51 protein-coding genes, 1 tRNA gene and 2 pseudogenes (1 of these 54 running past the window's edge) are annotated in these 56,827 nt (G+C 68.4%); 28 read left to right on the top strand and 26 right to left on the bottom strand.

The annotated features are described in order from the left end of the window. A protein-coding gene (locus tag QK291_RS12890; protein WP_282382472.1) for a DEAD/DEAH box helicase crosses the window boundary here: on the top strand, positions 1-353 show its final stretch. It extends 1,432 nt beyond the left edge of the window; 353 of the gene's 1,785 nt are visible here — the last part of the coding sequence; its start codon lies beyond the left edge, outside the window; its stop codon occupies positions 351-353. A 168-nt stretch (positions 354-521) separates the two neighbouring features. On the opposite strand, the gene QK291_RS12895 is transcribed toward QK291_RS12890, so the two are convergent. The 3 genes from QK291_RS12895 to QK291_RS12905 form a co-directional block, all read right to left on the bottom strand. Next, entirely contained in the window at positions 522-872 is a 351-nt protein-coding gene (locus QK291_RS12895; protein ID WP_282382474.1) for a hypothetical protein, read from the bottom strand. A 105-nt stretch (positions 873-977) separates the two neighbouring features. Next, positions 978-1,673: an isochorismatase family protein gene (locus QK291_RS12900; protein ID WP_282382475.1), complete on the bottom strand. Its 696-nt coding sequence runs from the start codon at positions 1,671-1,673 to the stop codon at positions 978-980. After that, positions 1,673-3,001: a nicotinate phosphoribosyltransferase gene (locus QK291_RS12905; RefSeq protein ID WP_282382476.1), complete on the bottom strand. Its 1,329-nt coding sequence runs from the start codon at positions 2,999-3,001 to the stop codon at positions 1,673-1,675. The genes QK291_RS12900 and QK291_RS12905 overlap by 1 nt, the downstream gene beginning before the upstream one ends. A 95-nt stretch (positions 3,002-3,096) precedes the next feature. Between QK291_RS12905 and clpS the strand changes: the two genes are divergently transcribed. The 6 genes from clpS (at position 3,097) to rdgB (ending at position 7,717) form a co-directional block, all read left to right on the top strand. Further along, entirely contained in the window at positions 3,097-3,465 is a 369-nt protein-coding gene (clpS, locus tag QK291_RS12910; protein ID WP_282382477.1) for an ATP-dependent Clp protease adapter ClpS, read from the top strand. Beyond that, positions 3,458-4,018, top strand: a complete 561-nt coding sequence (locus QK291_RS12915; RefSeq protein ID WP_282382478.1) for a DUF2017 domain-containing protein — start codon at positions 3,458-3,460, stop codon at positions 4,016-4,018. The genes clpS and QK291_RS12915 overlap by 8 nt, the downstream gene beginning before the upstream one ends. Before the next feature lie 291 nt (positions 4,019-4,309). Further along, positions 4,310-5,389 (top strand): glutamate racemase, encoded by a 1,080-nt coding sequence (murI, locus tag QK291_RS12920; RefSeq protein WP_282382479.1) that lies wholly within the window; start codon positions 4,310-4,312, stop codon positions 5,387-5,389. Continuing rightward, positions 5,386-6,183, top strand: a complete 798-nt coding sequence (locus QK291_RS12925; RefSeq protein WP_282382481.1) for an MBL fold metallo-hydrolase — start codon at positions 5,386-5,388, stop codon at positions 6,181-6,183. The genes murI and QK291_RS12925 overlap by 4 nt, the downstream gene beginning before the upstream one ends. 89 nt (positions 6,184-6,272) lie before the next feature. After that, positions 6,273-7,031, top strand: a complete 759-nt coding sequence (gene rph / locus QK291_RS12930) for a ribonuclease PH (RefSeq protein ID WP_282382483.1) — start codon at positions 6,273-6,275, stop codon at positions 7,029-7,031. Then, positions 7,028-7,717 (top strand): RdgB/HAM1 family non-canonical purine NTP pyrophosphatase, encoded by a 690-nt coding sequence (gene rdgB, locus QK291_RS12935; RefSeq protein ID WP_282382485.1) that lies wholly within the window; start codon positions 7,028-7,030, stop codon positions 7,715-7,717. Before rph ends, rdgB begins: the two co-directional genes overlap by 4 nt. Before the next feature lie 117 nt (positions 7,718-7,834). Here rdgB and QK291_RS12940 read toward each other — a convergent pair whose 3' ends face one another. Then, the gene (locus QK291_RS12940; RefSeq protein WP_282382580.1) at positions 7,835-8,602 is read right to left on the bottom strand and encodes a VTT domain-containing protein; all 768 of its coding nucleotides are present in this window, start codon (positions 8,600-8,602) and stop codon (positions 7,835-7,837) included. 193 nt (positions 8,603-8,795) lie between these two features. Here QK291_RS12940 and QK291_RS12945 point away from each other — a divergent pair, with 193 nt between their 5' ends. Both QK291_RS12945 and QK291_RS12950 read left to right on the top strand, forming a co-directional pair. Beyond that, entirely contained in the window at positions 8,796-9,815 is a 1,020-nt protein-coding gene (locus QK291_RS12945; RefSeq protein WP_282382486.1) for an exonuclease domain-containing protein, read from the top strand. A 79-nt stretch (positions 9,816-9,894) separates the two neighbouring features. Next, positions 9,895-10,440: a DUF4395 domain-containing protein gene (locus QK291_RS12950; protein WP_282382487.1), complete on the top strand. Its 546-nt coding sequence runs from the start codon at positions 9,895-9,897 to the stop codon at positions 10,438-10,440. Between the two features lie 11 nt (positions 10,441-10,451). Here the strand turns inward: QK291_RS12950 and QK291_RS12955 are convergent, their stop codons facing one another. After that, on the bottom strand, positions 10,452-11,567 hold the full coding sequence (locus QK291_RS12955) for an ADP-ribosylglycohydrolase family protein (RefSeq protein ID WP_282382488.1): 1,116 nt from the start codon (positions 11,565-11,567) through the stop codon (positions 10,452-10,454). 88 nt (positions 11,568-11,655) lie between these two features. Between QK291_RS12955 and QK291_RS12960 the strand changes: the two genes are divergently transcribed. The 5 genes and pseudogenes from QK291_RS12960 to QK291_RS12980 all read left to right on the top strand — a co-directional run. Beyond that, the gene (locus QK291_RS12960) at positions 11,656-11,916 is read left to right on the top strand and encodes a DUF202 domain-containing protein (protein WP_282382489.1); all 261 of its coding nucleotides are present in this window, start codon (positions 11,656-11,658) and stop codon (positions 11,914-11,916) included. 228 nt (positions 11,917-12,144) lie between these two features. Beyond that, the gene (locus tag QK291_RS12965) at positions 12,145-12,291 is read left to right on the top strand and encodes a hypothetical protein (protein ID WP_282382490.1); all 147 of its coding nucleotides are present in this window, start codon (positions 12,145-12,147) and stop codon (positions 12,289-12,291) included. 364 nt (positions 12,292-12,655) lie between these two features. Beyond that, a complete protein-coding gene (locus QK291_RS12970) occupies positions 12,656-13,834 on the top strand; it encodes an exonuclease SbcCD subunit D (protein WP_282382492.1) in 1,179 nt (392 codons plus the stop codon). Continuing rightward, positions 13,831-16,950, top strand: a complete 3,120-nt coding sequence (locus tag QK291_RS12975; protein ID WP_282382494.1) for an SMC family ATPase — start codon at positions 13,831-13,833, stop codon at positions 16,948-16,950. Before QK291_RS12970 ends, QK291_RS12975 begins: the two co-directional genes overlap by 4 nt. A gap of 157 nt (positions 16,951-17,107) precedes the next feature. After that, positions 17,108-17,340, top strand: a pseudogene (locus QK291_RS12980) (MFS transporter); the annotation flags it as partial. Positions 17,341-17,841: 501 nt separating this feature from the next. Here QK291_RS12980 and QK291_RS12985 read toward each other — a convergent pair. After that, the gene (locus QK291_RS12985) at positions 17,842-18,030 is read right to left on the bottom strand and encodes a hypothetical protein (RefSeq protein WP_282382497.1); all 189 of its coding nucleotides are present in this window, start codon (positions 18,028-18,030) and stop codon (positions 17,842-17,844) included. 614 nt (positions 18,031-18,644) lie between these two features. Then, positions 18,645-19,262, bottom strand: coding sequence for a PAS and ANTAR domain-containing protein (locus QK291_RS12990; RefSeq protein ID WP_282382499.1), 618 nt, complete (start codon positions 19,260-19,262; stop codon positions 18,645-18,647). A gap of 803 nt (positions 19,263-20,065) precedes the next feature. On the opposite strand from QK291_RS12990, the pseudogene QK291_RS12995 reads away from it, so the two are divergent. Next, positions 20,066-20,878, top strand: a pseudogene (locus QK291_RS12995) (MFS transporter); the annotation flags it as partial. A 132-nt stretch (positions 20,879-21,010) separates the two neighbouring features. Here the strand turns inward: QK291_RS12995 and hpaE are convergent. Then, the gene (hpaE, locus tag QK291_RS13000; protein WP_282382500.1) at positions 21,011-22,516 is read right to left on the bottom strand and encodes a 5-carboxymethyl-2-hydroxymuconate semialdehyde dehydrogenase; all 1,506 of its coding nucleotides are present in this window, start codon (positions 22,514-22,516) and stop codon (positions 21,011-21,013) included. Positions 22,517-22,633: 117 nt separating this feature from the next. Continuing rightward, on the bottom strand, positions 22,634-23,350 hold the full coding sequence (locus QK291_RS13005) for a helix-turn-helix domain-containing protein (protein WP_282382502.1): 717 nt from the start codon (positions 23,348-23,350) through the stop codon (positions 22,634-22,636). A gap of 171 nt (positions 23,351-23,521) precedes the next feature. Between QK291_RS13005 and QK291_RS13010 the strand changes: the two genes are divergently transcribed. The 3 genes from QK291_RS13010 (at position 23,522) to QK291_RS13020 (ending at position 27,098) form a co-directional block, all read left to right on the top strand. Then, positions 23,522-24,058 (top strand): flavin reductase family protein, encoded by a 537-nt coding sequence (locus tag QK291_RS13010; protein WP_282382505.1) that lies wholly within the window; start codon positions 23,522-23,524, stop codon positions 24,056-24,058. A gap of 36 nt (positions 24,059-24,094) precedes the next feature. Beyond that, entirely contained in the window at positions 24,095-25,549 is a 1,455-nt protein-coding gene (gene hpaB, locus QK291_RS13015) for a 4-hydroxyphenylacetate 3-monooxygenase, oxygenase component (RefSeq protein ID WP_282382507.1), read from the top strand. Between the two features lie 193 nt (positions 25,550-25,742). Next, positions 25,743-27,098, top strand: a complete 1,356-nt coding sequence (locus tag QK291_RS13020; protein ID WP_282382510.1) for an MFS transporter — start codon at positions 25,743-25,745, stop codon at positions 27,096-27,098. Between the two features lie 259 nt (positions 27,099-27,357). Here QK291_RS13020 and QK291_RS13025 read toward each other — a convergent pair whose 3' ends face one another. After that, entirely contained in the window at positions 27,358-28,014 is a 657-nt protein-coding gene (locus QK291_RS13025) for a phosphoribosyltransferase family protein (protein WP_282382513.1), read from the bottom strand. A 196-nt stretch (positions 28,015-28,210) separates the two neighbouring features. Here QK291_RS13025 and QK291_RS13030 point away from each other — a divergent pair, with 196 nt between their 5' ends. Further along, positions 28,211-29,518 (top strand): hypothetical protein, encoded by a 1,308-nt coding sequence (locus tag QK291_RS13030; RefSeq protein WP_282382515.1) that lies wholly within the window; start codon positions 28,211-28,213, stop codon positions 29,516-29,518. Between the two features lie 104 nt (positions 29,519-29,622). Beyond that, positions 29,623-30,030, top strand: coding sequence for a hypothetical protein (locus tag QK291_RS13035; RefSeq protein ID WP_282382517.1), 408 nt, complete (start codon positions 29,623-29,625; stop codon positions 30,028-30,030). Between the two features lie 45 nt (positions 30,031-30,075). Here the strand turns inward: QK291_RS13035 and QK291_RS13040 are convergent, their stop codons facing one another. The 5 genes from QK291_RS13040 to QK291_RS13060 all read right to left on the bottom strand — a co-directional run bounded on the left by QK291_RS13040 (position 30,076) and on the right by QK291_RS13060 (position 34,895). Further along, complete coding sequence (locus QK291_RS13040; protein WP_282382519.1) at positions 30,076-30,903, bottom strand: alpha/beta fold hydrolase; 828 nt, start codon at positions 30,901-30,903, stop codon at positions 30,076-30,078. 4 nt (positions 30,904-30,907) lie between these two features. Beyond that, positions 30,908-31,237, bottom strand: a complete 330-nt coding sequence (locus QK291_RS13045; RefSeq protein ID WP_056426240.1) for a biotin/lipoyl-containing protein — start codon at positions 31,235-31,237, stop codon at positions 30,908-30,910. Next, positions 31,230-32,273, bottom strand: a complete 1,044-nt coding sequence (locus tag QK291_RS13050; RefSeq protein ID WP_282382525.1) for an alpha-ketoacid dehydrogenase subunit beta — start codon at positions 32,271-32,273, stop codon at positions 31,230-31,232. The genes QK291_RS13045 and QK291_RS13050 overlap by 8 nt, the downstream gene beginning before the upstream one ends. After that, positions 32,266-33,345 (bottom strand): thiamine pyrophosphate-dependent enzyme, encoded by a 1,080-nt coding sequence (locus tag QK291_RS13055; protein ID WP_282382527.1) that lies wholly within the window; start codon positions 33,343-33,345, stop codon positions 32,266-32,268. Before QK291_RS13055 ends, QK291_RS13050 begins: the two co-directional genes overlap by 8 nt. 137 nt (positions 33,346-33,482) lie before the next feature. Beyond that, a complete protein-coding gene (locus tag QK291_RS13060; RefSeq protein ID WP_282382528.1) occupies positions 33,483-34,895 on the bottom strand; it encodes an amino acid permease in 1,413 nt (470 codons plus the stop codon). A gap of 176 nt (positions 34,896-35,071) precedes the next feature. Here QK291_RS13060 and QK291_RS13065 point away from each other — a divergent pair, with 176 nt between their 5' ends. The 6 genes from QK291_RS13065 (at position 35,072) to QK291_RS13090 (ending at position 41,731) form a co-directional block, all read left to right on the top strand. Further along, a complete protein-coding gene (locus tag QK291_RS13065) occupies positions 35,072-35,545 on the top strand; it encodes an Lrp/AsnC family transcriptional regulator (protein WP_282382531.1) in 474 nt (157 codons plus the stop codon). Between the two features lie 217 nt (positions 35,546-35,762). After that, complete coding sequence (locus QK291_RS13070; protein ID WP_282382582.1) at positions 35,763-36,473, top strand: NUDIX domain-containing protein; 711 nt, start codon at positions 35,763-35,765, stop codon at positions 36,471-36,473. Then, positions 36,470-37,783, top strand: coding sequence for a quinolinate synthase NadA (gene nadA, locus QK291_RS13075; protein WP_282382534.1), 1,314 nt, complete (start codon positions 36,470-36,472; stop codon positions 37,781-37,783). Before QK291_RS13070 ends, nadA begins: the two co-directional genes overlap by 4 nt. After that, positions 37,780-39,537 carry an L-aspartate oxidase gene (gene nadB, locus QK291_RS13080; RefSeq protein WP_282382538.1) on the top strand — a complete coding sequence of 586 codons (1,758 nt, stop codon included), beginning with the start codon at positions 37,780-37,782 and terminating at the stop codon, positions 39,535-39,537. The genes nadA and nadB overlap by 4 nt, the downstream gene beginning before the upstream one ends. Beyond that, complete coding sequence (gene nadC, locus QK291_RS13085; protein ID WP_282382540.1) at positions 39,534-40,577, top strand: carboxylating nicotinate-nucleotide diphosphorylase; 1,044 nt, start codon at positions 39,534-39,536, stop codon at positions 40,575-40,577. The genes nadB and nadC overlap by 4 nt, the downstream gene beginning before the upstream one ends. Next, positions 40,574-41,731 carry a cysteine desulfurase family protein gene (locus QK291_RS13090; protein WP_282382542.1) on the top strand — a complete coding sequence of 386 codons (1,158 nt, stop codon included), beginning with the start codon at positions 40,574-40,576 and terminating at the stop codon, positions 41,729-41,731. Before nadC ends, QK291_RS13090 begins: the two co-directional genes overlap by 4 nt. A 120-nt stretch (positions 41,732-41,851) precedes the next feature. Here the strand turns inward: QK291_RS13090 and QK291_RS13095 are convergent, their stop codons facing one another. Together QK291_RS13095 and QK291_RS13100 are read right to left on the bottom strand one after the other, a co-directional pair. Beyond that, the gene (locus QK291_RS13095) at positions 41,852-42,370 is read right to left on the bottom strand and encodes a GtrA family protein (protein ID WP_282382544.1); all 519 of its coding nucleotides are present in this window, start codon (positions 42,368-42,370) and stop codon (positions 41,852-41,854) included. A 4-nt stretch (positions 42,371-42,374) separates the two neighbouring features. Beyond that, positions 42,375-43,049: a DUF1684 domain-containing protein gene (locus tag QK291_RS13100; RefSeq protein WP_282382546.1), complete on the bottom strand. Its 675-nt coding sequence runs from the start codon at positions 43,047-43,049 to the stop codon at positions 42,375-42,377. Between the two features lie 251 nt (positions 43,050-43,300). Between QK291_RS13100 and QK291_RS13105 the strand changes: the two genes are divergently transcribed. Both QK291_RS13105 and QK291_RS13110 read left to right on the top strand, forming a co-directional pair. Continuing rightward, entirely contained in the window at positions 43,301-44,131 is an 831-nt protein-coding gene (locus QK291_RS13105) for a hypothetical protein (RefSeq protein ID WP_282382550.1), read from the top strand. A 74-nt stretch (positions 44,132-44,205) separates the two neighbouring features. Continuing rightward, entirely contained in the window at positions 44,206-45,012 is an 807-nt protein-coding gene (locus QK291_RS13110; protein ID WP_282382552.1) for a transglutaminase family protein, read from the top strand. A gap of 19 nt (positions 45,013-45,031) precedes the next feature. Here the strand turns inward: QK291_RS13110 and QK291_RS13115 are convergent, their stop codons facing one another. The 9 genes from QK291_RS13115 to bcp all read right to left on the bottom strand — a co-directional run bounded on the left by QK291_RS13115 (position 45,032) and on the right by bcp (position 56,718). Beyond that, positions 45,032-45,382 carry an AraC family transcriptional regulator gene (locus tag QK291_RS13115; RefSeq protein WP_282382554.1) on the bottom strand — a complete coding sequence of 117 codons (351 nt, stop codon included), beginning with the start codon at positions 45,380-45,382 and terminating at the stop codon, positions 45,032-45,034. Between the two features lie 411 nt (positions 45,383-45,793). Further along, positions 45,794-46,255, bottom strand: a complete 462-nt coding sequence (locus tag QK291_RS13120) for a MarR family winged helix-turn-helix transcriptional regulator (protein ID WP_282382556.1) — start codon at positions 46,253-46,255, stop codon at positions 45,794-45,796. Continuing rightward, complete coding sequence (locus QK291_RS13125; protein ID WP_282382558.1) at positions 46,255-47,385, bottom strand: LLM class flavin-dependent oxidoreductase; 1,131 nt, start codon at positions 47,383-47,385, stop codon at positions 46,255-46,257. The genes QK291_RS13120 and QK291_RS13125 overlap by 1 nt, the downstream gene beginning before the upstream one ends. A gap of 344 nt (positions 47,386-47,729) precedes the next feature. Beyond that, complete coding sequence (locus QK291_RS13130; RefSeq protein WP_282382560.1) at positions 47,730-50,999, bottom strand: efflux RND transporter permease subunit; 3,270 nt, start codon at positions 50,997-50,999, stop codon at positions 47,730-47,732. 70 nt (positions 51,000-51,069) lie between these two features. Continuing rightward, positions 51,070-52,575: a malate:quinone oxidoreductase gene (locus QK291_RS13135; RefSeq protein ID WP_282382562.1), complete on the bottom strand. Its 1,506-nt coding sequence runs from the start codon at positions 52,573-52,575 to the stop codon at positions 51,070-51,072. A gap of 79 nt (positions 52,576-52,654) precedes the next feature. After that, positions 52,655-54,283 (bottom strand): ABC transporter substrate-binding protein, encoded by a 1,629-nt coding sequence (locus QK291_RS13140; RefSeq protein ID WP_282382585.1) that lies wholly within the window; start codon positions 54,281-54,283, stop codon positions 52,655-52,657. A 359-nt stretch (positions 54,284-54,642) separates the two neighbouring features. After that, on the bottom strand, positions 54,643-55,317 hold the full coding sequence (locus QK291_RS13145) for a fasciclin domain-containing protein (protein ID WP_282382564.1): 675 nt from the start codon (positions 55,315-55,317) through the stop codon (positions 54,643-54,645). A gap of 274 nt (positions 55,318-55,591) precedes the next feature. Further along, positions 55,592-55,673: transfer RNA gene (locus QK291_RS13150), tRNA-Leu, on the bottom strand. 571 nt (positions 55,674-56,244) lie between these two features. Further along, positions 56,245-56,718, bottom strand: a complete 474-nt coding sequence (gene bcp, locus QK291_RS13155) for a thioredoxin-dependent thiol peroxidase (protein WP_282382566.1) — start codon at positions 56,716-56,718, stop codon at positions 56,245-56,247. Positions 56,719-56,827 lie beyond the last annotated feature (109 nt).

The raw sequence follows: 56,827 nt of genomic DNA on the forward strand, positions 1-56,827 counted from the left end.
CCGAGGACGAGCTGGACTTCCTCGGGATTCCCGGCCTGCTCGACGCCGATCAGGTCGGCACGCTGCTGCGCCAGCGCCAGCACGATCAGCTCAGCCGCAAGAACGCGCGCGCCCCGCAGGCTGCGGCGGCTGCTGCGACCCCGGCCGTGCCGGACCACCGCATGCTGATGGACCTGCGCACCGAGCTGGCGAAGAACGTCGCGGCGTGGTCCGCCCGCACGGGAACCCCGCACGGCGTGATCCACACCAAGCTCAGGACGGTCTGCGGCGGTCCGGCGGTGGCCCAGGCCAACGAGGAACAGCTGCAGACCCGGCTTCGGAAGCTTCAGGACTGGTTTATCGGCCGGAAGTAGCTGCCGGCGTAGTGGCCGGCACACAGCTGCGGGCACCCACGGCTGCGGCGCATAAGAAGTGGGACCGGGGTCGGACTGTTCAGTCCGACCCCGGTCCCACTTCTTATGCGATCCTTATGCGGCTTCGCCGCGGCTCTGTGGCGGCTTCCCGCCGGCGAGGTCCTGCCGCTACTGGCCGCCGGCGCCGCAGAGCTCGTTGAGGCTCTGGCCGGCAGCGGTGTACTTTCCCTGCAACTCCTGGAGCTTGGACGTGTCCGGAGTTTCCTTGCCCGACTCGTCCAGGAATTCGATGATCGAGTGTAGCGGAGCCTGGAGTTCCTGGGACGCGCTGGCCTCGATGGGCCGGAGCCGGTTGGCGAGGCGGATCATCCCCGCCTTGTCCTCGGCGGACGTCGGACCCGCGCCGACGGTCTGAATCCGTGCGCAGGTCTCGGCAGTGGTGTCTTGCGGGGCGGCAGAGCAGCCGGCAGCGCCGAGCAGGGCCCCGGCAACGATCAGGACGGTCAGGGTCTTCTTCATGGTGTACTCCGGAGTTCTTGCGGGTCAGGCGATACTGGCAGGGATGTCGAGTCTACTTCGACGGCGCGGCTTTCCCGTCAGGGATGACGCCAGCTCGGCAGCCGCTCAGGCGATGTCGACGCCGCCGAGTTCCATCTCCGCGACGGCGTCGTCGAGATCCTCGGCGACGCCCACGGTAAGATCGCGCAGCACGGTCACGGAGTAGCCGGCCTGCACCCCGTCCAGCGCGGTCGCCTTGACGCAATGGTCGGTGGCGATTCCGACGACCACGACGTCCTCGACGTCGTGGCTCTGCAGCCAGTCGTCCAGCCCGATCGTATCCTCGCCAGCGGCGAAATCACTGCCGGCGAAGTCGCTGCCCGTGGCCTCGGCGTCGCCGGTCCCGGCCGCGCTGCCGGGAGAACTGCCGGCGACCGGCATGGCGCCGGGCTTGCGGTCCCCGGAGGGAACGGCGTCCTCCGGCGCGAGCAGCCCTTCAAAGCCCGAGTAGGCCGCGGTGTACTGGCCCTTGCGGAAGTAGGCCTGGATGTATTCGGTGTCCAGGTCCGGGTGGAGCTCGGCCCCGCGGGTTCCGGCCACGCAGTGCCTCGGCCAGCTGTCGACGAAGTCCGGGTCGTCCGAGAAGTGCGCGCCCGGATCGATATGCCAGTCCTGGGTCGCCACCACGTGGTCAAACTGTCCGTGGTGCGCGTCAACGTACTCGCTGATGGCGGCGGCGAGCGCCGCCCCGCCCTCGACGGCCAGGGAGCCGCCTTCGCAAAAATCGTTCTGGACGTCGACGATTATCAGGGCGCGGGACATCAGTTCTCCTCGTAGATGGTGGGGATGGCTGCTTCGCCGCGCTGCAGCCGGTTGACGACCGCGGGAAGCTCCTTCATGGTGTCCGCGTGGCGCTGGCTTGCGCGGAGTACACCCTCCGCACCGGTCCAGCCGGGTAGGAGTCCGCCGTTCTTGACGAACTGCTGCATCAGCGGCCGGTCGTTGCCGTCGTCCTCCGGGCGGTGTCCGACCCCGACGATCTCCTGCGTGGCCGTGCCGCGCTCGTTGAGCTTGCGCAGCGCGTACTTGCGCCCACCCTTGCTGGTCTTGTTCTTGGCGGCCTTGGCAACGGAAACGAAGTCGCCGTCGTCGTCCGTCCGGCTGACCAGCTTGTAGACCATACTGGCCGTCGGGGCGCCGGAGCCGGTGACGAGGGAGGTGCCGACGCCATAGGAGTCCACCGGGGCGGACTGCAGGGCAGCGATGGCGAACTCGTCGAGGTCGGAGGTGACGATGATGCGGGTCCGCTCGTTGCCCAGGTCGTCCAGGAGCTGGCGCACCCACTGCGCCTGCGCCACCAGGTCCCCGGAGTCCAGGCGCACCGCACCCAGCTTGTCGCCGGCCAGTTCGACGGCGGTGCGCACCGCCGCCTCGACGTCGTAGGTGTCCACCAGCAGCGCGGTGCCGGCGCCCATCGAGGCGATCTGCGCCTCGAAGGCCTCGCGCTCGGTGTCGTGCAGCAGGGTGAAGGAGTGCGCGGCCGTGCCCACGGTCTTGAGCCCGTAGCGCAGGCCTGCCTCCAGGTTCGAGGTGCTGTCGAAGCCGGCGATGATGGCCGCGCGGGCCGCGGAGACGGCGGATTCCTCCTGGGTGCGGCGCGAGCCCATCTCCACGCAGGGGCGGCTGCCGGCCGCGGTGATCATGCGCGAGGCCGCGGAGGCGATGGCGCTGTCGTGGTTGAGGATCGAGAGGATGTAGGTCTCGAGGATGCAGGCCTCGGCGAAGGTGGATTCGACGATCAGGATGGGGGAGTTCGGGAAGTACGCTTCGCCCTCCGCGTAGCCCCAGATGTCGCCGGAGAAGGAGAATCCGGCCAGATAGTCCAGGGTCTCCTCGTTGACCACCTTGGTGCGGCGGAGGAAATCGATTTCGGTGTCGCCGAAGCGGAAGTCCGCGATGCCCTCCAGCAGCCGGCCAGTGCCGCCCACAATGCCGTAGCGGCGCCCGTCCGGCAGACGCCGCGCGAAGGCCTCGAACACTGACTTGCGGTGGGCGGCGCCGGAATGCAGCGCTGCCTGCAGCATGGTCAGCTCGTAATGGTCGGTGTACAGGGACGTGCGGGGACGGTCCCAGCCAGCTGATGAACTCACGAATTCACTCTAGTCCCCACCGGCTCCCACGTCTCGCTTCGCTTCGCCGCGGGGCCCTCGCCGGCGTGGGCCCAGCATCCCCATAGAATGGACAGATGACCCTCAGCGTTGCGCTCGGCCCTGACACCCAGGAGAGCACCCAGACCGGAACAGTGACGTCGACAGATGTCCTCTCCGCCCCGGACATCCCTTGGAACCTCGTGATCTGGAACGATCCGGTGAACCTGATGAGCTACGTGAGCTACGTGTTCCGCAGCTACTTCGGCTATTCCGAGGCCAAGGCGAACAAGCTCATGCTCGAAGTCCATAAGAAGGGCCGCTCCATCGTCGCGCACGGGAGCAAGGAGCAGGTGGAGCAGCACGCCGTTGCGATGCACGGCTACGGCCTCTGGGCGACGGTGGAAAAGGCCACCGGCGGCGGCTCGGGTTCGGGATCAGGCAAGGGCAAAGGAAAACGTGGCTAAGGCATTCAAATACGGCGTCAAGGGCATCACCGGCTATCTGGAACCGGCCGAACGGGAACTGCTGCGCAGCCTCTTCGGCGACGTCGTGTCCATGCTCGAGCCGGAGGAGCGCGCCAACCAGGACCCCCTCGCCGCGCTCGTCGGTCTCGACGCCGAGGCCCGCGAACCCTCGGACCGTGCCCTGCGCCGGCTGCTCCCGAACGTCTCGAAGAACGACGACGCCGCCTCGCTGGAGTTCCGCCGCTACACCGAGCGGTCGCTGCGCGAAAGCAAGATGGGCGCGCTGAAGGCCGCGTCCCTCGGACTGGACAAGGACGAACTGGTCCTGACCCCCTCCGACGCGCGGCACTGGTCCATGGCGCTCAACGACGTCCGGCTGGTGCTGGCCGAACGCCTGGACATCCGCGACGACGAGGACGCCGGGCACGTGCACCTGATGCAGGACTGGTCCCAGGCCGAGGACGTCGAAAGCTACCTGGCGCTGGTCTACAACTTCACCACCTGGCTGCAGGAATCCCTGGTCCAGGCGATGCTCCAGTCCCTGGAGACGTAAGCCGGGATAGCCACCCAAGGCCTGCCGGCTCTGCTGTGTCCCGGGTGTGAGGCGGCCGCATCTGCCCCGAAATCGCCGGAAACTCATCGATTCGCCGGAACGATACGGCGAACGGGCGGGTTTCCGGCGAATTCGGGGCCGCATGGGGGCGCTGAACCCCGGCAGCGGCCCGGACGGCCGCCAGACCTTGAGGGTCGTTGCATCCACCTGGCGTCGGTGCTCCCCTGCGTGTGAGGGCAGCGCCCGGGGGCGCGTGTGACAAATTAGACATGAGTCGGACGACACAATGAGATGGCTGCACCCCCGGCTAAGCCCTATCCTCGAATAATCATGACTTCAGCATCGAGCATGGATCCGGCAGCGGGAGCTGTTGCGGACTCCCCAGCGAGCAGTACCGCCAGCAGCCCGAACGACAGCCAGACCGCCAGCCGGATGGGATCGCGTCCCATCGGTGTGTTTGATTCCGGCGTCGGCGGACTCACCGTGGCCCGGTCCATCATCGACCAGCTGCCCAACGAATCCATTCTCTATGTCGGCGACACGGCCAACGGCCCCTACGGTCCGCTGCCCATCGCCGAGGTCCGGGCCAATGCCCTGGGCGTGATGGATGAACTGGTGGACTCCGGCGTGAAGCTGCTGACCATCGCGTGCAACTCCGCGTCCGCCGCCGTGCTGCGGGACGCCCGGGAACGCTACACCGCCCGGTACGGCATCCCCGTCATCGAAGTCATCCAGCCGGCCGTGCGCCGCGCCGTCGCCGCCACCCGCACCGGCCGCGTCGGAGTCATCGGCACCTCGGCCACCATCGGCTCCCGCGCCTACGAGGACACCTTCGCCGCCGCCCCGGACCTGCACATCACCTCCGCGGCCTGCCCCGCCTTCGTGCCCTACGTCGAGGCCGGCATCACCACCGGGCCGGAACTGCTCGCCGTCGCCCGCGAATACCTGGAGCCGCTCCGGGCCGCCGGGGTGGACACCGTGGTGCTCGGCTGCACGCACTATCCGCTGCTCACCGGCGTCCTCTCTTTCGTGTTGGGGGAGGACGTCACCCTCGTCTCCAGCGCCGAGGAGACGGCCAAGGACGTCTACCGGGCCCTGGCCTCCCGCGGGCTGGAACGGACCGACGCCTCGGCCCCGTCCCACAATTTCATCGCCACAGGGGACGCCGCACAGTTCGAGCACCTCGCCCGGCGCTTCCTCGGACCCGAGGTGCTCAGTGTCCGCCACGTGGACCACGTCGCGGCCCAGTACCCCACGGGCAGCCTGGCCCGGATCACGCCGGAAATGATAGCCGCCGCGCAGGCCGGCGCGGGCCGCCCCCGGATCTCCAACTTCGTGGGCGGATCCGCGGGCGGGGGAACACTGCTGTGAAGCTGACCATCGTGGGCTGCACCGGATCGTTTCCGGGTCCGGGCTCGCCGGCATCGTGCTATCTGCTCACCGCCAGCGACGGCGAGCGGAACTGGAAGATCGTCCTGGACCTCGGCAGCGGCGCGCTCGGCGCCATCCAGCGCTACACAGACCTTGAGGACATTGACGGGGTCTTCCTCACCCACCTGCACCCGGACCACTGCATGGATCTGTGCGGTCTCCACGTCGCGGTGCGCTGGAAGCCCGGCGGCTGGGGGCGGGGCAGGATCCCGGTCTGTGGGCCCGCCGCCACCGCCGACCGGATGGCCACCGCCTACGGGCTGGAACTGGACCCGGGCATGCATGAGGAATTCGACTTCAGCAACTGGTCCGAGCGCAAGCCCGTGACGATGGGCCCGTTCACGGTCACCCCGTACGCCGTCAACCATCCGGTGGAGGAGGCTTACGCGCTCCGCGTGGAGGTCACCGAACCGGACAGGGACGGCAACCCCGTCACCCGGGTGCTGAGTTATTCGGGCGACACCGATTCGTGCACCGGGCTGGAGGACGCGGCCCGCGACGCCGACCTGTTCCTTTGCGAGGCGGCGTTCGAGGAAGGCCGCGACGACGGCATCAAGGACGTGCACCTGACCGGCAAACGGGCCGGGGAGGCCGCCGTCGCTGCCGGTGCCCGGCGGCTGCTGCTGACCCACATCCCGGTCTGGACGTCCCCGACCACCGTCATGGCCGAAGCGAAGGGCGTCTTCGGCCAGCACGTGGCCGTGGCCGTGGCCGGAGTGCACTACACGGTCTGAGCGCACGACTTTGGGTACGGACAGCTCCGGACAATCCGGACGGGCCGAAGGTGCGCCTCCGGCCCGGTGAGGGTCGATAAGCTGGTGGCATGACTTCCGAAGCCCTGACTGCCCCCATTCTCCGCGCCGATGGCCGTACCCCCGACCAGCTCCGTCCGATCAGCATCACCCGCGGCTGGTCCAAGCAGGCCGAGGGATCGGCCCTGATCGAGTTCGGCAACACCCGTGTCCTGTGCACCGCCTCCCTCACCGAGGGCGTCCCGCGCTGGCTCAAGGGCGAGGGCCGCGGATGGGTCACGGCCGAGTACGCCATGCTGCCGCGCGCCACCAACACCCGCTCCGACCGGGAGTCCGTGAAGGGGAAAATCGGCGGCCGCACGCACGAGATCTCCCGGCTGATCGGCCGCTCGCTGCGTTCCATCATCGACACCAAGGCCCTCGGGGAGATCACCATAGTGCTGGACTGCGATGTGCTGCAGGCCGACGGCGGAACCCGCACCGCCGCCATCACGGGCGCCTACGTGGCGCTGGCCGATGCGATCCGCTTCGCCCGCGAGAACAAGATGATCGCCCGCAACGCCCAGCCCCTGGTCGACACGATCGCGGCCGTCTCCGTGGGGATCATCGACGGCGTACCGATGCTGGACCTGCCGTACGTGGAGGATGTCCGGGCCGAGACTGACATGAACGTCGTCGTCACCGGCTCTGGCAAGTTCGTCGAAGTCCAGGGCACTGCCGAGGGCGCCCCCTTCGACCGCGACGAGCTCAACAAACTGCTCGACCTCGCGCTGATGGGCACCGAGCAGCTCGCCGCGATCCAGCGCGAAACCCTGGCGGAAGCCCCGTGACAGCCGGCGTTGCCGGGCAAGAAACAACCCAGCACGGCGCCACACCGGTGCTGGTGCTGGCCACGCACAACAAGGGCAAGCTCCGGGAGCTTCGTGAACTGCTGCGCGGGCAGGTGCCCGGCCTCGACGTCGACACCCAGGTGGTGGATGCGGATGCGGTAGGCGCCCCCGACGTCGCCGAGACCGGTGTGACCTTCGCCGAGAATTCTCTGCTCAAGGCCCGCGCGGTGGCGCAGGCGACCGGGCTCGTGGCGATCGCCGACGACTCCGGCCTCGCCGTCGATGTGCTGGGCGGAGCGCCCGGCATCTTCTCGGCCCGCTGGGCGGGCCGGCACGGGGACGACGCCGCCAACCTGAGGCTGCTGCTGGACCAACTGGCCGACGTTCCCGACGAGTACCGAGGCGCCGCGTTCGTCTGCGCCGCAGCGCTGGCGGTGCCTGGTTCCGGCCCAGGTTCCGCCCCGGACGGGGCCCGGGAAGTCGTGGAATACGGGCAGCTGGAGGGGACGCTGCTGCGCGAGCCGCGCGGGGCCGGCGGCTTTGGCTACGACCCGGTGCTGCAGCCCAGCGGTCTGGACCGCAGCTGCGCGGAACTGAGTCCGGCGGAGAAGAACGCCATCAGCCACCGCGGGCACGCGTTCCGGGCGCTCCTCCCGGCGATCGTGGAGGCGCTGTCCGGGAGGTAGCCCGGCCCATGGCAACACCTGCGTTAACAATCGAAGGCGCCCCACACTGTGGGGCGCCTTCGGTCTGGGCTGTTGTGTCCGGACCGCCTGTCCGGACCGCCTGTCCGGAACCGGGAATTACGGCGTCTTGCGTTCCTCTTCGGGCTCGTGCTCCTCGATGAACTCCTCGACGACGTCAGTGCCGTACTTTTCGGCCTGGCGCTTGGCGATGAAGCCGCGGGCGACCTCAATGCCAATCGGGATCACGGAGACCAGCACGATGATGATGAAGATGATGTCCAGGTTTTCGCGGACCCAGGGGAACGTGTCGCCCAGCAGGTAGCCCAGCAGTGTCACGCCGCCGCCCCAAAGCACGGCGCCGATGACGTTGAACAGGAAGAATTTACGCTTGTCCATCTGCGCGACGCCCACGATCACCGGGACGAAGGTTCGGATGATCGGCACGAAACGGGCCAGGATCAGGGCCTTGCCGCCGTGCTTTTCGAAGAAGGCGTGGGCGCTTTCCACGTTTTCGCGCTTGAAGAGCCGGGAATTGGGTTTGTTGAAGATGGCCGGACCGGCCTTGGACCCGATCAGATAGCCGATCTGGTTTCCGATGATCGCCGCGACGATGATCAGTCCGACGAAAGCCCAGATGTTGAACTTGATGGTCCCGGTGGCCACGAGCAGTCCGGCTGTGAAGAGCATCGAGTCACCCGGCAGGAAGAAGCCGATCAGCAGGCCGGTCTCCGCGAAGATGATGCCGCAGACCAGCAGCACCACCCAGGGTGCGAGGGCAGGGTCGGCCAGGAACACCTGGGGGTTCAGCCAGTCGGGCAGAAATGAGGCCAGCTGCGGCTGTACCGGGCCTGCGCCGCCGATTGTGGACACGGCGAAGTCGCTCAAAGCTAAAAGGTTCACCTGTCAAGGGTACTGGACGGCCGCCGTCGGGCGCTTCCCGGACGCTTCCGCGAGATGGGCACAGGCCACATGAACAACGCCGCGCAGTGGATGGCATGGGTGCGGCGCGGGGCCGGCATGGGTGCGGCGCGTGCGCGGCCGGTGCGGGCGGGCCGGAATCCGGCGGTAAAGTTGGAGCGTGAGTTTGGACTTTACGGCGATCGACTTTGAGACCGCGAACGGCTTCCGCGGTTCACCGTGCGCTGTTGGCCTGAGTAAAGTGCGCGGCGGCGTGGTGGTCGAGGAGGCCTCCTGGCTGATGCGGCCGCCGGAAAACCACGACCGCTTCGACCACCACAACGTCCGGATCCACGGGATCAGGCCTGAACTGGTGGCCGGGCTGCCGCGCTTCGGTGAGCTCTTCCCGGAGATCGGCGCCTTCATCGGCGGCGACGTGCTCGCCGCCCACAACGCCGCCTTCGACCTCGGTGTGATCCGCTCCGGCCTCGAGGTCTCCGGCCTGGCCGGCCCGGCCTATGACTATGTCTGCACCGTGATGCTCTCCCGCCGCTGCTACTCCCTTGTCTCCAATTCCCTGCCGTACGCGGCCGAGGAGGCCGGAGTTCCGCTGGTCAACCACCACGACGCCGCCGAGGACGCGAGGGCGTGCGCCGGGATCCTGATCGACATTGCCGCGCGCAACGGTGCCGGCAGCATCGCGGAGCTGTTCCTGTCCCTGGGTCTGACGGTGTCCCGCCAGGGGGCCTTCGACCCGCTGCGGGACCCGCTCTCCAAGGCCAGCCAGTCGGCCCTGGACGCATTTGCCGGCGGGCCGGCTGCGGCGGCTCCGGTCCGCGCCTACCAGCCCGGCTGGCCGGAAGAGGGCGCCAACCCGCTGCCGAACGCCCTTGCCGAGCCCGGCCACCCGCTGTTTGGCCAGACCGTGGTGTTCACCGGCGAACTCGCCATCACCCGTCCGGAGGCGAAGATCCGTTCCGCCGAGCACGGGGCCAGGCCGGAGAGCCGGGTCACGGCCCGCACCACCGTCCTGGTGGTGGGGGACGGGTTCGTGGCCGCCGATCTGCGTTCCGGCCGCCTCACCGGCAAGGCCCGGCGCGTGCTGGACCTGCACGAGCGGGGCCAGCGGATCGAGGTCCTCTCCGAGGGCGAATTCCTGCAGATGGTGGGCGGCCACGTTGCCTCCGCGGCGATTGCCTGACCCTGCCGGCCGGGGCGCCTTGGGTCATACTGCGCAACAATCATTCCGCCCGGGGCGGTTCTGCTCCTAGCCTTGGGCGATGAGTAAACTGACCGCGGCGCCTCCCGCGCCTCCGGCGCCCGCGTCCGCCCGGGACGGACGCAGCTGGCGGACCGTCTTCGCGTTTCCGAACCCGGTCAATGAGTACGCGGCCCGCATCACTGCGGGACTCGTGGTGCTGCTGTCCGTGGTGACGTTGCTGACCGGCTTCGGCTGGGGACTGGCCGTGATCGCCGCGGGGTTCTGGCTGCGCGTCCTGTTCGGCCCGCGGATCTCACCGCTGGCCCAGCTGTCAGTCAAGGTGTTGACGCCGCGGCTGGGGAAGACCCGGCTGGTCCCGGGGCCGCCGAAGCGTTTCGCGCAGGGCATCGGCGCGGCCGTGTCCACCGCGGCCGCCCTGCTGCTGGCCGTGGGGCTGGCGCCAGCCGCCTGGGTCCTGCTCGCGGTGCTGATCGTGGCCGCGTCGCTGGAAGCGTTCGCGGGGTTCTGCCTCGGCTGCGCCATCTTCGGCTTCCTGCAGCGCCGGGGGCTGGTCCCCGAGGACATGTGCGAGGCCTGCAACAACATCTCGCTCCGCCGCGCCTGAGCGCTTGCCGGTCAGGCGCCGGTGACCGCCGCCAGCTGTGACGCCATGCCCCGAATGACCTCCGGGGCCTCCAGCGCTGCGAGCCACGACGCCGGAAGGCAGTCCTCGCCGTAGAACGTGCCGAGGATGTTGCCGGCAATCGAGGCGGTGGAATCGCTGTCGCCGCTATGGTTCACCGCGACCGCGATGGCGGCGCGGAAGTGGGCCTGCGGGTGCCCGGCAGCCGCCGGCGGGCCCGGCTCGGTGGCCAGGACCGCGTACAGCGCGACGGCGAGTGCCTCCTCCGCCACCCATCCCTCGCCGAGCTCGCGGACCAGGTCCTCGGGCTCCAGCACCGGGCCGGCGGCGCTAAGCCGGAGGGCGGACTCCAGCCTTGCAACAACATCGGGGTCCGGTTCCTCACCCTTGCGCAGGTGCCCGGCGTCCAGCTGTCCGAGGGCGTAGTCCGCCGCCTCGCGCAGGCCCTGCCCGGCGGTCAGGGCATGGATGACGAGGCTGAAGATCCCGGCGCTTTGCCGGGCCGCGGGGTGCCCGTGGGTGAGCGAGGCCGCGTCGGCGCTGAGCTTGTAGATGGCCTCGGCGGCGATGTAGGGGATGAGGCCGAACGGGGCGGAGCGCATCACCGTTCCGCATCCCTTGGAGTCCGGGTTGACCGGCCGGAAGAACGTCCCCATCTCTCCGGTGGCCAGTCCTGTGAGGCAGGCGTTCCCCGGGGCGCGGCGGTGCTTGAGGACGACGTGGGAATCGATCCAGCGGGGCGGCTGGAACGGCGCCGCCTCCGGGACCGGAACATCCTGGGTGGCGAGCCAGCGCAGGTACGCCAGCCACAGGCACGCGTTCGTGTCCGCGCCGACGCCCGAGTTGGCCCACTCCAGCGCCTCCAGCAGCCCGTCCACGGTGTAGAGCGTGAGCTGCGTGTCGTCCGAAAAGTGGCTGCCGCCGTCGAGCGGGGAAAAATCCAGCAGTCCGTCCGGGCCGAACCTCCCGCGGATGGCGGAGATGTCGTCGAATTCGACGGCGTACCCGAGCGAATCACCCAGCGCACCGCCGAGCAGGCACCCGTGGATCCGGGAGGCGTGCGACGGGGCCGGGGATGGTCCGGGGGTAGTGACGGGCTCGGTGCTCATGACTTAGAATTTTACCCCCGGCCCCGGACAGGTGCCGGACATCAGCGAACGGCGCCGCAAAAGTCAACACCGGGACAGCAGGGGACGAATGCGCGAACCAGCGTGGCGGAAGACTGGATCCACCCCTGACTACCGCTTCTCGCTGGCCAATGAAACGACGTTCCTGGCCTGGATCAGGACGTCCCTGGCGCTGATCGTGGGGGCCCTGGCCTACCGCCGCTGGGCGCAGATGGAAGAGGCCATGCGGAACAACCGCGAGCTGCCATTTTCCGGTGTGATGCTCGTGATGACGGTGGGGGTCGCTGCCGCCGCATTCATTCTGGCCGTCCTGCTCCTGGTGGCGCGGTGAGTTCCGCGGCCGTCCGGGACCCCGGACTGCAGCCGGAGCGGACCTCCCTGTCCTGGACCCGGACGCTGCTGGCGCTCCTTGCGGCCGACGTGCTGATTTGGCGCATCTGGGCGGTCGCGGCATCCGCTCCCACCCCCGGCTCCGCCGCCTGGGCGGGGGCGGGAATTACGGACTATCTGGGGGTATGCGCCCTGACGGCGGTGGTGGCCACCGTCGTGCTGTGCCTCTGTGCCTCTGTGCCTCTGTGTCGTAGCCCGGGCACGGCAGCTCCGGCACTCCTCCTACGCGCCGCCGCGCTCCCTCATGCGCTGGGCCGCCGCCGGGGTGGTCGTGCTGGGCGGCAGCGCGGTCGCCGCGATTGCGCTGGGACGCTGATTGCGGGGCTCGCTGACCCCAAGCAAAGCCGTCTCACGGCGCTAATACGTCAAGTCAAGCGGGGCAAGAACCATGCTCCGCTGTGGTCAGACTTTCGTTTTGGCGGCGAGTGTGACTTGGTCATCTTGACCTTCCGAGGTGTGCCGGTCAACTCGAGCCGGCCGACAGCTTGCGTATCAAAGTCCAGCTGGCGGATAACGAGTAAACGGAGATTTGTCGTTCCAATAGCGGTGCCGCCGGCGGTGGTGCGTGGCGTTGCCGAGTAGTGCCCGTCCCGCACCCCGGGATGGGCCGGGAGTGACCCCGCGTTGCTGTCCCGGTGCGGTGGCGCAATCCTGTCGGTGCCAGCCGATACCGTAGGAGCATGCGGTTATTGCACACTTCGGACTGGCACCTGGGCCGGTCATTCCACGGCGTCGGGATGCTAGATGCCCAGCGGGCGTTCATCGACCAGCTCGTCACCTTCGTCCGGGACGAGGCAATCGACGTCGTCCTGATCGCCGGTGACGTCTACGACCGCGCCCTGCCCGGAGTCGACGTCGTCCGCCTGCTCGACGACGCCCTGGTGGGGCTGACCGGCGCCGGCGCCCGGGTGGTGCTGACCAGCGGCAACCACGACTCGGCCGTCCGGCTTGGCTTCGCCTCCCGGCTGCTGGAGCGCGGGGGAGTGCACCTGCGCACCCGGCTTACAGAGCTGGACCAGCCCGTGCTGTTCCCGCTCGACAATGCTGATCCGGAGGCCGGGCCGGTACTCGCCGTCTACGGCATTCCCTGGCTGGAACCGCGGCTCGTGGCCGAACAGCTCGGCGTCGACACCGCCAGCCACTTCGAGGTGACCCAGGCCGCCACCGCCCGCATCCGCGCCGATCTCGCGGCCCGGGCGGGGGCACGGACCGTCCATTCCGTGGTGCTCGCGCACACCTTCGCCAGCGGCGGCATCAGTTCTGACAGCGAGCGGGACCTCAGCATCGGCGGCGTCGGCGCCGTCCCGCTGGACCTCTTCGACGGCTTCGGTTACACGGCGCTGGGCCACCTGCACGGCCGCCAGGAACTCTCTGCCGCCGTCCGCTACTCCGGTTCGCCGCTCGCGTACTCCTTTTCCGAAGCGCAGCACAAGAAAGGCAGCTGGCTCGTGGACGTCGATGCGGCCGGCATCGGAGCGGTCCGCGAGGTGCTGTGGGAGGCGCCCCGGACGCTGGCCGTCCTGCGCGGCAAACTGGAGGAACTGCTCACGGCCGGGGACCACGCCTGGGCCGAATCCGCGTACTGCCAGATCACCCTGACCGACGCCCAGCGCCCGGCGCAGGCGATGGAACGGCTGCGCTCGCGGTTCCCCGACACCCTGGTGCTGGGGTTTGACCCGGAAGGTGCCGGCGCCGCCGCCAAAACCAGCTACAGCAGCAAGCTGGCCGAGGCCGAAGACGACCTTTCCATCTGCTGCGGTTTTCTGGAACACGTCCGCGGGCGGGCCGCCGACGACGGTGAGGCCGCGGTCCTCGCGGAAGCCCTGGAATCCGTGCGCCTGGAAGGAATGTCGCTGTGAGGATCCACCGTCTCGAGATTTCCGCTTTTGGACCGTTCGCCGGCACCGAACACATCGATTTTGACCGGCTGAGCGCCCACGGGCTGTTCCTGCTCAACGGTCCCACGGGAGCCGGCAAGACCAGCGTGCTGGACGCCATCTGCTTCGCGCTCTACGGTTCCGTGCCCGGGGCGCGGCAGGACGGCAAGCGGCTGCGCAGCGACCACGCCGAGGCCGCTGCCGAGCCGCGCGTCACGTGCGAGTTCTCCGCCCGCGGCCGGCACTTCGAAGTCTCCCGTTCCCCCGCCTGGGACAAACCCAGCGCCCGGGGCCGGAACGGTTTCACCTTGCAGCAGGCCAACACCCTGCTCCGGGAACGCGTCGACGGCGAATGGATCGAAAAGTCCGGCCGGAACGACGAGGCCGGCGCCGAGATCACCGACCTCCTGGGCATGAACAGAGACCAGTTCACCCGCGTGGTCATGCTCCCGCAGGGCGACTTCGCCGCCTTCTTGCGCTCCAAGGCCTCCGACCGCCTCGAGCTGCTGCAGAGCCTGTTCGGCACCCAGCGTTTCGAGGCCGTGGAACAGGAACTTGGCCGGAGGGCCCAGGCCGCCCGCACCGAGGTCGCCAGCCTCAACAATCAGCTTGAGCTCCTGCTCGCCCAGGCGGAATCCGAAACGGCCACGCTGGAGCTCGACACCGCCGCTGCCCCGGACCGGGCCGACCCGGACTCCTTCCTCTCCTGGCTCCAGGTGCAGGCCGGCACCGCCGCGCAGCAGCGCCGCGCCGCCGCGCTGGAGGCCGAGGTGCGGCGCGTCCGCCGCCTGTCCGCCCGGGACACCGCGACGGCGCGTGCCGCCCGCCAGGCCAAGCTGGCTGCCGCCGAACGACGGCGCGCCGAGGCGGAGGCCGCCGCCCCCGCGGCCGCAGCCCGGAGCGGACAGTTGAGGCTGCACCACCAGGCCGAAGTCCTCAGCGGCCAACTGCACGCGCTGGAGAGCGCCGGCACGGCCGAGGCACTGGCCACGGCGGCGATGGCCGCTGCCGCGGACGACCTGCACACCGCCGCCCTTACCGACCCTGAACTCGCCGCGCTGCGCAACGGCACCCCCGGGGGCGTCGCGGACCCCGAGCCCCGTGCCAGCCTCGGTGGCGTTGGCATAGCCGGCAGCTCCACGTTCGAAGGCTCCACTTACGACGGAGACAACTTGCGGTCCGCGCTGCGCGGGCTGCGGTCACTGCGCGCGGTGCTGGACGAGCGGCTGCCCGACGAAGGCAGGCTTACCGGGCTCCGCAGCCGGGCCACCCAGCTGCGCCTCAGCCTGGCGCAGCTGGGAGAGGGACAGGCCTCCGGCGCTGCCGCTCTGGCCGCCCTGCGCCGGGAATCCGACGCCCTGATCGCCGGGTTGCGTCCGCTCGAAGAACTCGCCGCCGAAGTGCAGTTGCGGACAAAAGAGGCAGCCGCCGCGGAGGAACTGCTGGTCCTGGTCCGCCGCTACGCCGCGGCCGGGAAGGACTGCGGAGCTGTCGCCGAACGCCACGGCCGCGCCCGGGAAGAGTACCAGGACTGCCGCCAGTGCTGGCTCGATCTCCGCGAGGAGCGCCTGGCCAACGCGGCCGCGGAACTCGCGTCCCAGCTGGAGCCCGGCGTCCCGTGTTCGGTGTGCGGTAGCCCCGAACATCCGGCGCCCGCCCCGGCCGCGCCCTCCGCCCTCACCGTGGCCGAGGCCGAGGAGACTGCACAGCAGGCCTGCGAGACGGCGGAAGCCGTGCTGGCGGCGCTTGACCGCGAACTCTCCGAGGCCCGGCAGACGGTTGCCGTGCTGGCGGCCCAGGGTGGCGACACCGAGCCCGGGGACGCCGTCCTCGAGGCCAGCCTGGCCAAGGAACGTGCCGCCGACGCGCGCCGCGCGGCGGCGGAGCTCGCCGCCAGCCGCTCACGGCACGCCGAACTGGACGAAGAGATCGCCGCCGCCGAACAGGACCAGGCGGCCGCGGCGGCAGGCATCGCCCAGACCGAATCCACCCTCACGGAAGTCCGGGACCAGGCCGACTCCCTCGAACAGGCCCTCGATAAGCTCCGGGCGGGCCACCCGGTCCTGGCCCGGCGCATCGCGGCTCTGGATGGCACCGCCGCCGTGCTGGAACGCGCCGATGCGGCCCGGACCCTGCTGGAACAGGCCGCGGCCCGTTCCGCCGAAGCGCGGCTGCAGCTGGAACTGGCGCTGCCGGGCACCGGTTTCGAGTCTGCGGACGCAGCGCGGGCCGTGTTGCTCCCGGCCGCGGAGGCCGCGGCGCTGGAAGCCGCCGTCCGCGCAGGCCAGGATGAAGCGGCCCGGATCGCGGAGCACTTCGCCAGCGAGGAGATTGTGCTGGCCTCCCGCGAGCTGGAAACCGAGGGACCACTCGCCGGGGGGCTCGTGGACGAGCTCCGCGCGGACGCCGCGGCGGCGGAACGCTCAGGCCGGGAGGCGGACCTGGCAGCCGGCCTGGCGGAAAAATCCGTGCGGAGCCTGGGTGCCCTCGCCGCCAACTACGCGCAGCTTGCCGAGTCCGGACGGGAACCGCGCGGACGGGCGCAGCTGCTGACCGCCGTCGCCGACGCGGCCCGCGGCACCGGGGACAACAACTACCGCATGAGCCTGAACAGCTATGTACTCGCCGCGAGGCTCGAACAGGTGGCAGTGGCCGCCTCGGAACGGCTGATCGGGATGAGCGACGGCCGCTACACCCTGCAGCACACGGACGCCAGGGCCGCCCGCGGCGCTAAATCCGGCCTCGGCCTGGAGGTGGTGGACGAGTGGACCGGGCAGCGGCGCGACACCGCAACGCTGTCCGGCGGCGAGTCCTTTATGGCCTCGCTCGCGCTGGCCCTCGGACTGGCGGATGTGGTGCAGCAGGAATCCGGCGGTGTGGACATCGAGACGCTCTTCGTGGACGAGGGCTTCGGCAGCCTCGACGAACAGGCCCTCGAACAGGTCATGGACGCCCTGGAGGGGCTACGCGACGGCGGGCGCGTGGTCGGCCTGGTGAGCCACGTCGGGGAAATGAAACAGCGCATCAGCACCCAGCTCCGGGTGATCAAGGGCCGGAACGGTTCCACCCTGCATATCTCCGACGACGCCCCGGTCTGATCCGTCCGTCCAGGCCCGGCCGTCACGGCCGGGCCTGCTCAATCAATCACACCTGCGGCTACAGTTGGGAGTTGCCGGGTCGCGCGCATCGGGAGGAGGGACGATGCGCACCATAGAACGAACCCGGAATCATGAGCCTTTCAACGCCCTCCCAAGCGCCCGTCTCCCGCTCGCGATGCTCACCGTCGGAGCCCTCACCCTGGTCACCGCCGTCACCGGCTCCTACGCTGCCGGCGGCATGGCGGCATGGCGGCCGGCGCCGTCGGCATCGGCTCGGCGCTCGGCGCCCCCGTCCTCGGCGCACTGGCGGACCGCCGGGGCCAGCGTCCCGTGCTGGTGTTCGCCGCCGTCTTTAACACCTTCGCCGTCATCGCACTGATCCTCGCCGCATGCTCCGCGACGGCACCACATACACTCCAGTCCCGGTGACGGCAGCACTACTGGCTTCCTGAGGAAGCTGTCTTCGAGCCGCTCCCGGTCAGCCGTCGGGCCGTTTGGTGATCGATCGTTGTCAGTCATGACTGCCTCGGGAGGTTCATCCAGCGTGCGCGCGGGGGTACGCGTCCTCCGCGCGCTGTCCGGTGGCCAGGGTCTGATGAGGGACTTTGAGGCACTTTCTTTCGTCCACGCCCTTGTATCCCTGAACGATGCCGTCCATGTCGGAGGTGACGCCGAGACCTTGCCGAGTTCGAAGGTGCCGTTAAAGGATGTCGGGCATGAGCTCTTCGATGTAGGCTCGGACCCGGGCGGGACCACCGGCAAGGGTGATGTTGCCGCCGACGAGGCTGTTGAAGCCGACGGCCTCCAGAACCACGTGGGGGAGCCGTGGCCGCCGGTGAGGGCGCGGACCTGGAGGCCGGCGACTGGCGAGGGCGAGTGCAATGGCGGGAATCAGGTCAAAGCGGCAATGATCGTGTAGACGAGACCGGGACCGGGGGTCCCGAGCGGGGAGACCCGGGAGGCACCGGCGAACCCGGTGCCCGCGGCGGTTCCCGCGGTTCCGGGGTTGAACGCGGAGACGCTGAGGGCGGATCCGAGGGCGGCTTTTCCGGCGAAGCGGATCGCAAGGTGAATGAGCACGCTGTTGGCGCTGGGACCGAACAGGGCCAGCCTTACGCGAGACCGAAACCAAACCGCCATATCGAACGATCACCCAGATATTTGGTTGCCTCCGGAGTTCTTTCCGGCCAGACTATTCGCATATAAGGCTCCGCGTCTTGACGGTCATTGGAGATCTGGCCGCCGGGGAGTGCAATGGGTTCGCAACTTTGGAGGCTGACGTGGACGAGAGTTTGACGCGTGTGTGGGTTGCTTCCGCAGACAGCGAGTCCGCGGACTTTGCAGCGGATCAGGCGAGGATGGACCTACGCGATGCAATGACGGATGCCATGGATGGAGGTGCAGACCCGCAAAGTGTATGGGTTGCTTCCAATGCCACTGACTCTGACATGATGCGCGACCAGATCGATGCGGATCTGCCCGGGTCTTCATAGCCGAGGCCTGCGCTCTTGAGTTCGTGGGGTCGTGGCCCGGAAAGCAGTTCCCGGATTGATGTCAGCGCCTGCTCCCGCGCGCGCGACGTCATGTCCCTTGGGCACTCTTGCTTGCCAGGTCTGCTGCTTCTCCTTGGTTGGCCGGCGGAAGTCCCCGAGGAATCACGATCGGGAATGCCAAGGCGAGAACCTTGCCTCCATTCACGGGGCGCCGGCTGCTGGACCGTCTCCGGGCGTACCGCCCGGGGCCAGGGGCGTGTGGTTTTGAAGGTCCTGGATGAGCGCGGTGAGTGCGGCAGCGTCGCCGGGGTCTTCGGCCAAGGCGGCAAGCTCGACGGCTATGGCAGCCAATTTTTTGTTGGTGTGGTTGCTGTAGATGCGGAGTAAGACGAAGGCCGCATCGGCACCGATGCCCAACCGTCCCATGAGAATTCCTCGCGCCCGTTCGATCACGGCGCGGGTGCGGACGGCTCCGGTGACGGCATCCCTGGCGGCCCTGCCGGTTTCGGAACGGAGCGTCGCGGTGAGGTCCACCATGATTCCTGCGATGGAGAAGAGCCGGCCGTCCGCGTCAAGAACAGCGTCCCCGGAGGTCAGCACTCTGTGTTCACGCTTGTTGGCGTCAATGAGGCGGTGGTAACTGGAGAAGTGCCCTCCGACCCGGGCCAAAGCGGCGTACATCTCCCGAATCTCCGCCTTGTCGTCCGGGTGCTTGTGAGCCAGGAGAAGTTCAAGGGTCGGCACGACGTCCCCACGCTGGTACCCGTGAATCCGGTAGAGCTCATCGGACCACGTCATCATCCCGGTCGTGGCGTCCATGAGAAAGGTTCCCGCGGTACAGTCACTGGCCCCCGGCCCGCCGAAATGCGTGTACACACTGTCAGAAGAACCCATAGCGTTCCCACTACCCCTTAGTTGGAACCCGGCGGCGTTTCACCGATTACTCCCATTATGGCTGCACGGATCATCAATGACTCCGCTGGGATGGGCCCCCGGCCGCGCGATGACCGCGCCGGTGCGGCCGACGGGTAGGGAACATGCGAAAGGTCGCCGAACGCCGGCTCACCTGTGCAACCCTGGCCCGCCCCGCGCCGCGTGACTCCGACCCCAAACGCTTCGAGCGGAAAACACACATCCAGGCCATGCTTCGGGCCCAGCACTCCCTTTGCTGCAGGGCCGATGGTGCCGTAATGGGTCCTTAGTCGTTGTAGGAGGCAAGGTGCGGCAAGTGGAGCTCGCACAGGCGCTCCGAACTGGGGCAGCGAGGGCTGGGACGCCGGATCCTGGCCCTACATCATCTTCACCGTCGCCCGCACCCGCGACCGCAACGGGGAGCTGTTCGGCTACGGCACCTGCGTCGAGGGCGACACCGCCACGCACTGGTTCCGCTCCCAGACCGCGTGCTTCGAAGCGATCACCGCCGACGTGTTCTTCCACTGGGCATCCGGCCAGTCCCACGGCCCGGACAACCTCCCCGCCACCGCCGCGGAACTGCCCGAGCAGGACCGCAAGCCCTACCCCGGCTGGACGGACTAGAAATACCTCGGGTGTCCCGGCCCACACCGGCCGGGACACCTGTAGGTCACGCCAACATCCGGTGACAACATCATTGAGATTACTAGGAAAGCACCGCCGACGAACTGACCTTCGTCCTGGGCCCGGCGCTGGTGGGAATCCGGGCCAGCCTGGTCGCGCCGTGGCTGCCACTCGCCCTCGCCGCGGTCCTGACCATCACGCTCATTCCGGCCTTCGCCGTGCACCCCACGCACCACGCGGTGGTCCTGATGCCCGCGCGGACAGCGGCCGGTGCCGCCCGGGAGAAACAGCGCCGGGCGTCCCGGCCGGCCGGCCAGCGCGCGGGGGCCGTCGCGGCCGTCGCCCGTCCGGTGCTGGCCATGATCTGCATGGGCACGTTCTTCGGCTCCACCCAGACGTCGCTGAGTTCCTTTTCGGCCAGCTTCGCGACCTACGAACTCGCCGGCCTGCTCTACGCGGTGATGGGCCTGAGCTCCGCCGCGGCCGCCCTGTCGGTGGCGTACTGGCCCCAGCGGTTCACCGCCAACGCCCGCTGGCTGGCCTGCGCGGCGCTGATGGCCGGACTGGCGCTGCTGCTGTTGCTGCCCTCGACGGCGCTGCCCGTGATCCTTGTGCTCCTGGTCCTGGGCCTGCCGGTGGGACCGCTAATGGTCACCGTCTTCGCGATCGGCGGGCTCGCCGCCCCGGCGGGAAAGCTCGGCACGGTCATGACCGCGCCGGCCAGCGGCATCGTGGCCGGCACCGCGATCGGCTCGTCCATCGCGGGGCAGCTGGCGCAGCACCGGGGCTACGCCACGGCATTCCTGGTGCCGGTGTGCGCCGCCGCCGCCCTGTTCCTGCTGGGAGCGGCAGCCGCCGTCGTACTCCACCGGCGGAACAGGACGGCGGCCGCCGGCTGACCCCCGACGAACCCGCGGATGCCCTGTCACTTGGAGCTGCTCTGAGCGCCTGAGAAGAACCCGAAGTGATAGGGCAACCGGGGCTGGAGCGGGGTGCCGATGGGGCGCAGGCGGGGTGACAGGGGCAGGGCGCTACTGCGCCGCCGGCGCACCGAACTTCGGGGTGTGCACGGTGCCGAGGGTGATGTGGACGGCCTGCTGGTCGGTGTAGAAATCGATGGAGCGGTAGCCGCCCTCATGTCCCAGCCCGGAGGACTTGACGCCGCCGAACGGGGTGCGCAGATCCCGGACGTTGTGGCTGTTGAGCCAGACCATGCCGGCCTCGAGGTTCTGTGAGAAGTTGTGCGCGCGGTTCAGGTCGTTGGTCCAGACATAGCCGGCCAGCCCGTACCGGGTGTTGTTCGCCAGGGCCAGCGCCTCGGCGTCGTCCGCGAACGGCGTGATCGTCACGACGGGGCCGAAGATCTCCTCCTGGAAGATCCGCGCGTCCGGCATGACGTCGGCGAAGACGGTCGGCGCGATGTAGTTGCCGGTGGGAAGCCCCTCGGGCCGCCCGCCGCCGGCCAGCAGCCGGCCCTCGGTCTTGCCGATCTCCACGTACCGGGCCACCTTGGCGTAGTGCTCCGGGTGGACGAGGGCGCCTACCTCGGTCTTCGGGTCGTGCGGGTCCCCGACGACGATGTTCTTCGCGCGGGCGGCGTACTCGTTGCAGAATTCCTCGTAGATGTCCTGGTGGACGAGGATCCGGGAGCCGGCGGTGCAGCGCTCGCCGTTGAGCGAGAAGACGCCGAACAGGGTGGAGTCGATCGCGGCGTCGAGGTCGGCGTCGGCGAAGATGACGGCCGGGCTTTTGCCGCCGAGTTCCATGGACAGGCCTTTGAGGTTTTCCGCGGCGTTGCGGAAGATCGTCTTGCCCGTGGTGGTCTCGCCGGTGAAGGAGATCAGCGGGACGTCGGGGTGCTTGACAAGGGCGTCGCCGGCCTCCTCGCCGAGGCCGTTGACCAGGTTGAACACGCCGTCGGGCAGGCCGGCGTCCTTGAAGATCTGGGCCCAGAGCGAGGCGGAGAGCGGGGTGAACTCGGCGGGCTTGAGGACCACGGTGTTGCCGGTGGCCAGCGCCGGGGCGAGCTTCCAGGACTCGAGCATAAACGGGGTGTTCCAGGGTGTGATCAGGCCGGCGACGCCGATCGGCTTGCGGTTCACGTAGTTGATCTGGGAACCGGGGACCTTCATGGCGTCGTCGAACTGCGCCACAATGAGGTCCGCGAAGAAGCGGAAGTTCTCCGCGGCGCGGAGGGCCTGGCCCTTGGCCTGGGTGATCGGCAGGCCGGTGTCGAAGGTCTCCAGCTGCGCCAGCCGGGTCTCCTGGGCCTCGATGGCGTCGGCGATCCTGTTGAGGATGCGGGCGCGTTCCCGCGGCTTCATCCTCGGCCACGGCCCGGCGGTGAAGGCCTTGCGGGCGGCAGCAACGGCGAGGTCGATGTCCTCCTTCTGGCCGGCGGCGGCGGTGGCGTAGGTGGTGTTGGAGACCGGGTCCAGCACGTCGAAGGTCCTGCCGCTGACGGAATCAACGAATTCGCCGTCGATGTAGTGGCGGATCCGCGTCGGAAGGTCGTCCGGAATGTAGTGCTCGGCCATCACATCTCCTCATTGAGTATGGAATCGTATACGATACAACCTGCCCGAGGCGGGGCTGCTTGTCAAGCAATCCCGCAACGGGCGCCCGTGGCCGGCGGGGGAGTGCCCCGCCGGCTCTCAGCCCAGCTGGCTTTCGATGCGACGGGCGCTCGCGGCCAGGGCCGCGGCGACCTCCTCGGGGTTCTGCGCGGCGCGGATGTACACGACGGCGAGAGCCGCCGGACGCCCGCCCGGAACCCGGACCGGGACGGCCAGCGAGGACACGCCGGAGATGACCTCGTCGTGGCTTGCGGCATATCCCCGGCGGCGCGCCTCGGCCGCTTCGGCCCGGTAGGGAATGCCGGGGGCGGCCGCGGCCCATTCCTCTTCGGACAACGCCGACTGGATCGCGATCCCGGGGGCGCCGGCGCTGATCGGATGCCGGGAGCCTGGATGCTGGACCACGGTGGCACCGGTGTGGCGCGGATCCACGGTGACCAGCGTGACGCATTCCGCGTGGTCCCAGACCGCGACGAAGGCGCTCATCATCAGAGTATTGGCGAGCTGGGTGAGCTCCGGCAGCGCCGCCGTCTGCAGGCTCCGCGAAACACCGCGGGCCAGGACGGCCAGTCCGGGGCCGGGCTGGACCCGGCCGCCGTCGTCGCGCACCAGCAGGGAGTGGTCTTCTAGGGTGCGGAGGATGCGGTAGGCCACGGAGCGGTGCACTCCCATGGCGTCGGCCAGTTCGGCGATGGTGAGCGGCTGCTGGGCGTCGGCCAGGATCTCGAGGGCGCGGATGCCGCGCGACAACGTCTGGGACGGGGAGGCCTGGGCGCTGCCGGCGGTCGGGGTCATCTGTCCATCCTAGGTGCGGGCGGCGGGGTGGCCTGGATGCGCCGGCCGGCCCTTGTGCTCCGCCACACGGTGCGTTAGCGTTCTAAATGGGAACTATCCGTTCGATTATAGAACTTATGTCGACGCGGCGCACCCCCACAACCAGCCGTCACGCACCGCAAGGGATCACTGATGATTGCCAAGCCCCGCACCGGGCCAGTCCCGGTTGATCCGGGCCGCACGCCCGGCGCGCGGGCCCACCACTTCCGCGGCAGCTTGGGCCGGTTCGCCACCGGAGTGGCGATTGTGACCTTTGACGGCGCCACCAAGCGCCACGGCATCACCGTCAATTCCTTTACGTCCGTATCCATGGAGCCGCCGCTGGTGCTCGTGAGCATCGCCCGCACCGCGAGGGCGCACGACGAGCTGGCCGGCCGGCCGTTCACGGTCAACATCCTGGGCGCGGAGCAGCGGCACCTCGCCATGCACTTTGCCGGCCATCCCGGACCGGAGCCGCTCTGGGTGGAGGGCGGCACGGCACCGCGGCTCTCCCATGTGCTTGCCTATTTCGAGTGCAAGCCCTGGGCGGCCTACGACGGCGGCGACCACACGCTCTACCTCGGTGAGGTCGTGGATTTCAACTACCGCAACGGCGATGCGCTGGCCTACGCGAACAGTACGTTCACCACCATCCCGGAGAGCCAGCTGGGCATGGAAGACCTGCTCTGATTTCGATTCAGCTCAACGACGACTGGAGGACTAGCCATGGGTATCCGTACCGGACAGCAGTACCTGGAAAAACTCAACGCCATGACGCCCCACGTGGTGATCGACGGCGAGGTGGTCAGCGAAAAAGTCGCCGAGCACCCCGCGTTCCGCAACGTGGCACGCTCCTACGCCAGGCTCTTCGACATGCAGCACGACCCGAAATACCAGGACGCGCTGACCTACACCTCGCCCACCAGCGGCGACCTAGTCAACGCCTCCTTCCTGGTGCCGAAGACCGTTGAGGACCTGGAACGCCGCCGCCGCGCGATCTCGACCTGGGCCGAGTCCTCCAATGGCTTCCTGGGCCGCTCCGGCGACTACATGAACTCCTCGCTCACCGCCCTCAGCACAGCAGACGAGTGGTTTTCCCAGGCCGATCCCAAGTTCGGCGAGAACATCCGCAACTACTACGAGTGGGCCCGGGAAAACGACGTCCTCGCCACGCACACGCTGATCCCGCCGCAGGCCAACCGCTCCGTCTCCGGCTCCGAGCAGCTCGGCGGCCAGCTGTCGGCCCGGATTGTCGAGGAGCGCGAGGACGGCATCGTCATCCAGGGCGCCCGGATGCTGGCCACCATCGCCCCGATCGCGGACGAGCTTCTCGTGTTCCCCTCCACGGTGCTCCGCGGCACGCCCGAGGACGCCCCGTACTCCTACGCCTTCGCCATCCCCAACGACACGCCGGGCCTGCGCTACCTGTGCCGCACCTCGCTGTACAACGGCGGCAGCACCCACGACGAGCCGTTGGCATCCCGCTATGAGGAAATGGACGCCGTCGCGGTCTTCGACCATGTCTTCGTCCCCAACGAGCGGATCTTCATGCTCGGCAACCCGCAGCTGTGCAACGGCTTCTACTCCGAAACCGGCGCCGGTGCCCTCATGACCCACCAGGTGGTCACCCGCACCATCGCCAAGAGCGAGTTCTTCCTGGGCCTGGCCTCCGAACTCGCCGACTCGATCGGCATCGACGGCTTCCAGCACATCCAGGAGGACATCGCGGAACTGATTGTCGACGTCGAAATCGGCCGGGCGCTGGTCCGGGCCGCGGAGGTGGATGCGGCGCTCAACGGTGCCGGCGTCATGCTGCCGAAATGGTCCACGCTGAACGCCGCCCGCAACTGGTACCCGAAGGTAGCCCAGCGCTTCCCGCAGATCATCCGCAAATTCTCCGCTTCGGGCCTGATGGCGCTCCCCGGCGAGGCGGACGTCAACAGTGACGCCCGGACCGACATCGAGATGTACCTGCAGGGCAAGTCGCTGACCGGTCCGGAGCGCGTCCGGCTGTTCAAACTCGCCTTCGACGCCTCGGTCTCCGGCTTCTCCGGCCGGCAGTCGCTCTACGAGTACTTCTTCTTCGGGGATCCGGTCCGGATGGCCGGAGCCATGGTCAACAGCTACGACCGCGGCCCCGTCAGGGCCCGGGTGCGGGAGTTCCTGAACCGCACGGACTGACCCCGCGGACAGGCTTTCCGTCACTTTTCGGCGCCGGCAAAGCTTTTTTCCCAGGGATGTGTGCCCTAGCACACATTTCATAGTAGTATTCTGAATACCAACTGACCGTTCGATCAGTAAATGGTAGAGGCATTCAGCTATTCGCACAGCACCCACCCCGGGCAGTACGTCTGCCCCCAGCATCGGAGTTCCAATGACCGCAACTTCACATGTCGATTCTGAGGCGGGCCCCAGCAGCAAGCATGAGGAACGCAAGGTCCTCGCGGGCACCCTGGTCGGGACCACCATCGAGTGGTACGACTTCTTCATCTTCGCCCAGCTGACAGCCACGCTGCTCTCCCCGCTGTTCCTGGCGCCGCTGAACGCCTCCAACCCCGGCCTGGCGCAGATCCTGTCCTTTGCCCTCATCGGCATCAGCTTCCTGTTCCGCCCGCTCGGCGCCATCGTCGCCGGCCACCTGGGTGACCGCCTCGGCCGCAAGGCCATGCTGGTCTTCACCCTGGTCATGATGGGTGCCGCCACGGCGCTGATCGGCATGCTGCCGACCTACGCCCAGATCGGCGTCTGGGCTCCGATCCTGCTGATCCTGCTCCGAATCATCCAGGGCTTCTCCGCCGGCGGTGAATGGGGCGGCGCCGCCCTGATGGCCGTCGAGCACGCTCCCAAGAGCAAGCGCGGCCTGTTCGGCGCGTACCCGCAGATCGGCGTTCCGGTGGGCATGATCCTCGCCACCGGCCTGCTCTACTTCCTCAACACATCCATGTCCAAGGAAGACTTCGCCTCCTGGGGCTGGCGTGTGCCGTTCCTGCTGTCCATCGTGCTGATCATCGTCGGCTACCTGATCCGCCGCGCCGTGGCCGAGAGCCCCGTCTTCAAGGAGATGCAGGAACGCAAGGAAGAGAGCAAGGCTCCGCTCGGCGAGCTCATCCGCAAGCACAAGAAGGCCGTCCTCTACTCGACGATGATCTTCATCGGCAACAACGCCGCCGGCTACCTGCTGATCGCATTCTTCATCTCCTACGCCACCAAGTCCCTGAAGATGCCCGTCGCGCAGATTCTGCTGGCCACCACGCTGGCCTCCTTCGGCTGGCTGATCTTCACCCTGGTCGGCGGCTGGCTGTCGGACAAGATCGGCCGCGTCAAGACCTTCCTGATCGGCTACGGCATCGTCTTCGCCTGGATGATCCCGATGTTTGCCCTGATCGACACCAAGAACATCGTGCTCTACGGCGTCGCGCTGTTCGTCCTGACCATCGGCCTGGGCCTGTCCTACGGCCCGATGTCGGCGATGTACGCCGAGATGTTCCCGGCGAACGTGCGCTACTCCGGCATCTCGATCGGCTACGCCTTCGGCGCCATCCTGGGCGGTGCGTTCGCGGCCACCATCGCGGAGGCCCTGCTGCAGGGCACCGGGTGGACCGGTTCCATCGGCATCTACATCATGATCCTCTGCGTCATCTCCGCAGCCGGCGTCCTGCTGGCCGGGGAAACCAGGGGCCGCCCGCTCGGCGTCAGCCACGGCGCAACGGATGATGCGGCAAGGCACTAGCAACAAGCAAGCAACAAGAAAAAAGCAACAGAGGAGGGGCGCGGACCAAAGGTCCGTGCCCCTCCGTCGCTAACCCAACGCGCTAACCCAACGCGGGGTCCCTCCTCGCTAACCCAACGCGGGGTCCCTCCTCGCTAACCCAACGCGGGGTCCCTCCTCGCTAACCCAACGCGGGGTCCCTCCTCGTTAACCCAACGCGGGGTCACTCCGCGCCCACTCGGAGGCTCCGCATGGGCCGCGTCTGGCCCCGCGTTGCTGTTCAGGCGGGACGGGCACCCAGGAGCCGGACGACGTCGTCGTCCCGTACCTGACCGAAGCTGCGATAGTAGCTGCCGACGGCACGGAACTGGCCGGGGATGAAGAGGCTGAAGACGGCGTCGGCGATCTGCTGCAGGGACGCCTGTGCCTCCAGCGAGGCAACCGGAACCCCGACGACGACGGTTGCCGCACCGGCCGCCTGCACCGCCTTGACGGCCGCCCGCATCGTCGCTCCGGTGGCCATCCCGTCGTCGACCACGATCACGGTTCTGCCGGCCAGCGGCAGCCGCGGCCCCGGATACGTTTCTGCGCGGCGCTCCAGTTCCTTCTGCTCGAACCTCACAACCTCGTCGAGGGCTGACTGGGTGATCCCCAGCTCCAGGAGCTGGCCCACGTAAGGTCGGTTCAGGACCTGCGCCACCCTGCCGTTGACCGCGGCCAGCGCACCGAAGGCCGTTTCCCCGTGCCCGGGAATCCCCAGCTTGCGGACCGGAAGCACGTCCCGGTCCAGCCGGAGCGCCGCGGCGGCCTCTGCGGCAACCGGGACACCGCCGCGCGCCAGTCCCAGCACCACGGTGTCCGGGCGCCCGCGGAACTGGGGGAGGGCGGCGGCAAGAAGCCTGCCGCCCTGCCCACGGTCCGTGAAGCGCATGCCCATGGAGACCCTCTTCCGGTTCCGGCCCACGCTGCTGCGGCCAGCCTATGTCCGGCGGGGCAGCTGCGCGAGACCGGTGCCGTGATTCTAGCGGGGGAGTTCTATCCATCCAGTGAATGGAAAAACGCCTGTAGCATGTCTCGGGGGTGAGCCGAGCCGGCCCGCCCGCCCGCTGGGCAATGATTTGTTGGGGGAATCCATGGCCGGAAGTTTTTACGGCGCGGACGTGGCGAAACTGCGCGCATTGGCGTCGCAGGCCGGAAGCAGCGCCCTGAAACTCAGCGTCCTCCACCGCCGCCTGGCATCGGAGCTGGCCGCGTCGGGACACTGGCAGGGCAATGACGCCAGAGCGTTCAGAACGGACTGGGAGACCGGCCATTCGCGTTCCATGATCCTGGCCGTCGGGCTCCTGGAAAAGATGCAGCGGGAGCTCGCGGCCAACGCTGACCAGCAGGAAAGTGCCAGCGGAGCGGCCGGCGGTCCGACCTCTTCACCGGGTGTTGCCGCGCCGACGGCTGAGCTCGCCACACCGGCCGCGCTGGCGGCGATGTCCCCCCTGCAAATCCACGGGTGGTGGAACGGCCTCACTGCAAGCCAGCAGGCCGAGTTTTCCCGGCTCTATCCCTTTGCGGCCGGCAACACCGACGGGCTGCCGGTTGCTGCCAGGATCGAAGCGAACCGCCTGGCCGCCGAAACCCGGCTGGCCATCCTGGAGCAGGACGGAAAAGGCTCGACGGAGGAATCCGAGTACCTGAAGAACACCCTGGAGGGAAACATTAGTCTCGTGGCCTACGATCCCGCGGAGGGCAATCTCATTGAGATGCTCGGCGACTATGACGGAAACACCACGACGGTACTGACCTATGTTCCGGGAACGTTCGCCACGGCGGACCAGTTCTATGGCGGAACAGCCCAGAAAATGGCAGCGTTCCTGCAGCAGGGGGATCCGGACGGCAGCACGGCTGCCTTCGTCTATAAGAACAGCGAATTCCCCCAGGACCAGACGTTTGCGCAGTCCGCGGACAAGAGCTTCGGGGAGCAGGCCGGCCGGAAGCTCGCGGATTTCGAGGAAGGTCTCGCGGCGCAGAACCCGCCCGTTGCCCAGACCGTGGCGGTGTCCCACAGCTGGGGCCAAGCTGCGGTAGCGTCATCTGAAATGTACGGGACACACTACGACCAGCAGGTCTCCCTCTCCGGCGCCTGGATGCCGGAGGGCTGGAAGGCCGATCCGGAGACCGACTACCACCACTTCGCCTATGACTTTGACGCGCTGGCCACCGCCCAGCGGCTGGGCCTGGTGGGCGCCAACTACCCCCTGGAGGACCAGGCGTTTACGAAGCACATCTACGATGACCCTGCCAGGAACTACCAGGTGGGCCCGGTAAAAATCACGACGGACCCGATGGCCAAAATAGACAACCACAGCCTGATCGCGAGCGCACAGGACAGTATGAACCGGGAAGCCCGCGAGGACATCGCCCGCGTGGTATTCGGGGGCCGCAAATGAACACCTCCAGACGTCCCGCACGGTTTTCCTGTGCCGTATCAGTCCTCTGCCTGGCAGCCTCACTGGCAGCCTGCGCACCCGCCGACGAACCCCGGAGCCCCAGCATGGATCTTGCCACCGCCAAACAGTCCACCCGTGTGCAGCAGGACGAACTGCTGTCGGTCGTTCCCTCCGCGGCTGTATCGACGACGAGGCAGACCGAGACATCCCGCGCCCTCTTCGAGTGTGAGACCGGGGGATACTACTGGCCGGGCACCCTGAATATCGCCCTCAGCGAGGACGCCGACGGCGCGGCGCTGCTGGAGCAGATCAAAGCTGACTGGTCCGCCAAGAGCGGCTGGACCGTCAGGGACAAGACGAGCGTCAACGGCGATCCGGAACTGGTGATCGTGAGTGAGGAAGGCTACCGGCACGCGATCGAGTTCAACCCGGAGCGGAACTCACTCAACGTCCTGTCCTCCTCCGCATGCTTCCAAATGGAGGGAAAGCCCAAGCCGGGTGTCGACTACTAGGCTCCGGACCAACGTCCCCGCGTTGTTTTGGGAAGCCCAGGGAGATCAGACGCCCAGGAAGCTGATGGCCCCCTGCTTGAACGCGCGGCTGGTGATGGCGTTGGTGTGGTTCCGGCCCGGCAGGACCAGCTGCTCGACCAGGGCGCCCGCCTTGGCGCCCAGGGCCGCGAGCACCGGCATCGACGCGGCACGGTCGTCCTTTTCCCCGGCCACCAGCAGCATCGGCACCTGCGGCACGGCCTCGGCGGGGTCATACGGTTCGCTCTTGACGGCTTCCACGAGGGACAGCAGCGAGAAAATGTTGTTGCTCGGCAGCATCTGCGCCATCTTCAGCAGTCCGGCGGTGGACGCGTCGGCGATCGGGGTGCCGTCGGCCAGGTAGCGCTGCGCGGCCACGAGGTCGAAGTCGGCCAGCGGATCGGACACGTTGGGCCCGCCCAGGACCAGCCGGTGCACCAGCTCGTGCTGGGTGGCGCCGAATTCCCAGGCGAGCCGGGAGCCGAGCGAGTAGCCGATCAGGTCCAGCCCGCTGGACGGGTCGCCGTCGCGCAGGGGCCGGACGCCGGCGTCGAACGCGATCTGCAGCAGATCCGCGCGGATCCTGCTGGGCGTGTAGGAGTCCATGTCCTCGGGGGCGCCACTGCGGCCGTGGCCGGGCAGATCCACCGCGATGACGCGGCGGCCGGCCTCCAGCAGCGCGGTGAGCCAGCCGGTGTCCTCCCAGTTGAGCTTGGAGGAGGAGGAGAAGCCGTGCAGCAGCAGCACCGGCCGGAGCCCGGCGTCGGTTCCGGGCTCGTGCACCCCGACATACAGCTGCGGGTCGGTGCCCTCGACGGTGTGGGAATGCTGTTCGCCGGTGTGTCTGCCGCTCATGGTGTCAGTCCTCATCAAGTACGGCGCTCAGGCGGACCCGGCGCTTCGGTGCCTCTTCCTTCGGGACCGTGCCCACAATGCCGGCGGTGTTGTCCGGCACCTCAAACACAATCAGGGGCTCGCCGACATTGATCTTGTCACCGGGCCCGCCGTGGATACGCACCACCTTACCTGCCTGCGGACTGGGCAATTCAACGGCTGATTTGGTGGTTTCGACCTCGACGAGGGGCTGGTTGCGCTCCACCTGGTCGCCCGGGGCCACCAGCCATTCCAGCACGGTTGCCTCGATCAGGCCCTCGCCGAGGTCCGGGAGCGGGAAGGAAATTTCAGCCACGTTTGTACTCCAATACTCGCTGGATCCCGAAGAGGATCCGGTCAATGTTCGGGATGTATTCGTCTTCCAGGTCTCCCGAGGGGTACGGGACATCGAAGCCGGTGACCCGTTCCACCGGGCCCCGGAGCGTGTCGAAGCAGCTCTGGGTGATCAGCTGGGCCACCTCGGCGCCCAGGCCGGAGGTGAGCGGCGCTTCGTGGACGACGACGGCGCGGCGGGTCTTGCGCACGGAGGCGGCCAGCGCCGCGGCGTCGATCGGCTTGAGCCAGCGCAGGTCCAGGACCTCGATGTCGATCCCGTCCTCGGCGGCGAGTTCGGCCACCTGGAGGCAGCGGGCCACCATGGCGCCCCATGCGACGAGGGTCAGGTGCCGGCCCTCGCGCATGACCTTCGCCCCGGTGGGGGAGCCGCCGGCGGCATCGTGGCGGGCGACGTCCACCTCGCCCTTCTGCCAGTACCGCGACTTCGGCTCCATGAAGATCACCGGGTCCGGCCGCGTCGCGGCGTACTTGAGCAGGTGGTAGGCCTCGTGCGGGTTCGACGGCGAAACCACCTTGAGGCCGGGCACGTGCGCGAAGAGCGACTCGAGGCTCTCGCCGTGGTGTTCGGGGGCCCGGATGCCGCCGAAGCTGGGAACCCGCAAGGTGATGGGCATCGGCAGGGTGCCGCGGCTGCGGTAGTTCATCCGGGCGATCTGGCAGACGATCTGGTTGATGGCGGGGTACGCGAAGCCGTCGAACTGGACTTCGGGGATGGGGTGGAATCCGGCCATCGCCAGGCCCACGGACATGCCGAGGATGCCGGATTCGGCCAGCGGCGTGTCGAAGACGCGCCGTTCGCCGTGTCTGGCCTGCAGGCCGTCCGTGATGCGGAAGACACCGCCGAGCCGGCCGCAGTCCTCGCCGAAGATCAGGGTTTTCGGGTTTTCGGCGAGCACCTCGTCGAGGGCCCGGTTGAGGGCCTGCTGCATGGACATCACGGTGGTGGCTGCGGGGCTTTCCACAAGAGCTTCGCCTTCAAGAATCGAGTTAGACATGTTCGGACTCCTCGCGCCAGCTGGCGGCCTGGGCCTGCAGGGCAGGGGTGGTTTCCTGGAAGACCAGGTCAAACATTTCGGTGCCGGGGCGGGAGCCGAGCGCCTGGATGCCGGTGCGGATCTGTTCCTCCTCGGCCTTGGCCGCGGCGAGGGCCTCGGCGAAGAAGGCCTCGTCGGCGATCCCGTCGGCGAGCAGCCGCTGCCGGAAGCGTTCCAGCGGGTCGGTGCCGGCGCCGTCGCGCTCCTCATCGAGCGAGCGGTAGCGGCCCGGATCATCCGAGGTGGAGTGCGGGCCGCGGCGGTAGGTCATGGCTTCGATGAGCACCGGGCCGTTCCCGGCCCGGGCGTGCGCGAAGGCACGGCGGGTGGCCTCGACGACGGCAACGACGTCGTCGCCGTCGATCTGCAGCGCCGGCATGCCGTAGCCGGCGGCGCGTGCGGCGACGGAGCCGCCGGCCACCTGGCGTTCGGTGGGCACCGAGATCGCCCAGCCGTTGTTCTGGACGAAAAACACCACGGGGGCCTTCATCACCGCGGCGAAGTTCAGGGCCTCGTGGACATCGCCCTGGGAGGAGGCGCCGTCGCCGAAGTAGGTCAGCGCGACGCCGAGTTTGCCGTCGGCGGGTGCAGTGTTTACCGTGCTTGGCCCGGCGGTGCCGGCGGCCAGTGTCTGGCCATGGGCCCAGCCGACGGCGTGCAGCACGGAGCCGGCAACGACGGCCTGGATCGGGGCGAGCCGGGATTCCAGTGGGTCGTAGAGGCCGCCGTGCCAGGTGGCCTTGTGGGTGGACATGTACGCCACCATGTCAACGCCCATGGTGCGGGCCACGCCCATCTCGCGGTAGGTGGGGAAGACGAAGTCCCGGGTGGTGTCCACGGCATAGCCGCTGCCCACCTGGGCCGCCTCCTGGCCGAGTTCGGGCGCGTAGCCGGGGATGATGCCCTGGCGCTGCCAGGCGATGGCCGAGGTATCGAGGTGGCGGACCGCCACCATCAGTGAGTACAGCTCGCGGAGCTGGGCGGGAGTGAGCGGTTCGGCGGCAGCGCCGGAAGCCACGGGAAGTGTGTCCATTCCTGTGACCCTAGTCACCCTGCCGGTGCCATGCAATCAGCCGTTAAAGCACTGACCAGACTGCACAAGAGTGCCAGCCAGAGTCACTTCCGGCTTTGCAGTTTGTGCAGTCTGGTCTGTTGTGCGGCCTGGGCCTGCTACTTCCCGGCGTCGGCGTGTTCAGCCTGCTCGGCCAGTGCCGTGCCGCGGTCGCGGGTGAGTCGGGCGCCGATCCAGCAGGCCGCCGCGATGCCGGCAACCAGGATGATGGTGCTGACGAGCTGCTTGCTGCTCTCCGGGCTGCTGAAGCCGACGGCGAAGATCAGGGCCAGGAGCACCAGGCCAAAGATCGTCAAGCCTGGAAAACCCTTCATCCGCAGCGGCAGGACGGTGCCGTCGCGGTCTGCGCGGCGGCGCAGGATCAGCTGGGACACCAGCGCGGAGCCCCAGACCATCAGGCAGGTCGAGCCGACCAGCTGGAACAGCGCCGGGAGGATCCTCTCCGGGAAGAGCAGTTCCAGCACGGCGGCCAGGAAGCCGAACGCCACGGAGACGCCGACGGCGAGCATCGGCACCCGTGCCTTGTTGATCCTCGACAGGAAGGCGGGGGCCTCGCCGCGTTCGGACAGCGAGAAGACCATCCGTGACGCGCCGTAGAGGTTCGCGTTCAGCGCCGAGAGGAGCGCGACGACGGCCACCAGCGTGATGGCGGCGCCGGCGCCGGGGATGCCTGCGATGTCCAGGACGCCGGCGAACGGCGAGCCGAGGGCCGCCGAGGTGGAGGGAAGGACCGCGGCGATGACGAACACGGAGCCGATGTAGAAGACAAGGATCCGCCACACGACGGTGCGGATCGCCTGGGCCACGCTGTGCTGGGGGTTCTCGGTCTCGGCGGCGGCCACACTGACAATCTCGGTGCCGCCGAACGCGAAGATCACCACGAAGAGCGCGGAGGCGATGCCGCCCAGGCCGGCGGGGGCGAAATCGGTCGTGAAGTTGGTGAGGCCGGGGGACTCGACGTCCGGCAGCCAGCCCAGCAGCAGGGCCGTGCCGATGCCCAGGAACAGCAGGATGGCGGCCACCTTGAGGATGGCGAACCAGAACTCGAACTCGCCGAAGTTCTTCACGCCGGCGAGGTTGATTACCGTGAACACGACCATAAAGATCAGGGACAGGGCCCAGACCGGGATCACCGGCCACACCGTGAACAGCAGGGCGGCGGCGCCCAGGGCCTCGGCGGCGATGACGACGACCAGCTGCAGCCACCAGAGCCAGCCCACGGTGGCTCCGGCGGTCCTGCCCATGGCCTTGGCGGCGTAGACGGAAAACGCGCCGCTATTGGGGTTGGCCGCGGCCATTTCGCCCAGCGCCCACATGACGAGGATGATCAGCGTTCCGGCGACGAGGTAGGAGATCAGGACGGCGGGGCCGGCGGCCTGGACGCCGGCCCCCGAACCAAGGAACAGGCCGGCGCCGATGGCGCTGCCGAGTCCCATCATGGTGAGTTGGCGTGGCTTCATGCTGTGGCCGAGTTTCAGGCCGGGGCGCTCCGCGGTGGACTTCATTGTCATGCTTGCGAACCTTCGTGTGGTTTGGATCTCTGGGTCCTTATGGGACCTATCGAATTTACCGCCCCGCAGCGGTGTCTCCACACCCCGGCTGTGAGATCATGATGGCAGTTTGTTGGGCCGGAACGAAATTTCCATAACGGTTTGTGATGCCAATGCATCGGCAGGAGGAATATTCGATGGAGGTTGATGTCCTGGATGCGAAGATTGTCCGATTCTTCACCGATTCACCCCGGGCCTCCGTGTTGGAGGCCTCCCGCGTGCTCAAGGTGGCCCGCGCCACCGTGCAGTCACGACTGGACCGGATGCAGGACAGCGGGGTCATCGGCTCGTGGGTGCCGCAGCCGGACCCGGCCCACTTCGGGTTTCCCGTCGTCGCGTTCTGCTCCCTGACGATCAACCAGGACCTGGGCCACGACGCGGTGGTCGAGGCCCTCGCGGCGATCCCGGAACTGATCGAAATCCACACCGTCTCCGGCAGTTCGGACCTGATGGCCCGGATTGCGGCCCGCTCCAACTCGGACCTGCAGCGCGTGCTGGATGCCATGATCGCCACCCGGACAGTCCTTCGCTCGTCCTCGGTGATTGTGCTCAACACGCACTTCCAGGGCCGCACCCTCCCGCTGCTGGAAGCCGCCGCCGCGGGGCGGTGAGCCCGGCCCACACGCCCACACGCCCACACGCCCGGGCGGCCCGGGGCGGCCCGGGACGCCCGGATGAATGGTGTGGGCTGAAACATTTTGCGCCCGGCGGCCGGCGTCGTAGAATTAGTTCTAGTCATGCTGACTATAACTACTCCGGCGGTCGGGCCGGACCGTCCGGGCAGTCCCAGGGGACCGCCCGGAGCCTAAGGACGCGGGGTGAAGCGCCATCTACACCACAGCTGCCAACGTCGCAGAGCGCCAGCTCGCGCCGCCGTCGCTCGCTATCTCCACGGTGATCTTCGCCCTCCGCCCCAGTGAGCGTTCCGGACGCCCCACCCTCTGGATCCCGCTGGTGCGCCGGATTCGCGAACCCTTCAAGGGACTGTGGGCCCTGCCCGGCGGCCCGCTGACCCACGCCGAGTCCCTGCAGGACGCCGCCTCGCGGAACCTGCAGGAGACCACCGGCCTGGCGCCCCGCTACCTCGAACAGCTCTACGCCTTCGGCGGCCTGCACCGCTCGCCCACCCAGCGCGTCGTCTCGATCGTGTACTGGGCGCTGGTGCAGCCGACCGAGGCCGCGCTCGCGGATGAATCCGAAAACGTCCGGTGGTTCCGCGCGGACCGGCTCGGCGAACTGGCCTTCGACCACAACGCGATCATTGACTACGCGCTCTGGCGGCTGCGCAACAAGATGGCCTACGGCTCCATCGCCTACCACCTGCTTGGCGAGTACTTCACCCTGGCCCAGGTCCGGGAGGTCTATGAGGCCGTCCTGGACCGAGAGCTGGATCCGGCCAACTTCCGGCGGCAGGTCAAGGCCACGCCCGAAATCGAAGAAACCGACCAGTACCTTCAAGGCGGCAAACACCGCCCGCCCCGCCTCTACCGCTTCACCGGCCGCCCAGGCCTTGACCCAGACAACAGGAGCACACCATGAGCAGCGTCAACACGGCCATCCAGCTGATCACGCGCGAACAGGCCGCCAGCAGCACGGCCAAGGGCAGGGCCACAGCCTCCACCTGCAGCCCGGCGCTCGCGCGCGGCCCCTGGGACTACGACCTCGCCGAGGCCCTCGCCGGTGTGCCCGCCTACGGTCCCGGTGCCTCCGTCGCGGACCTCGCCCCGGCATCGACCCCCCGGCAGGGCCAGCTTCCGGAGGAGTACAAACTGGCCGGCGACGCCGAACTTGACGCCCGGATCCGGGCCGCCAAGGCGACGCTCGGGGACCGGGCTGTCATCCTGGGCCACTTCTACCAGCGCGACGAGGTGGTGGCATACGCCGACTTCGTGGGCGACTCCTTCCAGCTGGCCAACGCCGCCCTGACCCGGCCCGACGCCGAGGCCATCATCTTCTGCGGTGTGCACTTCATGGCCGAGACCGCGGACATCCTGTCCCGGCCCGACCAGGCCGTGATCCTGCCCAACCTCGCCGCCGGCTGCTCGATGGCGGACATGGCGGACATCGACTCCGTGACCGAGTGCTGGGAACAGCTCGAGGAACTCTTCGGCACCGAGCCCGACGCCGACGGCCGGGTCCCGGTCATCCCGGTCACCTACATGAACTCCTCCGCCGCCCTCAAGGGCTTCTGCGGCGAAAACGGCGGCATCGTCTGCACCTCCTCCAACGCCGCCACGGTGCTGGAATGGGCCTTCGAGCGCGGCCAGCGGGTCTTGTTCTTCCCGGACCAGCACCTGGGCCGCAACACCGCCAAGGCCATGGGCGTGCCGCTGGAGCAGATGCCGATGTGGAACCCGCGGAAGGACCTCGGCGGCAATGACCAGCAGACCCTGCAGGACTCCCGCGTGATCCTGTGGCACGGCTTCTGCTCGGTCCATAAGCGCTTCAACGTCGGCCAGATCGAAAAGGCCCGCGCCGAATTCCCGGGCGCGCAGGTGATTGTGCACCCGGAATGCCCCATGGAAGTGGTGGACGCCGCCGATTCCGCGGGCTCCACCGACTTCATCCGCAAGGCCATCGCCGCCGCGACCGAGCCCGCCACCTTCGCCGTCGGCACCGAGATCAACCTCGTCAACCGGCTGGCCGCGGAGAACCCGCAGCATACGATCTTCTGCCTGGACCCCGTGATCTGCCCCTGCTCCACGATGTACCGCATCCACCCCGGCTACCTCGCCTGGGTCCTGGAATCGCTCGTGAGGGGCGAGGTGGTCAACCGCATCACGGTGGAGGACGCCGTCGCGGCCCCCGCGAAGGTTGCGCTCGAGCGGATGCTGGCGGCGCGGCCGTGACCAGGCGGCTGGTGGTGGTCGGCAGCGGCATTGCGGGGCTGTACGCCGCGCTGCTCGCCTCCGACGCGGCGCCGGACGGCGGGCCGGCCTGTGAGGTGGTGCTACTGAGCAAGGGACCCCTGGAGCAGAGCAACACCTTCTATGCCCAGGGCGGCGTCTCGGCCGTGCTTGCGCCGGGCGAGGCTGCGCCGGGCGACACGGTGGCGGCGCACATCGCCGACACCCTCGCCGCCGGAGCCGGGCTCAACGACCCCGAGGCCGTCCGTATCCTGTGCACCGAGGCCGTCCAGGACATCGCCGGCCTGGGCCGCTACGGCGTGCACTTCGACGCCGGACCCGGCGGAGGACCGGCGCTCGGCCTCGAGGCGGCACACTCCGCCGCCCGCATCCTGCACGCCGGCGGGGATGCGACAGGTGCCTGCATCGCCCGCGCCCTCGCCGCCGCTGTCCTGGACCGCGCCGTCCAGGGCCGGGTGCGGGTCGAGACCGGCGCCTTCGTCACGGACCTGCTCACCGAACACCCCCGCCGGGGCGCGGGCGCCGCCCGGGTCACCGGCGTCGCCTACCTGGCCAATGGGCAGACCCGGCAGCTGGACGCGGACGCGGTGCTCCTGGCCACCGGCGGGGCCGGACGGCTCTTCGCCCGGACCAGCAACCCCTCCGTCGCCACGGCCGACGGACTGGCCCTGGCCTGGCGGGCGGGGGCCGCCGTCCGGGACCTGGAGTTCTTCCAGTTCCACCCCACCACCCTCGCGGCTGACGAGATCCCCGGCGGTCCGCCGGCGCTGCTCATTTCCGAGGCGGTCCGCGGCGAAGGCGCCATCCTGCTCGACGCCGCCGGCCACCGGTTTATGCCGGACTACCACCCGGACGCCGAACTGGCCCCGCGCGACGTCGTCTCCCGCAGTATTGCCCTGCACCTCGCCGCGACCGGTGCGCCGGCGGACAGCCCCGTCTTTCTGGACGCCCGGGGGCTCGAGGCCGCCCGCGGGCCCGGATTCCTGGCCCGGCGTTTCCCCACCATCACCGCGGCCACCCGCGCCGCCGGCTACGACTGGACCACGCAGGCCCTCCCGGTATCCCCGGCCGCGCACTACTGGATGGGAGGGGTATCCACCGATCTCTGGGGACGCACCTCCGTGCCGGGACTGTATGCGGCCGGTGAAGTCGCGTGCACCGGCGCGCAGGGCGCCAACCGGCTGGCGAGCAATTCACTCCTGGAAGGGCTGGTCTTCGGCCGACGCGCGGTGGCGGCAATCCTCGGCGCGGCGGGCACGGACCCCGGCGCGGGGGGCACGGACCCCGGCCCGGGGGGCACGGGCCCCGGCGCCAGGGCCGAATTTCCCGTTGCGGACACGGTGCAGCGAAGTGTTCCGTTCAGCCGGGATGCCCTGCGGCGCCTCATGACCGGCGCGGCCGGCGTGATGCGCGCCGGAGCGGGCCTCGACGACGCCTCCGTCAGGCTCGCCGAATGGGCCGCCTCCATGGCCGGAGCGGACCAGTCCGGCCTGGACCAGTCCGCCCAAGAGGACCGTAACCTGCTGCTCGCAGCCCGGCTGCTCGTGGCAGCCGCGCGGCAGCGCACCGGCTCCGTGGGCGCTCACTACCGGGCCGACGCGGACACGGCCGCTGCCTGTGCCGCTGCACTTGCAGCCCCGGCCCTGCTCGCGGCACCCGCCCGGTCCACGCTGCCGGCCGGCGCTCTCGGCCACCGGCATGCCACATCCCGTCCGAAGCAAAGGATCTCCTCATGACAGCACCCGCCGCCGCCCGCCAGGGTAGCCTCCCCGCGACGGCGCTCGCCGGCACCCTGCCCGCCGCCGCCGTCGACGCCGTGCTGCGCGCGGCCCTGGACGAAGATGCACCCTACGGTGACATCACCTCGCAGACGCTGATCCCGGCGGACGCGCGTGCGACGGCGGTCCTGGCAGCCCGGGTGCCCGGCGTGCTCAGCGGCGGTGAGGTGTTCGCGGCGGCGATGAAGCTCACGGACCCCGACGCCGCCGTCGACCTCCTGGTGGCCGACGGTGCCGCCTTTGCGGCCGGCACGGCGCTCGCGAGGGTCAGCGGCAACGCCCGCGCCGTGCTGCTCGCCGAACGTGTGGCCCTGAACCTGGTTCAGCGGATGAGCGCCATCGCCACGAAGACGGCGGAGTTCGTCGCCCTCGTGGACGGCACCGGTGCGCGCATCACCGACACCCGCAAGACGACGCCGGGGCTGCGGGTGCTGGAACGGTACGCCGTCCGCTGCGGCGGCGGAGCCAACCACCGTTTTGGCCTCTCGGACGCGGTGCTGGCCAAGGACAACCACCTGGCCGTCCTGACCGGGGGAGACCCCTCGAAGCTCACCGCGGTGCTGCGGGAGGCCAGGGCCCGGCTCGGGCACACCACGCACTTCGAAGTGGAGGTGGACAGCATGGACCAGATCGGACCCGTGCTGGCCGCCGGGGTCGACACCATCATGCTGGACAACTTCAGCCTGGCCGAGCTGGCCGGCGGCGTGGCGCTTGTGGCTGGCCGCGCCCGGGTCGAGGCCAGCGGCAACGTCAACCTCGCCACGGTGGCGGGCATCGCCGGCACCGGGGTGGACGTCATCTCGATCGGCGGACTCACCCACAGCGTCGCCGCCCTGGACCTGGGGCTGGACATTGAGCTGGGGCTCGGCACCGGACCGGGGCCCGGCGCCGGACCGGGCCGTGCACCCGGACCAGGGCGCAGCGACGATCTGGGGCCCGGCGCCGGACAGTGCCCTGCTACCGGGGCCGGGCAGGCTGCCGGCGAGGCGGTGCCATGATCTTCCTCGACGCCGCGGCCACCATCCCGGTCCGCCGCGAGGTGCTCGAAGCCATGTGGCCGTTCCTGTCCGGGGAGTTCGGGAACCCCTCGAGCCACCATTCGCTCGGCGACGCGGCCGCCACGGCGCTCGCCGGGGCCCGGGCAGCGACGGCCCGGGCACTGGACTGCCGCCCGGGCGAGGTGGTCTTCACCTCCGGGGGCACGGAGGCGGACAACCTGGCCGTCAAGGGCATCGCCCTGGCCCGCCGGGCGGCCGACCCGCGGCTGGACCGGGTGGTGATCAGCGCCGTCGAACATCCCGCCGTGGAGGAGTCGGCCCGCTACCTGGAGCGCGTGCACGGCTTCGCCGTGGACGTGGTGCCGGTGGACTGCTTCGGGCAGGTGACGGAAGAGGCCTTGACCGCCGCGCTCCGGCCCGAGACCGCCCTGGTCAGCATCATGTACGCCAACAATGAGGTGGGCACGGTGCAGCCGATCGCCCGGCTGGCTGCGCTGGCCCGTGCGCAGCGAATCCCGTTTCACACCGACGCCGTCCAGGCCGCCGGCTGGCTCCCGCTCGACACCGCAGCCCTGGGCGTGGATGCCCTGAGCATCTCCGGACACAAACTGGGCGCGCCCAAGGGCAGCGGGGCCCTGTTCGTGCGCAGCCGGACCCGGCTGGAGCCCGTGATCCACGGCGGCGGGCAGGAACGCGGACGCCGGTCGGGGACCGAGAACGTAGCCGGGGCCGTAGCCCTCGCGACGGCGCTCACCCTCTCCCGGAACTCACAGGGCGAACGTGCGGCACACGTCGCCGCCCTGCGCGATGACTTCATCCGCTCGGTGCAGGCCCAGGTTCCGGGCGCGCTCGTCACCGGCCATCCGAGCGAACGGCTCCCCTCGGTCGCCTCGTTCTGCTTCCCGGGGACCAGCGGCGAATCCGTGCTGCTGGAGCTTGAACGGCTGGGAGTCATCTGCTCCAGCGGCTCGGCCTGCGCGGCGGGTTCGGACGAGCCGTCCCCGGTGCTGCGGGCGATGGGCATCGGCGCCGAGGTTGCCCAGACCGCGGTCCGCTTCAGCTTCGACTCCACCATCACGGCGGCGGAACTGCAGGAGGCGGCCGCTGCAGTCCGCACCGCCGTCGGCAGCATCCAGGCCCTCGGTGCCCCCTGACCCCGCTGCGCCCTGACCAACCCCGGGTTGCCCTGTCACTTAATGCTGTTCCGGGGGCCTCTGAGGCACGTTATCTGATAGGGCAAGCGGGGGTTTTCGGGGGAACGGGGTGCGGAAAGCCTAACGGTGCCGGGCGCGGCGGAAGATCCAGTGGCGGAGCAGGGTGAAGCGCACTGCTGTGGCGGCGAAGCCGGAGAGTGTGGTGGTCCACAGCTCGTCGGTGACGGTGGCAGCGGGGTTGATCCAGTGCAGGACGCCGAGGCTTCCGCCGGTGAGCAGCAGCGCCACCAGGATCACAATCAGGCCGTTGAGGTGGTCGCGCTTCATCCGGTGGCGTTCGGTGATCTTGAAGGTCAGCCGTCGGTTCAGGGCCGTGTTCATCAGCGACGTGAGGATCAGGGCCGTCGCGTTGGCCGGCTGCGAGCCGAGGTGCGGACGCAGGAAGGCATAGAGCGCCAGTGAGGTGGCCGTGCAGAGGATGCCGACGGCGGTGAACCGCAGCAGCTGCCGGACCAGCGGGTAGCGGAGGACGCCACGGTGGCGGCGGGAAGACGACACTCCATGAGCAGTGGCAGTGGCAGTGGCAGTGGCAGTGGCAGGAGCGGGAGCAGGCGTGTGCTGCTGAAGCTGGGCATCCATCCGCTCAGTACAGCTCGCCGACAGGGATCTCCACGGCCAGGCGGTTGGAGGGGCCGGGGAGGGGGCATGCCCACGCCTCGTTGTAGGCGCAGGACGGGTTGTAGGCGAAGTTGAAGTCCACAACGAACTCGGCCTCCGGGCCGGACCCCTGCACGCCGTGGAAGGCGCCCTTGATGGTGTCCAGCAGGTAGCGGCCCGCGCCGTAGCTTCCGCCGGGCTGCCCGGCGGTGGCATCACGGAACGGCACGAAGATGCCGCCGCCGTAGCCGTGGAGCTTCCAGACGGCGAGCTGGCCCAGTTCCGGCAGGTCGAACGTGCCCAGCCGGACAAACCGGACCAGGCCGTCGGTACCGGTCTCGACGGTCATTTCCCGTCCGGCGCCCTGGCTCGTCAGCGGGATGTGGAAGCGGTAGATCGGATCGTAGTCGGCCGTCTTCAGCCCCGCGAAGCTGGACTTGGCGGCCGCCGTGAGCGGCGACGCGGGGTGCGTGCCGAACATCCGGTCCCGCTCCTGGCGCCAGTAGGAATGCGCCTCGGCCGGGTCCTCGGCCGCGATCTTCCGCACATTGGCGTACAGCGCAAAGGTCCTGAGCCGCCAGTCCGCGATGTCGACGGCGGAGATGTCCGCCTCGCCGCCCTGGGCTCCGAAATCCGTCGAGCCTAAATCCTGATCCGCCATGTCCCCAGCGTAACCCGCTTTCCCGGTGGCGAACCGCGCTTCCCGCGGCGGGTCCCGGGCCCGTCCGGCCTGGACTTCGCCGCCGTGTTCCGGGCACGACGGGGGCACCTGCCCGTGTGGCCGCCGAACCCGGATGCCAGGAGCCGGCTGGTCGCCGTCACGGAGGCAGCGGACGCACTGCCGGGAACAGGGCTTCTACGAAACGCTGATCCGGGAACTCCGGCGGACCGAAGTCCCGTTACGCTGGCACCATGACTGGGACGGATAACTACCGGCGGACGTGGGCCCGCGGCGTCAGCATTGCTGCTGCCATCGCGCTCGCCGTCGCCGCGCTCTCCGGCTGCAGCAGCGAAGGCAAGAGCACCCCGGCCTGGACGGCCGCCGGCACCCCGAGCGCCACCGCCGGCGGGACAGAGTCCCGGAGTGATCCGTCCGCGGGCAGCACGACGCCGGGCCCGCCCCCGGGGTCCACGGCCTCCGGCGCGGCGGAAACCGGCTCGACGGCGCCGGCCTGGAAGGTGTTCACCGACCCGGCGAAGACGGTCAGTTTCGAGCTCCCGCAGGAGTGGATCGCCCAGTCGGTGACCCCCGAGCAGGGAACCCTGCCCGGCGCCCTCAAGATCGAGGTCAAGGACGCCGAGGGCGGCTACCTCGCCACCCTGAAGACCGGGCTCCCTCCGCGGACCGCCCCGGCGTGTGCGGACGACGCCGCGAAACCGTACGTCGTCGTCAGCAGTGTCCAGGTGGACATGCCGCACCGCGGCGGCGACGGCACCATCGACCCGCGGGTGGTGTACCGGGTGATCCAGGGCTACAAGTACTTCGGCTCCTACGGCATCACCAACGTCGTCGGCGGCACGGAAGGAAAGGCCTGCGTGCTGCAGAACCTGGTCCGCGGTCCCGAGGGCAAGGGGGACTACTCTTTCGCTGACCTAGGGGAGCTGAAGGTGTTCGCCGCGGATGAGAAGATCGCGCCCGCCCAGGCTTTTGACACCCTCGACCAGGCGGCCAAATACGTCAACGAAGGCTCGGAATTCGCCAACGTCCAGCGGATGCTAATGTCTCTGGAGATCAAAAACTAGTCCCGCACCGCCCGCACACAGCCGGGCCGGGAGCGGTGACTCCACCCGCCGTTAGCCTCACACCCCGGAGATACATGGAACGCTCTGTAGCCGCCCGCATGGCCTTCAAGACCGTGGCCGACACAAAGGTCGCCCTGGCGGTGTCCGTGGCACGCAATTCCGGGTACAGCGGGTTCACGGAGTCCCTGTCCGTGACCTCCGGCGGCGAGGATGTCCCGCTCACCGAACTCTCGGACCACCACGGCGGGCGCTTCCACTACATGGAATTCGCTGACCCCGCCGAGGTGCTCGTGGAGTACACGGCCACCGTCACCGGCTTCGCGCTGCCGGAGGAACCCCGGCTGATGGAACTCATCCGCTACGTCCGGCCGAGCCGCTATGCCGAGTCCGACCGGCTCCTGCCGACGGCCTACGCTGAATTCGGCGGCCTGCAGGGTGCTGAGCTGGTGCTCGCGGTACGCAACTGGGTGTTCAGCGAGCTGCGCTACATCAGCGGATCCTCCCGGGGGACCGACGGGGCCGTCGAGACCCTGCTGAACCGCCGCGGGGTCTGCCGCGACTTCGCCCACCTGGCGGTCTCGCTGCTGCGCGCCAAGAATGTTCCCGCCCGGCTGGCCGCGGTGTACGCCCCGGGACTGAGTCCCATGGACTTCCACGCGGTGGCCGAGGCCCACATCAACGGTGCCTGGTACGTCATCGACCCCACGGGCCTGGCGCCGCGCGAGAGCATGCTGCGGATCACCGCGGGCCGGGATTCCTCGGACACCGCGTTTCTGTCGACCGTGGGCGGCAGCCTGTCGCTGACGCAGTTCACCGTCACCGCCATCGTCGACGGCGACCTGCCGGACGAGGACCCCGAGAAGCTGGTCACCCTCCGGTAGGGATGCTCCCGGAACAAGGTCACAGCTGGACGCGCTGGCGATAGTGGCGTGGTGTAACGCCAGCGTCGTTGAGGAAGTGCCGGTTGAAGTTGGAGAGATTCGAGAAGCCGACTTCATAGAAAATCTCGGAGATGGCTTTGTCGCTGTGTTCCAGCAGGCGCCGTGCATGGGCGAGCCGAAGTTTGCGGACCAGATCACTGAAGTTCTGGCCGGTGGCGCGTTTGAAGTATTTCGAGAACGTCGGCCCTGACGTACCGACCAGCGCGGCAGCCTCAGACATCTTGACACTGCCGGCGTGGTTGCTGAAGACGTACTCGAGGACGATGTCCACCACAGCCGCGGCCTGGCCTCCAGCTGGGGTCTGAACCATTCGTCGGCCGAATAGCGCCGTTCCTCCTGGGGTGCACGGTCTCCTGCTCGGAGAGCACCTCCGGTCGAACGGAGTTCACGTGATCAACGGCGGAACCTCGCCGACGTCAACGGCCCTCGCCAGGCTGGGGCCCGTCGGCGGCGCGGACTACACGTTCTCCGTGACCTGGGACCTCAACGGGGCATCCCCTCCGGCCCGGGCCGCCGTCGAAGGTTTTACGCATGTCCACGCCCGGCAATCGTGGCCCTGGCGGGGGGAGCCTCCGGACCGGTCATCCTGTCCCGTAGTGGGAGGGTGGAAATGGCGGCCGAGCTGACCATACCGTCCACGGCCCAGGGATCTCCACGGGGCCAGGAGTGACCATCGAAATCGTGGGCGATTGACGGACCGCCGCCGGAAGCCCGCGGGTGGTCAGCGCGCCGCCACCGAGGCCCGCAGCTTCTCTGTCAGACGCAGCAGCTCCTGCTGCTCGGCGGCCGTCAGTGCGGGTACCACCAGTGCGGCGATGTCGCGGACGTGCTCCCGGCCGATCTGTTTCTGGAGTTCCCAGCCCGCTTCGGTGAGCTTGACCAGGACCCCGCGGCCGTCGTCTGGAGACGGCATCCGCTCCACCAGGCCGCGCTTTTCGAGGCGCTCCACGAGCCGGCTCAGGCTGGACTGGCTCAGCAGCACATGGTCGTTGAGCTCGTTCTGGCGCAGCCAGCCGGAGGGACAGCGCGAGAGCGTAAAGAGCACGTCGTACTCGTTGATGGCGAGGCCCTTGAAGGCGGGGCCGGCCTGCAGCCGGCGCATGACTGCCACCTGGGCGCGGAACAGGGATTCCCAGGTTTCCGCGGCCAGGCGCACCGGCGACTCGGAGGTCTTCGTGGACATCACACGCTCTGGGTGCCGGCGCGGCTGGCGGCGTCGCTGGAGGACTGGCCGGCGGCGGCCAGGGATGCGGCGACACGGCCGGCGTGGGTGGGCGGGTCCGGGACATGGGCGGGGGTCTTGTCGGCGTATTCCTTGCGCAGGACCGGCAGGACCTCTTCGCCGAACAGGTCCAGCTGTTCCAGGACGGTCTTCAGCGGCAGACCGGCGTGGTCGATGAGGAAGAGCTGGCGCTGGTAGTCGCCAAAGTATTCACGGAAGGTCAGTGTCTTTTCGATGACTTCCTGCGGGCTGCCGACGGTCAGGGGCGTCTGCGACGTGAAGTCCTCGAGCGACGGGCCGTGGCCGTAGACCGGGGCGTTGTCGAAGTAGGGGCGGAACTCCTTGACGGCGTCCTGCGAGTTCTTCCGCATGAAGCACTGTCCGCCCAGGCCCACGATTGCCTGGTCGGCCTTGCCATGGCCGTAGTGCTCGTAGCGTTCGCGGTAGAGGCCGATCAGCTTCTGGTAGTGCTCCTTCGGCCAGAAGATGTTGTTCGCGAAGAAGCCGTCGCCATAGTAGGCCGCGACTTCCGCGATCTGCGGCGTGCGGATCGAACCATGCCATACGAAGGGGGCGACGCCGTCGAGCGGGCGCGGCGTGGAGGTGAAGTTCTGCAGCGGCGTGCGGTGCTTGCCGGACCAGTTGACGGTGTCCTCGTCCCAGAGGCGGCGCAGCAGGCTGTAGTTCTCGATCGCGAGTTCGATCCCGTCCTGGATGTTCTTGCCGAACCAGGGGTAGACGGGGGCAGTGTTGCCGCGGCCCAGCACCAGGTCCACGCGCCCGTCGGCCAGGTGCTGGAGCATGGCGAAGTCCTCGGCGATCTTCACCGGGTCATTGGTGGTGATCAGCGTGGTGGCCGTGGACAGGATGATGCGCTCCGTCTGGGCGGCGATGTAGGCCAGGGTGGTGGTGGGGGAGGAGGAGAAGAACGGCCGGTTGTGGTGCTCGCCCAGGGCGTAGACATCCATGCCGATTTCCTCGACCTTTTTAGCGATCGCCACGGACGCCTTGATACGTTCGTGCTCCGTGGGCGTCCGGCCCGTGGTGGGGTCGGTGGTGATATCGCTGACGCTGAATACGCCGATCTGCATGATGTGCCTTTCCGTGGCCGGAGACTTGCGGGAGCTGATTCAACTATAGCCGATATACATGCATTTGCATCTATCGAGCGGTATAACGCCGGCCCCGTCCGGTTATTCCCCGGCACGAGCTGCTCTGGAGGCTGCTGGCCGGTGCGCCCTTCGGCGGTGCGCCGTTTAACTCCACGTTCATGAAACTGCTGGGCATCAAGGTTGGCAAGCGGCTCTTTGTTGCAGGGTCCGGCACGCCGGGGTAGGCCTGCGTCCGCTACGGCGTGACGATGGGCGACAGCTCGACGCTGTCGCGTTCCTGATGACCGGCGAGGAAGGTGCCGGGTGCCGCGGACCAGCGGACGCTAGTGCGAGCCCGAGGTGACGCGTGCGTCGTCGGGTACGTCATCCGGAAAATCGTCGGGGACGGCCCCCGGGGCAGCCCGGCGGCCCCGGCTACGGGACCGTGCGGCTCCCGCACTGGCAGCGTTACCGGAACCGGATCCGGAACCGGCAACCGGCCCTGCCTTGGCCAGGGCTTTGCGCTCGCGACGACCTTCCACGAGGCGGTACAGGACCGGCACCAGGACCAGGGTCAGCGCGGTGGAGGAAATCAGGCCGCCGATCACCACGATCGCGAGCGGCTGGGAGATGAAGCCCCCGCCGCCGGTCAGGCCCAGGGCCATCGGCGTCAGCGCGAAGACGGTGGCCAGCGCGGTCATCAGGATCGGCCGGAGGCGCTGGCGGGCGCCGTGGGTGATCGCGTCCGCCACGCTCATCCCGGGTTCGCCGTTCTGCGGCCGGCGGTACTGGTTGATGAGGTCGATGAGCACAATCGCGTTCGTCACCACGATGCCCACCAGCATCAGCATGCCAATCAGTGAGGGCAGGCCCAGCGGCACGCCCGTGATGAGCAGCAGCCCGATGGCGCCGGTGGCCGCAAACGGCACCGAGACGAGCAGGATCAGCGGCTGGATCAGCGACTTGAAGGCGGCCACCATGATCACATAGACAATCGCGATGGCGGCGAGCAGGGCGAGGCCGAGCTGGGCAAAGGATTCGGCCTGCTGGGTCGTGGCCCCGCCGATCTCGGCCGTGACGCCGGGCGGCAGCTGGACGGTCTTGAGCCGGGCCTGGACTTCGGTGCTGACCGCGCCGAGGTTGGCGCCCGACGGCGTCACGGAGACCCGGGCGGTCCGCTGGCCGTTGCTGGCGGTGATGGAGACGGGGACGTCGACCTGCTCCACGGAGGCGATGCTCACCAGCGGCACGGGACCGGCCGCCGTCGGCAGCGGGGTCTGGCGGACGGCGTCGATGCTGGTGAAGCGGGTGCCTTCGCCGATGCGGACCGGGTAGTCGTTGGTGTCGATCCGCACGGTTCCGGCCGGGATGGGGCTAATGGTCGAGGCGAGCACGCCGGCCACCTGTTCCTCGCTCAGGCCCGCGGCTACGGCTTTGGCCCGGTCCACCTTGACCTGGACCACGGGCTGGCTGGCGGCCAGGTTGGTGGCCACCTCGGAGGAGCCGGGGACACCATCCATGGCCTGGACCATGGCGTCGCTCGCGGTTCGGAGATCCGCGGTGGTGGCAGCCTTGAGGGTGATGTCCACGGTCGAGGACGTGCCGAAGCCGCCCTGCTGCGAGCCCACTGTGAGCTTGCCGGCGTCGGGGATGCCGGCAAGCTCGCTGCGGACGGTGTCCTTGAGTTTGGCCTGTTTTGCCTTTTCCTCCGTCACGACGGTGAAGCTGGAGTTCGAAGCCCCGGCGGAGAGCAGCGCGGAGAAACCGGTCTGGGCGTTGCCGGTGGTGACCTGGACGTCCTTGACGCCGTCGATCTCCCGCAGGACCTTCTCGACCTTGACGGCTGCGGCGTTGGCTTCGGACAGGCTGGTGCCGGCGGGGAGTGCCTGCCGGACGGTCATGCTGTTTTCGCCGGAGTTGCCCAGCAGATCGGTGGCCAGCAGCGGGGTCATGGCGGCGGTGCCGCCCAGGACCAGCACGGCCGCGATCAGGGTCACCACCGGGTGCTTCTGCGTCTTGGTGAGGATCGGGAGGTAGCCGCGCTGCAGGACGGTGCGCTGCTCCGCCTCATGGGCCCTCGACGCGATCTCCCGGGCAGAGGATCCCTGGGCGGTGGCTTCTCCGGCTGCGCCCCTCTTGTCGGCGGGGTTCCGCAGGAACCAGTACGCCAGCACCGGCACAATGGTCAGCGATACCAGCAGCGAGGACAGCAGTGCGATGGTGACGGTCAGCGCGAACGGCCGGAACAGCTCACCGGCCAGGCCGGCCACGAAGGCGATCGGCAGGAAGACGGCCACGGTGGTGAGGGTTGACGCCGTGATGGCACCGGCGACCTCCCGGATGGAGGTCTGGATGGCGGTGATCTTCGCCTCGCCATAGCTCAGATGCCGCTTGATGTTCTCGATCACGACAATCGAGTCGTCCACCACGCGGCCGATCGCGATGGTGAGCGCGCCCAGGGTCAGGATGTTCAGCGAGTAGCCGGTGGCCGAAAGCCCGATGAAGGTGATCAGCAGGGACAGCGGGATGGAGACGGCCGTGACCAAGGTAGCGCGGACGGACATCAGGAAGGCCAGGATCACCGCGACGGCGAAGCCCAGCCCCAGCAGGCCCTCCGTGGTGAGGTCCTTGATGGACTTCTCGATGAACGGTGCCTGGTCGAAGATCGGTGTGAACCGGGCATTGGAGCCGAGCTCGGCCTCCAGTTCGGGGATCGAGTCCTTCACCGCGTTGGAGATACCCACGGTGTCACCTTCGGGCTTCTTGGTGACGGACAGGGCCAGGGTTTCTGCACCGTTGGTCCGGGTGATCGAGGTGCGCGCGTCCTCGGCGATGCTGACCTCGGCCACGCTGCCAATGGTCGCGGCGGTCCTGGTGCCGCCCAGCGGAAGCGCCTTGATGGCGTCGAGCGAATCGACCGGGCTGCCGATCTGCAGCGACAGCGTCTTGCCCTGCTCCTCGATGGTGCCGGCCGGAACAAGCGCCCCGTTGTTGCTGAGGGCCTGGCTGATCGACTGGAGGCTCGCACCGGAGGCCGCCATGGCCTCGGGGCGGGGAAGGATCTTGATGTGCTGCGTGGCGCCGCCGGTCACCTCGGCGCCGCGGACGCCGTCGAGCTTCTGCAGCCGCGGGACGGTGAGCCGGGCCAGATCGGCGTTCAGTTCACTAAGCGGCTTGTCCGAGGATACGGCCAGGAACACGATCGGAAAATCGCTGATGCTACCGGCGATCGCCTGGGGCTGGACGTCGTCCGGCAGCGACCGTTTGGCATTGGATATGGCACGGTCGATCTGGTTCCGCGCACGGTCCAGGTTCGAACCATAGGTGAACACCAAGCTGATCTGGGAGACGCCGTTGCGCGAGGTGGACGACGTTGTTTCCAGCCCCTCGACGCCCTTGAGCGCGGTCTCCAGCGGGCTGCTGATCTGCTTTTCCACGACTTCGGGGGAGGCGCCAGGCATCGAGGTGAGAACCGTGATCTGCGGGAACTCGATGGACGGGATGAGCTCCTGCTTGAGCGAGGACATCGTGATCACGCCGAAGACCGACGCGAAGACGGTCACCAGCGCGATCAGGGCCCGGTTGGCCAGTGACAGCTTTGCGAGCCGGAACATCTCAAGGTCTCCTGATGGGTTGACGGACGTGCTTGCAAGGGATCAAACCGGCCGCGACCTGGAGCGGTCGTCAGCTGCGCTTGGCGTTGACCGGTTCCAGCTGCAGTGCCTTGGCCGTGTCGGCTTCGAGCTGGGCGGCGAGGTCCGGGTTCTCGTTGAGCTTGATGCCATAGCCGGGCATCATCTCCTTGAACCGGGGCTGCCAGCCCTTGAACTGCTTCGGGAAGGACTTCTGCAACAGTTCAATCATGATCGGCACCGCCGTGGACGCGCCGGGGGACGCGCCGAGCAGGGCGCCGATGGATCCGTCGCGGCCGGCGATGACTTCGGTGCCGAACTGCAGCACGCCGCCCTTCTTCGGGTCCTTCTTGATGATCTGCACACGCTGGCCGGCGGTGATGAGTTCCCAGTCGCCGTCCTGCGCGGCGGGGTAGTACTCGCGCAGTGCCTCGACCTTGGCGCCGTGCCGCTTGGCGACTTCCTTGATCAGGTAGGCGGTGAGGTCCATGTTGTCCTTGCCGACGGCCAGCATCGGGATGATGTTGGAAGGCCGGATGGAACGCGGCAGGTCCAGGTAGGAGCCATTCTTCAGGAAATTTGTGGAGAAGCCGGCGTAGGGGCCGAACAGCAGGGAGCGCTTGCCGTTGACGAAGCGGGTGTCCAGGTGCGGGACTGACATGGGCGGGGCGCCAACGGAGGCCTGGCCGTAGACCTTGGCGCTGTGCTGGCCCGCAAGTGCCTCGTCCGTGCAGCGGAAGAACTGTCCGGAGACCGGGAAGCCGCCGTAGCCCTTGCTTTCTGGAATCCCGGAAGCCTGCAGCAGGTGCAGGGCTCCGCCGCCGGCGCCCACAAAGACGAACTTCGCGTGGATGGAGCCGTGCTCGCCGGACTGGGGGTGCTTAAGCGAAAGGTCCCAGCCGCCGTCCGCCGCGCGCTTGATGCCGGAGACGTTGTGGCCGTAGTTGACCTCCACGCCGTTATTCCCGAGGTAGCCGGTCAGCTCCCGGGTCAGGGCGCCAAAGTCGACGTCGGTGCCTTCCGCGGCGCGAGTGGCGGCGATCCGCTGCTTCGGGTCGCGGCCCTTGACGATCAGCGGGGCCCACTTGGCGATCTGGGCGTGGTCCTCGGAGTATTCCATCGAGCGGAACAGCGGGTTCGGCTTGAGCGACTCGTAGCGGGTGCGCAGGAACTTGGTGTTGTCCTCGCCGATCACAAAGCTCATGTGCGGAACGGTGTTGATGAAGCCCTTGGGGGAGCCAATCATGCCGTTCGTCACGAGGTGGGACCAGAACTGGCGGGACAGCTGGAACTGTTCGTTGATGAGGATTGCCTTGGCGGGGTCCACCGAGCCGTCTTTGGCTGCGGGGGAGTAATTAAGCTCACACAGTGCGGCGTGTCCGGTCCCGGCGTTGTTCCACGGACCGGAGCTCTCCAGACCTGGCTCGTCGAGCTTCTCGAACAGGGAAATCGTCCAGTTCGGCTCAAGCTGCTTCAGGAATGCGCCGAGCGTGGCGCTCATGATGCCGCCGCCAATCAGGACGACGTCGGCATGTTGGGTCTTGGAAATGAAAGTCACAATCAGTCTCCGATAGCAGCGGGTCTGGCTGTCACAGAATATCCCCGGACCCGCCTCATACTGAAATTGGCCCCGTCCGTCAAGGCTTTAGCTCGACCTTCGTGAAAACTTCATTCAGAACGGGCGACGCCGGGTACTTCAGCACACGGTCCGAAAGGGCCAGGGCGGAGATCGGGAAGGCGATCGGCACGGCGGGGACCGTGGCGGCGATCTGCGCGTTGATGGTCTGGTACTGCTCCGTCCGCTCCTTGCCCTCCGGGAGGCCGCGGGCCCGGGCGATCTTGGAAAAGACCTGCGGGTCCTGGTAGCCGAATTCGCCGGTGTTCTCGCCGAAGAGCGGCCCGACGAAATTGTCCGGGTCGGAGTACGAGCCGTTCCAGCCCAGCAGATGGAGGGCATGGTCGCCGGGGGAGGTGACCTGCTGGAGGTAGCCTTCGGACCATTCGACCGGCACCGGCTTGATGTTCAGCCCGACGGCGGTCAGCTGCTTGCTGATTTCCGCGTAGACCTTTTCCGGCGTCGGGAGGTAGGGCCGGGTCACGTTGAGCGGATAGTAGAACTTCAGCTCCTCGCCCTGGTAGCCGGCCTCGGTGAGCAGTTCCTTGGCCTTGGCCGGGTTGTGGCCCAGGGACGGGGCGTTGTTGTTGAAGCCGCTGAGCTTGGGCGGGACGAACTGCGTGGCCTGTGCGGTGTTGTCAATGAAGAACCTGCGGATCAGGGTGTCCTTGTCCAGGGCCATTTCGATGGCCTGGCGGACTTTGAGGTTCTGCAGGATGGGCACTTGCTGGTTCATGCCCAGGTACATGACGGAGAAGGGATCCCGCTGGATGATCTGCTGGCCGCGCTTCACGAGCTGGTCGAAGTTGCCGACGGTCACCGTGTCGTAGGCGTCGATCTTGCCGTCGAGCAGGGCCTGCATCCGGGTCTGGGTGTGGTCGTAGGTGACGAAGTTGATTGTGCCGATCTGGCCTTTGTCCCCCCAGTAGTCCTTGTTGCTGGCGAGTGTGATGCTGTCCGGATTCCAGGTGCTGAAGACGTACGGGCCGGTTCCCACCGGGTGGAGCCCGTAGGCGGAGACGGGCTGGCCGTCGCGGCTCTGGTTCAGCTGGTCGGCGTTCTGGGTCGCGAGGGCCTGGGGTGATGAGATGGCGAAGGCCGGGAGGGTGAGGGCTTGCAGGAACCCGGTGAAGGGCTGGGTCAGCTCGATTGTCACGTTGTTCGGGGCCAGGGCGGTGCAGCCCTTGTAGATCGAGAGCGACGCCTGGTCGGCGTGGGCCTTGAAGACGCCCTTGAACGTCGTCCCCGGCGCCTGCTGCCGCAGCGTGTCGGGGAAGTTGAACCAGCGGTTGAAGTTGCTGCAGACGGCCGCGGCGTTGAAGGCGGTGCCGTCCTGGAAGGCCACCTGCTCGCGGAGCTTGAAGGTGTAGGCGCGGCCATCGTCGCTGGACGTCCACTCGGTGGCCAGCAGCGGCGTGGGCTCTCCGGTGGTCTGGTTGACACCGACGAGTCCCTCCAGGACCTGGCGGGTGATCCGGTAGGACTCGATGTCGGAAACGACCGCGGGATCCAGCCCGAGCGGCTGCGAGGCGGTGCCGAAGGTGAACACGGCGCTGGGGGCGGCGTCGGCGGAGCCGGTCGCGGCATCAGTGGAGCTGGCCGAGCCGGGGCCCGGTCCGGGGGTGCCGGTGCACGCGGCGAGCGGCAGCATCAGCAGCACTGCACCGACGCCGGCTGCGATGCGGCGCACTGCACGGGTCCGCGCTCCGTTGGCCCGCGCTGGACTGGCATTGCTGGGGCGCGCGGTACGGCTGGACACTGTACGTTGGGGCACTCGGGTATCACCTCGGGGGACTGGATGGACCGCCGGCTGCGGAACAGGGCCATTGTAGTTGACCGGCCCGGACGCTCGCTGTGAGCCGGGCCGGCCCGGCCCCAGCCGGACGCAGGACACCGGCAGGCACCCCGGAGGGGACAAATCGAAGGCCCGCACCACCGGTGCGGGCCTTCGATTCTCCCAGTTGGTCCAGTGAGTCAGGCTGGAACCGCAGCAGGAGTGCTTGGTGCTGCCTACTTGGGCATCAGGACGGAGTCGACCATGTAGACAGTGGCGTTGGCGGTCATGACGCCGCCGCAGACGACCTTGGCGTCGTCGACCATGAGGGCGTCCTTGGTGCCGGTGACCGTGACGGAACCACCCTGGACCGTGGCGTGCGTGCCGACGATCTTGTCCGGGCTGATCTTGCCCGGAACAACGTGGTAGGTCAGGATCTTGCTGAGCAGGGCATCGTCCGTCTTCAGCGTTTCGATCGTGGCGGCATCGATCTTGGCGAAAGCCTCATCCGTCGGAGCGAAGACCGTGAACTCGCTGCCGTTCAGGGTGTCCACCAGGTCAACCTTCGGGTTGAGCTTGCCGGACACAGCGGCGGTCAGGGTGGTGAGGATCGGGTTGTTGGACGCCGCGACCGCTACCGGGTCGAGGGCCATTCCGGAAACGGAGCCGGCGCCGCTGGGGACCTGGGCGGCGTATCCCGCGCAGCCTGCACCGACGAGGTTGGCGGCCGGGTCCATCGCTGCTGCCGAGCTGGTGGACGGCGACGGCGCCATGCTCGATGCCATCGGGGTGGCGGCGGGAGCCGAGGAGGCGGGTGCCGTGGTGGCTGCTCCGCCACACGCCGTGAGGCTGAGCATGGCTGCAGCAGCGATCCCTGCAACGGAAAGAGTCGTGCGCTTGATGGTCTGCATTTCAGTTTCTCCTTTGTTGTGCCGATCGTTGCCAGCGGCGAACTGTTGCCGCTTTGGCCCTTTTCCGACTGGTTGGGCACCGACCCTTGGTTGGTGTCTCAATGGGTATTCGCGGGGTCCGGGGAAACGGATGGGTGCAGGATGAAATTTCTTTTTGTGCGCATGATCTGCCGCAGATCAGGCAGCTGAATTAGGGAAAGAGCCCTGGTTAACCAGGAAAGAGCCCCGGTTAACCAGGAAAGAGCCCCGGTCCGAAGACCGGGGCTCCCTAGTGTGCGCAAGGGGGGACTTGAACCCCCACGCCCGAAGGCACAGGAACCTAAATCCTGCGTGTCTGCCAATTCCACCACTCGCGCGGGGCACCGTCATCTGTTGGGTCCTAGGACCGTCGAGGGCGGATGCCAGCCTCCATTGTACATTTCACAGGACACGGGCCGGCCTCCCGCGCACTACGAGGAGCGGGGGTCCACGCAGGAACGACCACTAGAATCCGGAGAGGCCTTTGCCGATTGACGGCAGGGCTGCGGCAACCATGCCGAACGGGAGCGTGGCGCTGGCCCCTGGGTGGCAAATTCGGACAGGCCCGCCACCGCCACCACCGTCGCCAGGACCGCGAGGACCCTGCCCACGGCAAAGCCAATGCTTCTGCCCCGGCCATTCGGGAAAAGGATCATGACGAGCACGGCGATCAGCGGGAGCGGACTGGCCGCCATACCAACAGCCTGCGGCACCAGCTCCGCGACAAGTTCAAGCACCGAACTCCATCCCGTGACGCCAGAGAGGACCGGACCTTCCGTGAATGTGGGACTGCAGAAGCCTTGCCTGCATCACCCACGGCGGGTGAACACGGCGCTCGGGAAGTGCAACGCCGTGAATGTGGCCGACGCCGACCCTGCTGATGGGCACGCGGGGACTGAACGAGTTCGTCTACACGCCGATTTTGAGGTCCCGGAGGAGTTTGGCGACATGCCCGGTGGCCCGGACGTTGTATTGCGCGACGGCGACCCGGCCGTCGGGGTCGACCACGACCGTGGACCGGATCAGGCCCTCATAGGTCCTGCCGTAGTTTTTCTTCTCACCCCAGGCCCCGTAGGCGTCGGCGACGGTGTGGTCCGGGTCTGACAGCACGGGGAAAGTGAGCCCTTCCGCGGCTGCGAATTTGGCGAGCTTGTCCACGGGGTCGGGGGAAATGCCCACCACCTCGTAGCCGGCCCGCTGCAGCGACGCCAGGGAATCCCGGAAATCGCAGGCCTGCGTTGTGCACCCCGGGGTGGAAGCAGCCGGGTAGAAGTAGACGACGGTGCTGCGGCCGCGGAAGTCCTCGAGGGAGACGTCCTGCCCGTCCGGGTCCTGCAGCGTGAATGCCGGCGCCATATCACCGGGGATGAGTCGTTCGGACAAGTTGTGCTCCTTCTCGAGGGTGGACTCCGGGTGGTCCCGGGGTGGCAAAATACCAGCCTAATGAGCGTCGGTGGCAGCGCCGAATCCAGCGCTCGCTATACTCTTGGGT

The organism is Arthrobacter sp. AL12 (assembly GCF_029960645.1).
Taxonomy (GTDB): Bacteria; Actinomycetota; Actinomycetes; order Actinomycetales; family Micrococcaceae; genus Arthrobacter.

Coding starts and splice junctions, on each gene's coding strand:
- QK291_RS12895 (WP_282382474.1), bottom strand. CDS start 872: ATGAAGAAGACCCTGACCGTCCTGATCGTTGCCGGGGCCCTGCTCGGC.
- QK291_RS12900 (WP_282382475.1), bottom strand. CDS start 1,673: ATGTCCCGCGCCCTGATAATCGTCGACGTCCAGAACGATTTTTGCGAA.
- clpS (WP_282382477.1), top strand. CDS start 3,097: ATGACCCTCAGCGTTGCGCTCGGCCCTGACACCCAGGAGAGCACCCAG.
- murI (WP_282382479.1), top strand. CDS start 4,310: ATGGCTGCACCCCCGGCTAAGCCCTATCCTCGAATAATCATGACTTCA.
- rph (WP_282382483.1), top strand. CDS start 6,273: ATGACTTCCGAAGCCCTGACTGCCCCCATTCTCCGCGCCGATGGCCGT.
- QK291_RS12950 (WP_282382487.1), top strand. CDS start 9,895: ATGAGTAAACTGACCGCGGCGCCTCCCGCGCCTCCGGCGCCCGCGTCC.
- QK291_RS12955 (WP_282382488.1), bottom strand. CDS start 11,567: ATGAGCACCGAGCCCGTCACTACCCCCGGACCATCCCCGGCCCCGTCG.
- QK291_RS12960 (WP_282382489.1), top strand. CDS start 11,656: ATGCGCGAACCAGCGTGGCGGAAGACTGGATCCACCCCTGACTACCGC.
- QK291_RS12970 (WP_282382492.1), top strand. CDS start 12,656: ATGCGGTTATTGCACACTTCGGACTGGCACCTGGGCCGGTCATTCCAC.
- QK291_RS12990 (WP_282382499.1), bottom strand. CDS start 19,262: ATGGACGCCACGACCGGGATGATGACGTGGTCCGATGAGCTCTACCGG.
- hpaE (WP_282382500.1), bottom strand. CDS start 22,516: ATGGCCGAGCACTACATTCCGGACGACCTTCCGACGCGGATCCGCCAC.
- QK291_RS13005 (WP_282382502.1), bottom strand. CDS start 23,350: ATGACCCCGACCGCCGGCAGCGCCCAGGCCTCCCCGTCCCAGACGTTG.
- QK291_RS13010 (WP_282382505.1), top strand. CDS start 23,522: ATGATTGCCAAGCCCCGCACCGGGCCAGTCCCGGTTGATCCGGGCCGC.
- hpaB (WP_282382507.1), top strand. CDS start 24,095: ATGGGTATCCGTACCGGACAGCAGTACCTGGAAAAACTCAACGCCATG.
- QK291_RS13020 (WP_282382510.1), top strand. CDS start 25,743: ATGACCGCAACTTCACATGTCGATTCTGAGGCGGGCCCCAGCAGCAAG.
- QK291_RS13025 (WP_282382513.1), bottom strand. CDS start 28,014: ATGGGCATGCGCTTCACGGACCGTGGGCAGGGCGGCAGGCTTCTTGCC.
- QK291_RS13030 (WP_282382515.1), top strand. CDS start 28,211: ATGGCCGGAAGTTTTTACGGCGCGGACGTGGCGAAACTGCGCGCATTG.
- QK291_RS13035 (WP_282382517.1), top strand. CDS start 29,623: ATGGATCTTGCCACCGCCAAACAGTCCACCCGTGTGCAGCAGGACGAA.
- QK291_RS13040 (WP_282382519.1), bottom strand. CDS start 30,903: ATGAGCGGCAGACACACCGGCGAACAGCATTCCCACACCGTCGAGGGC.
- QK291_RS13050 (WP_282382525.1), bottom strand. CDS start 32,273: ATGTCTAACTCGATTCTTGAAGGCGAAGCTCTTGTGGAAAGCCCCGCA.
- QK291_RS13055 (WP_282382527.1), bottom strand. CDS start 33,345: ATGGACACACTTCCCGTGGCTTCCGGCGCTGCCGCCGAACCGCTCACT.
- QK291_RS13060 (WP_282382528.1), bottom strand. CDS start 34,895: ATGACAATGAAGTCCACCGCGGAGCGCCCCGGCCTGAAACTCGGCCAC.
- QK291_RS13065 (WP_282382531.1), top strand. CDS start 35,072: ATGGAGGTTGATGTCCTGGATGCGAAGATTGTCCGATTCTTCACCGAT.
- nadA (WP_282382534.1), top strand. CDS start 36,470: ATGAGCAGCGTCAACACGGCCATCCAGCTGATCACGCGCGAACAGGCC.
- nadC (WP_282382540.1), top strand. CDS start 39,534: ATGACAGCACCCGCCGCCGCCCGCCAGGGTAGCCTCCCCGCGACGGCG.
- QK291_RS13090 (WP_282382542.1), top strand. CDS start 40,574: ATGATCTTCCTCGACGCCGCGGCCACCATCCCGGTCCGCCGCGAGGTG.
- QK291_RS13095 (WP_282382544.1), bottom strand. CDS start 42,370: ATGGATGCCCAGCTTCAGCAGCACACGCCTGCTCCCGCTCCTGCCACT.
- QK291_RS13100 (WP_282382546.1), bottom strand. CDS start 43,049: ATGGCGGATCAGGATTTAGGCTCGACGGATTTCGGAGCCCAGGGCGGC.
- QK291_RS13105 (WP_282382550.1), top strand. CDS start 43,301: ATGACTGGGACGGATAACTACCGGCGGACGTGGGCCCGCGGCGTCAGC.
- QK291_RS13110 (WP_282382552.1), top strand. CDS start 44,206: ATGGAACGCTCTGTAGCCGCCCGCATGGCCTTCAAGACCGTGGCCGAC.
- QK291_RS13115 (WP_282382554.1), bottom strand. CDS start 45,382: ATGGTTCAGACCCCAGCTGGAGGCCAGGCCGCGGCTGTGGTGGACATC.
- QK291_RS13120 (WP_282382556.1), bottom strand. CDS start 46,255: ATGTCCACGAAGACCTCCGAGTCGCCGGTGCGCCTGGCCGCGGAAACC.
- QK291_RS13125 (WP_282382558.1), bottom strand. CDS start 47,385: ATGCAGATCGGCGTATTCAGCGTCAGCGATATCACCACCGACCCCACC.
- QK291_RS13130 (WP_282382560.1), bottom strand. CDS start 50,999: ATGTTCCGGCTCGCAAAGCTGTCACTGGCCAACCGGGCCCTGATCGCG.
- QK291_RS13140 (WP_282382585.1), bottom strand. CDS start 54,283: ATGCTGCCGCTCGCCGCGTGCACCGGCACCCCCGGACCGGGCCCCGGC.
- QK291_RS13145 (WP_282382564.1), bottom strand. CDS start 55,317: ATGCAGACCATCAAGCGCACGACTCTTTCCGTTGCAGGGATCGCTGCT.